A 57,671-nucleotide genomic window follows, 5' to 3' on the forward strand; every position below is an offset into this window, starting at 1 on the left:
CCTCTCTTTAGCTAAAGCGAGGAGCTGTGATACTCTATATTATTCATCATTCTATAGCAATTAAAAAATAGAGAATTCTTGTTTGCATTTTTAAAATAGCTGCGCATTTTAGGCCAAACTCTCCGAATTTCCATAATTGGAAATCCACCTCTCTTTAGCTAAAGCGAGGAGCTGTGATACTCTATATTATTCATCATTCTATAGCCATTAAAAAAAATAGAGAAGTCTTGTTTGCATTTTTAAAATAGCTGCGCATTTTATGTCAAACGCTCCGAATTTCCATAATTGGAAATCCACCTCTCTTTAGCTAAAGCGAGGAGCTGTGATAATTTATATTAGTCGTCATTCTATACCAATTAAAAAATAGAGAAGTCTTGTTTGCATTTTTAAAATAGCTGCGCATTTTAGGTCAAACTCTCCGAATTTCCATAACTGGAAATCCAGCTCTCTTTAGCTAAAGCGAGGAGCTATTTACGAATTGCTTTTAGAAAAGAAGCGCACTAGATATATATATCTAATTGCTAAAGCTATCAGCAAAGGAATAAGTCCATAAGCAAATCTTTGTACGCCTGTTATCCAATGAAATCCTAATAAACTCAAGAGTATAATAAGCAGTTTCATGTATTTAATAAACCAGGCTTTTGGTTGTGCTTTTAAGGTTTGACCTATTACCAATACGTTTAGAGCAAAAGCCCAAAGTAAGTTGTAGTTATTCGCTGTTGCGGTATGATCTGTGGCAAACCACAGTAATAAAATAAAGACACCGATACTACCAGTAAGAAAAAAGATACTAAAATCTAACCATTTACTTCGGGTCTCCTTTTTATGGTCGGTGTAGGTAATAAAAAGGATGAAAGCACCTAACAAGCCAAAAATAAATATCGGACTACCGAAAAAGTTTTGTTGTTGTTTTTCTTCCGTTTTATTATAAAGGATATGCGATTCTTTTACTAGATTTTTATTCGTGCTTTTTAAGGTTGCAGTTTCAAAAAAGCTATGTATATATTTTGGTAAAAACATATACTGGTATTGCGTTGCCTCTTTGTCTATTATAGATCCTAATGCAAGGTCAATACCAAGGCTTCCCCAAGAATTCCAATATAAGTTTTGCTGAATTAAATCTCTAAAAGTGCTTTTATGTAAAGTTTCAATAGGATTAAAACGTATGTTATTGTTGGTTATTTCTTCTGCTACATCTCTAATTTTTGTCGCACAATTGTCATAAAAGAAATCGTATAAATACTCTTTGTTTGCTGGTAATGCGTTGGTTTCTAGAAAAGCATGTATATCTTGTTTTTCCTTAGTTGTTAAGTCTAAAAGCTGTTCTCTTATCGTTCTATTCTGGCTTTTATAAAAGTCGATAACCGCATATGTATTACTAAAACCTTGGGAATACAGAAGTTTTCCTCTGGCAAAATTTAAGTAGAAATTAGGATCGTTAAATGGAAACCTTCCGTAGTCATACACCACATCACTATATGGCGTTTTTACACGAATCCCATTATGTCCAAACGCATCGTTTAGAGAGGTTCCTGGGCCTATAGTTAAAACACTTATTTTGGTGTTTTCATAGGTGTTTTGTGCTTGGGTAAGTACAAAGGAGAAAAAGAATAAAACTAGGTACCGTTTTTTCATGTTGTAAGGACTAAATTATCTGAAGATACTTAAATCTAGTTTTAATGAAAATACGTTAGAATATAAAGCGACACTTTGGTCTCCAATATCTGTAAAAGCATAATCTACTTGAATGCCTTTATATTTAAAACCAAGACCTATACTTGGTTGAAAGCTTAAGTTTTCTGAATTATCTATTTGTAATTCATTTTGAAAATTCCCAACGCCACCTCTTAAATATACCATGTCTATATAGCCAACTTCAAAACCAGCAGAAGGCGTAATACTTGCAAATGAAGTAGAGATTAAGTCATTGTTTTGTTCAAATCTAATGTTTAAATCCACTTCGGCAAGAATAGAAAAATCGTAACGATAAATAAACTTTTTGGCAACACCAAATTGTAGTTTTGGTATGGTAAGTTCTGTAGTTTCTGGTAACTCTTGGTTTTGTCCTTCTACTGCGTCTTGTACTTTGGCAAACTCATCTTCATCAATTGCCCAAGAATTAAAGGTAGTTGTTATGTCTCTTGCCATAAGTCCGAATTTCCATTCATTCTTCGTTTCAAACTGAATTGCTGCATCTAAACCAAATCCCCAAGAATTGGCGAATTTACCAATAACACGACGAATTACTTTTGCATTTATTCCATAATTAAAACCAGGAATAGGAAGCTTTCTAGAATAGGAAAAAGTTACACCATAATCTGCGGTAGAAAATAAACTAATTCTGTCATAGTTTATGTTTCCGTCGTCATCAATTAATTGTGTGGTATTTAAAATATCATCGACAGCAAAACGTATTAATGAAATACCAATAGCACTATTATTATCTAAAGGCATTGCAAAAGCAACATAATCATAACTAGCAATATTTGCAAAGTAACTAGAGTGCATTAATGCCAATTGTTTGTCTTCAATATTTACTAATCCTGCAGGATTCCAATAACCGGAATTTACATCATGAGAGTAAGCTGTTACTGCGTTGCTCATTCCTAAAGCAGCAGCATCGACACCAATATTCATGAATTCATTAGAATATTTTCGAACGGTTTGCGCAGAAATAGTTACACAAAAAGTTAGTAGTAGTATAGTTAGTAGTCTTTTCAATTATATTTTTTTTACAAATATGCCATTATTTTTCAACATATTAAACTTGAAAAAGCAATAGATATTGTTTGATGCTATTTATACTTTGTATATAATAAAAAAGAAATGGTTGATTTTGGGCTTTATGTGCAATAGAAAAATCAAGCATAGCCAAAGTTATGGTTGCTTTTGATATAGAAGCAGCGAGGGAAAAGGGAATTTTATTATAGTAAATTCAACGTATAAATAGTATAACTTTTGTTTTAGACGAAAATAGTTTGTTATTTTTACAGCTTAAATGAAATTATGCAACTAAAAAGCTACATTCCAAATTTTATAACCTTATTAAATTTATTCTGCGGAAGCATTGCTGTACTATTAGCGGTAAACAATTTATTTGTTGCTTCGGCAGTATTCGTGTTTCTAGGAATATTCTTCGATTTTTTTGACGGATTCTTCGCGAGAAAACTAAATGTACAAAGCGAATTAGGTGTGCAATTAGATTCTCTGGCAGATATGGTTACTAGTGGTTTGGTTCCTGGTATTATAATGTATAAGTTGCTTTCTTTGGCTAGTGAAGGTTCTGGGATATCATTTTCTTCTTGGAGTTCTTTTATGCAATGGGAGAGTTTTAAAATCATGCCGCTAGCATTAGTAGGTTTGTTTATTACTATGGCTTCTGCGTATCGATTGGCAAAATTTAATATTGATTCCGACCAACAATCCTATTTTAAAGGTTTGCCAACACCGGCAAATACCTTACTAATTATATCTTTACCATTAATTTTAGAGTTTCAAAATAGCGATGCTATGAATGCCATTATATTGAATAAATGGTTTTTGTTAGCAGTAACTGCCTTAAGTTGTTACTTATTAAATAGTACGATAAAACTCTTCGCTTTAAAATTTAAGAACTATGGTTTTAAAGACAACGCCATACGCTATATCTTTATCCTTTTAAGTTTGGTGTTTTTGGTGGTGTTACATTTTGCCGCAATTCCCTTAATTATATTGCTTTACATTATTTTATCTTTATTAAACGCTAAAAATATTTAAAACATGGCTGGAATTATTTTTACCCTGTTAATGCTAATCATGCTTCAAGCTGTTTTAGGATTTGATAACCTTTTATACATTTCTTTAGAATCTAAAAAAGCACCGGAAACAGAGCAAAAGCGAGTACGAAAAGTAGGAATACTTATCGCTATCGTTTTACGTATTGTTTTGTTATTTGTATTAGTATCTATCATCGATTTTTTTCAAGAACCGTTTTCTTTTTTAACAGGAGGAATTGAAAATATTGTGCATTTTGCATTTAATGGGCATAGTATAATAGTACTAGCCGGAGGTGCATTTATTATTTATACCGCCATTAAAGAAATATGGCACATGATTTCTACATCCGGACTTACGGTTTCTGAAATGGCATCGGGTAAAAGTACCAAATCTGCTAACGCAGTTATTACAAGTATTGTAATTATGAATTTGGTTTTTTCTTTCGATTCTATTTTAGCGGCAATTGGTTTAACTAGTGAAATAGAAAGTAGCACAACAGCATTTATTGTGATGGCAATAGCCATTGTTATTAGCGGATTACTGATGTTAGTAATGGCAGATAAAATTTCTACGTTCTTATCTAAGAATAGAATGTATGAGGTATTAGGACTTTTTATCTTATTTATAGTAGGAATTATGCTAGTTACCGAAGGTGGCCATTTAGCACATTTAGAACTTTTTGGAAACGAAATTGTACCTATGAGTAAAACAACCTTCTATTTTGTACTATTTATTTTGATCGTTGTAGATGTGGTGCAAGGTAGATATCAAAAGCGACTTACGGCAGAGAAAGCCTTACAAGAGAAAAAAGAAGCAAAGGATATTTAATCGTTTTCCTCAGGGTTTCTTTTTTTAGGATTTCTTTTCGCCTTTTTTAGACTTTCATTAAGCATCCATTCTATTTGACCATTAGTGCTGCGGAATTCATCCGCAGCCCATTTTTCAATAGCTTTGATCATATCTTCATTTATTCGTAAAGCAAAAGCCTTTTTCTTCGCCATTTAAATTGTTAATTATCGGAATACGTTTATTTGTAAATATATTGATTATTGATTTAATGTACCTGTATTTAAAACAGGAGATGCGTCTTTATCTCCACAAAGGATAACCATAAGGTTGCTTACCATTGCTGCTTTTCTTTCATCATCTAAATCCACAATATTCTTTTTACCTAATTCGTTAAGCGCCATTTCTACCATGCTAACAGCACCTTCTACAATCTTATGTCTTGCTGCAACTATCGCTGTAGCTTGTTGTCTTTTAAGCATGGCACTAGCTATTTCTTGGGCATAGGCTAAATAACCTATTCTTGCTTCTAATACTTCAATTCCTGCTATAGATAAGCGTTCATCAATTTCTTTTTCAAGCGCTTCGCTTACTTCATTTACGCTAGAACGTAAGGTGATATCTTCTACATGACCTTCATCTGCAAAATTATCATACGGATACATACTCGCTAGTTTTCTAACGGCTGCATCTGTTTGTACGCGAACAAAGTTTTCATAATTATCCACATCAAAGGATGCTTTGTAAGTGTTGGTAACGCGCCAAACTAAAATGGTACTTATCATTATTGGGTTTCCTAATTTGTCATTTACTTTTAAACGTTCACTGTCAAAATTACTAGCTCGTAAAGAGATTGTTCTTCTGCTGTATAAAGGGTTTACCCAAAAAAGGCCGTTTGATTTTATGCTACCTATATATTTTCCGAATAAAAGTAAAACTCTAGAATTATTAGGGTTTACAAGAACGAATCCTTTAAATAATATAATTGCAACGATTAAGAATAATGCATATTCCGGATTTTCAGTTGTAAACGTAAAATAGATACTACTAACAATTAGCGCAATAGTGATTGCTAAAATGAAATAGCCATTAACTGGTTTGATTATTTTTTCTTGGTCCATAGGATTATATTTAAAATGATATTATTTTGATATCATAAAGATATATAAAATTATAATGCAAAAGCTGTTTTTTCTAAAAATAAAAAGAAAGTTATATTTTAAAAGGAAAGCAATAGGAAGTGCTTCTGAAATATTTCCTAGCTAATTAGTCTTATCCATAGAATAGAAGCTATTAATTACGAAATTTTTTAGAAGCTCCTTTTGTGAAAAAAAAAGTTTAAATTCATTCTCCTCTTAAGCTTAAGAGGAGAGGCTTTTACGAGTATAATTATTCCTATTAAAACAAAAACACTAATTAATTGCTTCTCTCTGTAGCTAAAGAGAGGTGTGTTTTATGAAATAAAATTCGGAGAGTTTGACTTAAAATGCGAAGCTATTTTTATAAATATCAAACTCCTCTTTCTTCCAGTTTTCAAAAAAGAAAATTCAAATTCATTCTCCTCTTAAGCTTAAGAGGAGAGCCTTTTACGAGTATAATTATTGCTATTAAAAAAAAGCACTAATTAATTGCTCCTCTCTTTAGCTAAAGAGAGGTGTGTTTTATGAAATAAAACTCGGAGAGTTTGACTTAAAATGCGAAGCTATTTTTATAAATATCAAACTCCTCTTTCTTCTAGTTTTCAAAAAAGAAAACTAAAATTCATTCTCCTCTTAAGCTTAAGAGGAGAGCTGTATAATTTATAGAAATTATGGTTAGTAGGAGAATTTGAGGTTTATCTTGAGTAAATAATCAATTCCATAAGAGTACGGATAATCAAATCAGCCTTAGGTTGTTAGAAATCTAATTTCGTTCTACGCAGTTCAAAATTCTGACCAAGATATACTTTACGTACCATTTCATCTTCGGCAAGTTCTTCTGGTTTTCCTGCTTTTAAAATACCACCTTCAAACATTAAGTAGGTTCTATCTGTAATCGCAAGTGTTTCTTGTACGTTGTGATCTGTTATCAGAATACCAATATTCTTTTTAGTTAGTTTTGCTATAATGCGTTGAATGTCTTCTACAGCAACAGGATCGACTCCTGCAAAAGGTTCATCTAATAGAATAAAATTAGGATCGGTAGCAAGCGCACGGGCGATTTCGGTACGTCTACGTTCCCCACCAGAAAGTAAATCACCTCTACTTTTACGAATATGTTCTAATCCAAACTCTTCAATTAGAGATTCCATTTTATGCAACTGTTCTTTCTTACTTAGTTTGGTAAGTTGTAGTACGCTTAAAATATTATCTTCAATACTTAATTTTCTAAAAACCGAAGCCTCTTGTGCTAAATAACCAATGCCGTTTTGTGCACGTTTGTACATTGGGTATTTGGTAATGTTTGTGTCTTCCAAATAAATGTTTCCACCATTAGGTTTAATCAGTCCAACAATCATATAAAACGAAGTTGTTTTCCCTGCACCATTCGGACCTAAAAGACCAACGATTTCTCCTTGATTTACTTCTAGAGAAACGTCTTTCACGACTTTTCGTCCGCTATAGGACTTCATTAAATGTTCTGCTCTTAGTTTCATGTTGTTTTTATTTGTCAGCTGCTATTGGTTAGTAATCCCTTTTTTAGGGGATACGTTTTCTAGCATACTCGTTTTATAAATACATTACTTGTTGTTAAAAATAGTGAAAACCAAAATACTATGGTCTGTACACAGGTACTTTAAGTAAAGTTTAACCTTGAGCTTCTTCTAAAGCATCCCAATATTCGTAGGCTCTTCGTAAATGCGGAATAACAATAGTACCGCCAACTAAATTAGCAATACTTAAAGATTCTACCACTTGTTCTTTGGTTAATCCTTCTTTATGGCAAGCTTCTAAATGGTATTTTACACAATCGTCACAACGTAAAACCATAGATGCTACAAGACCTAAAAGTTCTTTTGTTTTTTTGTCCAGCGTACCTTCCGCGAAAGCGTTCGTGTCTAAATTAAAAATTCGTTTGATTACTTTATTATTATCGGCTAGAATTTTATCATTCATTTTAGAACGATATTCATTAAATTCGGTAACTATATTAGACATGCTTTTTTATTTTATTATCTGAAGATTTTTTAGCTTCGTTTTTAACTACAATTTTTGAAATATAAATACTTACTTGATACAGTATTAATATTGGAATGGCAACAATGATCTGACTTGCAATATCTGGAGGTGTTATAATCGCAGATAATATTAGCACGATTACTAAAGCGTATTTTCTATATTTTTTTAGGAATTCTGGCGTTACTAATCCTACTTTGGTTAAAAAGTATATAATAATAGGAAGCTCAAAAATTAATCCGGAAGCGATAACGGTTGCTCTTACCAATCCAATATAACTTGCTAAATCGAAATCATTATGCACTTCTTTACTTACCGAGTAGGTTCCTAAAAAGTTTATGGATAATGGCGTTACTATATAATATCCAAAAAGAACACCTAGAAAAAACAAAAAAGACGAAACAATAATGAACCCTTTAGAATGTTTCTGTTCGTTGACATGCATTCCAGGGCTTATAAAAGACCAAAGTTGGTATAATATATATGGAAAGGAAACAATAAAACCAGCATAAACAGAAGTCCATAAATGCGCAGAAAATTGTCCAGCTAAAGTTCTACTTTGTATTTCAAACGGAAAACTTTCCCCACAAAAGGAGGAGTTTTCTATACCTATTAACTGACTAGCACTGCATAGCCATCTGTAGGTTGGAAAAGACATTTCTTTTGGTCCGAGAATGATAACATCAAAAATAAAACCTTTAAATAAAAAAGCCACAATACCACAAAGTACTACTGCAATACTAATACGTACTAAATGCCATCTTAAATCTTCAAGATGATCCAAAAAAGACATCTCGTTTACATTTTTTTTTGCCATTATATAATCCCTTCTCTTATTAAATCATGCACATGAACAACACCAGCAAATTTCCCGTTGTCTTCGACTAGGATTTGTGAGATTCCGTAGGTTTCTATAACATCCTTCGCTTCGACAGCCATTGCATTCACATCTATTCGTTTCGGATTTTCACTCATAATGTCTTTCGCGGTAAGTTTAGAAAAATCGTCGACTTTACTTAACATTCTACGTAAATCACCATCTGTAATAATTCCTATAATTTTGTCCTCTTCGACCACCGCAGTTACACCAAGCATTTTTTCGGTAATTTCCACAATTACTTGTTTGATCCCTGTATTTAGGGAAACTTTTGGTTTTTGATTTACCGAAGATATATCGTGTACACGTAAATATAATTTTTTACCTAAAGCGCCTCCAGGATGGTATTTAGCAAAGTCTTTACTAGAAAAACCACGTAATTCTAATAAACAAACCGCTAATGCATCTCCAAGAACGAGTTGCGCAGTGGTACTTGTTGTAGGAGCAAGATTATTTGGACAAGCTTCTTTTTCAACATAAGCGTTTAAAATGAAGTCTGCTTGTAGTCCTAAAAAAGAATCTTTATTACCAGTAATAGCAATCATTTTATTCCCTGCATTCTTTATTAAAGGTACAAGTACTTTGATTTCTGGCGTGTTTCCACTTTTAGAAATGCAAATAACGACGTCGTCTTGAAGAATTAATCCTAAGTCCCCATGAATAGCATCTGCAGCATGCATAAAAATAGAAGGTGTACCAGTAGAGTTTAATGTAGCAACAATTTTTGTAGCAATTATTGCACTTTTGCCAATTCCTGTAATAATAATTCTACCTTTGGCGTTATACATAAGGTTCACAGCATCTGCAAAATCATCATCAACTAAACTAGATAAATTTAAAATTGCTTTACTCTCTAATTCAATAGTTTGCTTGGCTGTAGATATAATAGAATGTGTATTGCTCAAAATTTATGAGTTTTTTAGGTTGTTGCTAATAAAGATTTTTTTATCTTTAATGTTGGTCAGTTTCTTATAATTTGTATCCAGTAAAAATGTGATGCAAAGTTAACGAAAAATAAATGAGGTTGATTATATACACTACTAATTAATAGCAAAAAGAATTTAGTGTATTTTTATTATAATTTTAATATTAAAAACAATACATGTCTATTATTGAAAAGGACTTACACGTCTCCCTAAAAAAGTATTTTGGATTTAGTAAGTTTAAAGGATTGCAAGAAGATGTTATAAAAAGTCTTTTGTCTGGCAAAAACACATTTGTTATTATGCCTACAGGAGGTGGTAAGTCTATGTGTTACCAATTACCCGCTTTAATGCATGAAGGAACAGCAATAGTTGTTTCTCCTTTAATAGCATTGATGAAGAATCAAGTGGATGCTATCCGAAGTGTTTCCGAACACGATGGCGTTGCGCATGTTTTAAATTCTTCCTTAAATAAAACGGAAGTAAAACAGGTAAAGCAAGATATTACAGATGGTGTTACTAAATTATTATATGTAGCCCCGGAATCTTTAACAAAAGAAGATAATGTAGAGTTTCTTCGTTCGGTTAAAATTTCTTTTATGGCGGTGGATGAAGCCCATTGTATAAGTGAATGGGGACACGATTTTAGGCCAGAATACAGAAACCTAAAAAGTATTATTCAACGTATTGGCGATAATATTCCAATTATTGGTCTAACCGCTACCGCAACTCCAAAAGTACAAGAAGATATATTAAAAAATCTTGGTATGCCGGATGCTACCACTTTTAAAGCATCCTTTAATAGACCAAATTTATATTACGAAATACGCCCAAAAACTAAAACTGTAGATGCAGATATTATCCGTTTTATAAAACAAAACGATGGTAAATCTGGTATTGTGTATTGTTTAAGTAGAAAACGTGTGGAAGAACTCGCGCAAGCTTTACAAGTAAACGGAATAAAAGCAGTACCATATCATGCTGGTTTAGATGCGAAAACAAGATCGAGACATCAAGACATGTTTTTAATGGAAGATATTGATGTTGTTGTGGCTACCATTGCATTTGGAATGGGAATTGACAAGCCAGATGTTCGATTTGTTATACATCATGATATCCCAAAAAGTATAGAAAGTTATTACCAAGAAACAGGAAGAGCAGGACGTGATGGAGGAGAAGGACACTGTTTAGCTTATTATGCGTACAAAGACATAGAAAAGTTAGAGAAGTTTATGTCTGGAAAACCGGTTGCTGAACAAGAAATTGGTCATGCTTTACTGCAAGAAGTAGTCGCTTTTGCGGAAACTTCTATTTCTAGAAGAAAATTTATACTTCATTATTTTGGTGAAGAATTTGATAATGAAACTGGTGAAGGAGGCGACTTAGATGATAATGTACGTCATCCTAAAAAACAACAAGAAGCAAAAGAGCAAGTAAAATTAGCTTTAGAGATTGTTGCTAGTACCAATGAAAAATACAAATCTAAAGACTTAGTAAATGTGATTACGGGTAATGAAAATGCCTTAATAAACTCACATAAAACAAACGACCAACCCTTTTTTGGTAAAGGAAGTAGTCATGATAAATCCTATTGGATGGCTTTAGTTAGACAAGCACTTGTGGCTGGTTTATTAAAAAAAGATATAGAAACCTATGGGGTTATTATGTTAAAAGAGGCTGGGCGAGATTTTATAGAGAATCCGAAGTCTTTTATGATGACCGAAGATCATGTTTTTAATCAAACATCCGATGATTCTATAGTTACAGCAGCCAAAGGTAGTGGTGCAGTAGCAGATGTTGTATTAATGGCAATGCTAAAAGATTTAAGAAAGAAAAATGCGAAGAAACTAGGCGTGCCTCCATTTGTGATTTTTCAAGATCCTTCTTTAGAAGATATGTCTTTAAAATACCCTGTTACTTTAGAAGAACTTTCTAATGTACATGGTGTTGGTGACGGAAAATCGAAAAAATATGGTAAAGACTTTATTGCACTTATCTCGACTTATGTAGAAGAAAATGATATTATCAGACCAGATGATATGATTGTGAAGTCTACCGGAATGAACTCTGCTTTAAAACTTTATATTATTCAAAATGTAGATAGAAAATTACCATTAAGTGATATTGCTTCGGCAAAAGGAATGGAAATGGCCGCTTTTATAAAGGAAATGGAAGCTATCGTCTTTTCTGGAACCAAGCTAAACATCGATTATTGGATTAATGATCTTTTAGACGAAGACCAGCAAGAAGAAATTCATGATTATTTTATGGAGTCGGAAACCGATAAAATAGATGCTGCCATTGATGAGTTTGATGGCGATTATGATGATGAAGAATTACGTCTTTACAGAATTAAGTTTATTAGTGAAGTTGCAAATTAGTATGTTTAGGCATTAGGCATTAGGCATTAGGCATTAGGTAAAATTTTTGATTACATGTGTTAAAAAATAGTATTGGGTAATCACGTCACCGTGTTTTTTCTTTAGAAGAGAGGTCTATAAAAGACACTACTCTTCCTTCTCTGAATCCTTATATACCGTAAAAACAACTTCCTTTTTCTTAATAGTAAGTGTAAGTTGTTTCATTGTAGATCTCTTTAATTTTTCAACAGTATTTTTTTCAATCTCAAAATCAATTTTCGTAACATAACCATCTAATGGGCTAGCAGGTTCCGATTCTAGTTCTGGCATATCCGAATGCAGTTCTAAACTATAATCATTGCCTTCAATTACAATTTTAGCGCCATTCTTTGTTTTGCTTTTTAGGCGTCCAATGATAAATGTTTGCAAGTAATAATAACCACCAAGTTCGTTATAGCCAGCATAAATTAGGTTGTCGCTAGAAATCCCTAAAGGTACGTCTTCACTAGATTTTATGAGGCTTTCCATGTACTTATCATCTTCTAGTTTGTCCTCCTTTTTTGTGCCTCCAAACAGCTTACCAAAAACTCCCATATATTATATTAATTTGATTTCAAAGCTAAGAAAATTTTGGATGAATTTATAAAAGTGCTATGTGTTTTGTGTGAAACCTTCCGAGATTTACTTTTTGATTGGATGCATTACAGGTTCTAGGAATAATGAAAATGGCTATCTAAAAAGAGTATGTCTTCCATGTGTAAAATGGCACCGATATTCCGTAAAGATTGAATTGCATCTGCAATAACCGTATGAATTAGACGTAATTAGATACCTATTGTAGGTGCTGTTCTTCAAAAATTGTTATTCGTTATTCATAAATCTCAAATCATTCCCTATCTTTGCACTTTATTAAAAAACAACAAGATGCAAGACGGATTATACGCAAAATTTAATACAACAAAAGGCGAAATATTAGTAGCTTTAGAATACCAGAAAACTCCAGGAACAGTAGGTAACTTTGTTGCTTTAGCAGAAGGGAACTTAGAAAACAATGCAAAACCACAAGGAACACCTTATTATGATGGGTTACAATTTCATAGAGTAATTCCTGATTTTATGGTACAAGGAGGTTGTCCTCAAGGAACAGGAACAGGAAATCCAGGTTATAAATTTGCAGATGAATTTCATGCAGATTTAAAACATGATACTCCAGGAATCTTATCTATGGCAAATGCAGGACCAGGAACAAATGGGAGTCAGTTTTTTATCACACACATTGCAACACCTTGGTTAGATGGTAATCATACTGTTTTTGGTAAAGTGGTAACGGGACAAGATATAGTAGATGCAATTGCACAAGGAGATGCTATTGAAAGTTTAGAAATTGTAAGAGTAGGAGCAGAAGCAGAAGCTTTTAATGCAGTAGAAGCATTTAGAACTTTTGAAGGTTCTCGTGAGAAAAATTTAGCGAAAGCGAAAGCAAAAGAGGATGCGGCATTAGATAAAATTTCTGCTGGATTTAGTAAAACAGAAAGTGGTTTACGTTACCAAATCTTACAAGAAGGTACTGGAGCAAAAGCAGAAAAAGGAAAAACAGTTTCTGTGCACTATAAAGGACAATTAGCAGACGGAACCGTATTTGATTCGTCTTATAAAAGAAAAGAACCAATTGAGTTTCCATTAGGAGTAGGACAAGTTATTTCTGGTTGGGATGAAGGAGTTCAACTTTTAAAAATTGGAGATAAAGCTCGTTTTGTAATTCCTAGCCATTTAGGTTATGGTAGCGCAGGAGCTGGCGGAGTAATTCCACCAGATGCAACACTAATTTTTGATGTAGAGTTAATGGATGTGAAATAGCATGCACCTAAAATAAATTTAAAAATCGCCTCATCATTATGAATGAGGCGATTTTTTTTGTTAAAATAATACTCGTTGAAAGGCATGATTTTTCCTACGAATATAAAAGGGTCGTTAAAAATTAACGTTGATAGGCCTTTTTGTTCCGTTGCACTAAAATATTTTAGGTAACGTATTTTAATCCATAACTTTGCATGGTAATTGTATTAACCCCAAATCTATACAATATGGAAAGTATTAAAGGAACCAACCTATATTCAGAAGTTTTAAAAGAGTTTAATTATGTATTCGGAGATGTTTTTATTTTCGATGGCTTTGTCGTTTCCGAAATTGAAGAAGGGATTATTTTTTCCTGGGAAGCACATGCAGAGCGGGTTACTAAAGATATATCTTCTTTTTTAGGAACAGATGGGTCGGATTTAATTTACATTTCTAATCGCGTGCATTCCTATTCTGTTATGGCTACGGATTGGATCCAATTTTTTAAAAACCGTTATAATCTGCAAGGTTATTATGTTGTTGGTCACGAAAAAAGTAGTTTAATAAATACCATGTTTGAAAATCTTTTTTTTAAATCTAAAATTAGAAAATTCACGAATATTGAATCTGCTGTTGCGCTTGCAAAAGACCACAAATTTAAAGTAGAGGAAGTTTAGTTTTTTTGTATTATTGATTTTTCATTTCCTAAATTATAACTTATTATGAAAGATCCATTACAATCTTTAAAGTTTCCTATCGGGGCCTTTTCTTGCCCTGAAGAAATTACAACCCAACATATTAAGGAATGGATTGCTGTCTTAGAGGATTTTCCTAATCGGCTGGAAAAGTTGGTTGCACCTTTAAATGATGAACAACTAGATACCACATATCGATTGGAAGGTTGGACGATAAGACAAGTGATTCATCATCTTTCCGATAGTCACCATCATAGTTATATACGTTTTAAATGGGCTTTAACAGAAGATAAACCGGTTATTAAATATTATTATGAACAGCTTTGGGCAGCATTAGACGACGCTAAGCATGCGCCAATTGAAATGTCTATACTCCATTTAAAAGCTATACATGCCAAATTAGTGTATTTGCTGAAAAGTTTGAGCGATGCCGATTTAAACAAATCTTTTATACATCCAGAGCATCATGAAGAAGTGCCTCTAAAAAAGAATATTGGTATGTATGCATGGCATAGTAATCATCATTTTGCACATATTGAAAATGTGATGATTCTTAAAGGTTGGTTGTAGTATCCTTTGTAAATATCGCCCTTTAATTGAAATAAAGGGCGATACATGAAATGGCTATGCGTCCACATAAAGTACTTTTCCTGTGATGAATCCATCTACAGAACGCTCAAAAGCTTTTCCTACCAAGCTTCCAGGTACAGGTTGAAAACCAGGCATCATTTCTCCATATACTTCCCAAGCTTCTTCTAATACTGTCGGGTTAATAGAATTTACACGAATACCTCGAGGCATTTCAAGAGCAACACATTTAACAAATGTATCTATTGCGCCACTTGTTGTTGCATCTGCTATAGCAAAAGGAATTGGTTTAATATTTAAAATACCTGTGATTAATGTAAATGAGCCGTTGTCTGCGATGTATTCTTGACCGATACGAACAATGTTTATTTGTCCCATCATTTTACTTAAAATAGTACGCATCCATTGTTCTTCGGTCATTTCAATGAAATTTGCGTATTCACAAACACCTACTGTATTTACAACCGCATCAAAATGTCCAACATTTTCAAATAATCTTCTTAAAGATGCTTCGCTAGTAATATCCACTTGGTAGTCATAACTTTTAGCAGATCGTCCTGCTGTTATAATTTTGTGTTTTTTAAGGCCCGTTAAAGCAGCTTGCCCCATTTTTCCGTTTGCTCCAATTAAAATTATTGTTTTCATATGCTATATCGTTTTTGTTTAAAATTGATATGCAAATTTATAAAGGTCTTGAAGTTTAAGAGCAGGACATTTGTCTAATAAGAAATATTCGCTCTTATTCTGCTAAGATGTCTTTGGGTAACACCTAAGTAGGAAGCGATATAATGAAGTGGGATTTGTTGAATATATTTGGGCTGTTTTGTTATTAAATCTAAATAACGGTTTTGTGCCTTATCCTTTTGATGATTAAATATCCATTTTTCTAATTCTACATATTCCTTTTCGGCGATTGTTTTTAAAAATATTAACCAATTAGTATTTGATTTAGCTAATGCTTCTAAACTTTCTTTCGGGATTGAAATTATTTCTGAATCTGTTAGTGCTTGAATGTTTTCCTCCGATTTATTTTGTGAGATAAATGAAGAGTAAGCCATTAGCAAATGGTTTGGAAAGGTGAAACAATAGGTGATTTCATCCTCATTATTTGAAAAGTAGAATGAACGGAAAATTCCGTTTTTAACAAAGGCTAAAGATTTGCAAATTTCATTTTGATTAATATAATAATCTCCTTTTTTAAGAATGGTAGTTTTTGTTACATTCAGAAAATCATTTATTTCTAAATCCGTAAAAAGATTAAAAGATTTTAGATAAGTATGCATGGTTCAAAATAGGATTAGTTAGGTGGATTGTATAGCCAACCAATATTAAAAAGGTTTCCGTTTTTATGCTTTATATTCGAAAGTAATACTAAGCGGTTATTTTTTAGCTAACGGACTAATAATTTCTACATTTTGAAACGCAATCGCGCCTCTAATAATTCCCGCAATAACCTCTTGCAAAGCTTCGATGATTTGCATTTTAAGTTCACTTTTATGGTATATAATGCTTACTTCTCTAGCAGGAGAAGGATCCTTAAAATAGCGTATGTTTTCTTTTGCTTTTTCATGCATATCTAAAGTGTGCAGGTATGGTAATAAAGTCATTCCTAAACCTTCGTTAGATAATTTTATAAGGGTTTCAATGCTTCCGCTTTCTAATTGAAATTGGTCTTCTTTATGGTCTTTAAAAGCTTTACATAAATTAATAACACCATCTCTAAAACAATGCCCATCTTCTAATAAAAGCATATCATCAATATCTAAATCAGAAGTGTTAATTTTCTTTTTAGCATGTAATCTGTGGGTTTGCGGAATGTAACCAACAAAAGGTTCAAAATAAAGAACGCGTTCTTTTATGTTTTCATTTAGTAAAGGCGTTGCAGCAATAGCAGCATCTAGATGCCCTTCGTTAATTCTATAAATAATTTCTTCGGTAGTAAGCTCTTCAATAATAAGCTTCACTTTTGGGTATTTCTTTATAAATGTTTTTAGAAACATAGGAAGCAATGTTGGCATTACAGTAGGTATAATTCCTAGTTTAAATTCGCCACCAATAAACCCTTTTTGCTGGTCTACAATATCTTTAATTCTATACGATTCGTTAACGATGTTTTTTGCTTGGTTTACAATCTTTCTACCAACATTTGTAAGTTCTATTGGTTTCTTGCTTCTGTCAAAAATAAGGATGTCTAATTCGCTTTCTAACTTTTGAATTTGCATGCTTAATGTTGGTTGTGTAACAAAACATTTTTCAGCAGCTTTTGTGAAATTCTGATTTTCGGCAACAGCCAAAACGTAGTATAATTGTGTAATTGTCATTGGTATCAATTTAGACTATAAAAATATAAAAACTATCAATAAAACTTATATTGATTATCGTTAATTATTCAATAAATTTGTAGAACAAAATAAAACATAATAATTATGACACTAAATAGTATAGGATTAGAATCTAAAATCACTAAAGAATTAGCACAAGATTTGAATGGTTTATTAGCTAATTTTCAAACGTATTACCAAAACTTAAGAGGTGTACATTGGAATATTAAAGGGCACGGGTTTTTTAATCTTCATGTAAAATTTGAAGAGTTATATACCGATGCAAATATGAAAGTAGATGAAATTGCAGAACGTATTTTAACTTTAGGAGAAACACCGCTACATACCTTTGAAGATTACAGTAAACATGCTAAAGTCCCTGTTGGAAAAAATATATCTCAAGACACGAAAGCAGTACAATTAATTGTAGATTCTTTAGCAGAATTATTACAAATAGAACGTGCTATTTTAGATAAAGCTGGTGATGCTAATGATGAAGGAACAAACTCTATGATGAGTGATTTTATAGCAGAACAAGAAAAAACAGTATGGATGATGAAAGCTTGGTTAAATGAAACCGTCTAACATAATAGTTATTCCCTAAATAACTGATTGATGGTTAGTGAAAAAGCCGCGAAAACTTTGTGTTTCGTGGCTTTTTATTTTTATAGGTGTTAAAGACGAATCGTAATGTTTAAGTCTTCTTTAGCTGTAAACTTGGCAACTTCAAAAGTTGGTGGACCATAAAGAACCGGGTTATTAGACATGCCGTAGTTTTCTTTAGGCATTCCGTTTAGTTCAAAATCCATTTGATTATTGTCGTTTTCGTCATGGACAGCCATGATAGCGTATTCTCCAGGAGTAAGATTCTCAAAGGCTAAAGTAATGGTGTCTCCTTCTATTTTTGTTGTAATACTTTCTAATCCTTTAGCTTTCATAAAAGTTTCCGAATTATGTAAAGACAAAATAACTTTTCCGTTCGTGTTTCTAATGTTTTCCACAGTAACCGTAATGGTATTTCCAGTAGTTTCCTTTTGTGCATGACTACTAAAAGAGGCTGCCATAAATAATACGATTAATACTATGGATTTACTTACCGATTTTAATTTGTTGTTTTTCATTGAAAAGTTCATGGTATATATTTATTGGTTACCATGTAAAGATGCTGTAAATAAAAAAGGTTTCTAAAAAAGGGTTACTGAGATGTAGATTCATCCCGATGAATTGTATTTTAAAACTTAAATGCCCTAAATTTGTAGCCTTTAAAAATCAAAATTTCGAAGTAGCTTTATGTTTTATATCATCGACATTTTAGGAACCATTGCTTTTGCAATTTCTGGAGTTCTAATCGCTATGAATAAAAGGATGGACCCTTTTGGGATTCTTATTATTGCATTTGTAACTGCAGTAGGAGGAGGAACTTTGCGGGATATTCTTATAGGTCAAACGCCAGTTGCTTGGATGACCGATATGACCTTTACCTATGTGATATTACTCACTACTGTTTTAACCATACTTTTTAGAAGTAAGATTAATTACTTAAGAACATCGTTATTCTTATTTGATACTATTGGTATTGGTTTATATACCGTTGTTGGAATAGAAAAAGGACTTTCAGCAGGATTGCATCCTATTATTTGTATTGCACTTGGTACTATTTCGGCTTGTTTTGGTGGTGTTATTCGTGATATTTTATGTAATGAAATTCCTGTTATTTTTAGAAAAGAGATTTATGCCACGGCTTGCATTCTTGGAGGTCTTACCTATTTTTTAATACGAAAATTGCCAATAGAGAATAATTTTGTTTTTGTTATTGCCGGAGTTGTAGTAATTATAGTGAGGCTAATTGCCGTTAAATTTAAAATTAGTCTACCTAATTTATATAAAAAACAGACGGAAGGTATTTAGAAATAAAATCGGTACTAATTTCTCTGTATAGTTATAGGAAGCATATTTTTTTAAAATGAAAAATTCGGAGCGTTGTAATACAACAGACTCCGAATCTTACTTTTAGTATGTGTTTTTATTATTCCGTAATCGGAAAACCTCTGTCTTTCATTAAGGCTTCCATTTTCGCATCACGACCTCTAAACAATCGATATGCTTCCGCAGGATCCATTGCATTTCTAGGCGCAAATAAATACTTCACTAGTTTGTCGGCAATTTCTTTATCGTAAAAACCATCTGGAGCTTCCGCAAAAGCTTCCGAAGCATCGCTAGTTAAAACATCTGCCCACATATAACCATAATACGCGGTTGCATATCCTTCGCCAGAAAAAACATGTCCAAAGTGTGGCGTTCTATGACGCATTGGTAATTCTTTTGGCATTTTTAATTCCGCTAAAGTTTCTCTTTCAAAAGCATCAATATCTATATCTGTTGGATCTGCAAGATGTAATTTCATGTCTATTAAAGCAGAAGCCAAATATTCTGTGGTACCAAATCCTTGATTAAAAGTAGCCGCTTTTTTAATTTTAGTAACTAGTGCTGCAGGAATAGGTTCTCCCGTTTTATAGTGGACTAAAAATTTATTAATCACTTGATCTGTAGATAGCCAACGTTCTAATAATTGCGATTGAAACTCGGTGTAATCTCTCACGCCTCCGTTTAAAGTTGGATACTTCACGTTAGAAGAAAAGAAGTGTAATGCATGTCCGAATTCATGAAAGAAAGTAGTAGCGTCATCCCAAGAAACAAGCACAGCTTCTCCTGGTGCAGGTTTTACAAAGTTAGAATTGTTGGATGCAAGTACATTGGTTTCGCCTTCAAAATTAGTATAGCTTCTGTAGGTTGTAGCCCAAGCACCAGAGCGTTTTCCTTCGCGCGCAAAAGGATCTAAATACCATAAGCCAATATGTTTCCCAGAGTCTTTATCGGTTACTTCCCAAACATGAACATCTTCTTGAAATACAGGAACGGTACCTTCTTTTACAGGAGTGAATTTATAGTTAAATAACTTTTCGGCAGTAAAGAATAAAGCTTCCGTTAATTTATTTAATTGTAAATATTGCTTTACTTCATCACTATCTAAATCGTATTTCTTTTTACGTACTTTCTCTGCATAAAAACGATAATCCCAAGGTTCGATAGTAATATTATCGCCATTGTTATTGGCAACGGTTTGCATATCTGCAACTTCTTCTGCAACTCTACCAATTGCAGCAGGCCAAACAGCCATCATTAAATCCATTGCATTTTCTGGCGTTTTTGCCATTCTATCTTGTAAACGCCATGCTGCATAATTAGCATATCCCATTAATGCTACACGCTCTTTACGTAGTTTTAATATTTGTGCTATAATAGCGTTGTTGTCATATTCATCTCCATTATCTCCTCTAGAATAATAGTTTTCCCAAACCTGCTTGCGCAATTCGCGATTGGTAGCGTAGGTAAGAAAAGGGTCCATAGAAGATCGTGTATTTGTAATGGCGTATGTACCATCTTGCCCTTTATCTGTAGCTATTTTTGCTGCGGATTTTATAAAGCCATCCGATAAACCGTCTAATTGATCTGCATTTAAATAGGTGACATAATTTTCTTCGTCATGTAAAACATTATCCGAAAACGTATTATATAAAGAAGAAAGTTCTTTGTTAATGGCAGCATAACGTTCTTTTTTTTCAGGATCTAGGTTGGCGCCATTCATCTCATACTTTTTATATGTAAGCGCTACAACACGTTGTTCTTGCGGTTCTAAAGCTACTGCTTGCGAAGCATCATAAACCGCTTTGATACGTTGGAAAAGTTTTTCGTTTTGAGTTATTTTAGAACTGTATTCCGATAATTCTGGAGCTAATTCTGCTTGAATGCTTCTAAATGCTGGCGAAGACATATTACTACTTAAAATACCATAGTAGTTAAAAACTCTATCTAATGTTTTTCCGGAAGCTTCTAACGCTGCAATAGTATTCGTGAAAGTTGGTGCTTCTGTATTGTTTGCTATTTTATCAATATCTGCTAAGCTTTCGGTTATACCAATCTCTATAGCTTCTTTAATGTCTGTGACTTTCATTCTATCGAAAGCAGGGACACCTTGATAAGGGCCAATCCATTCTTGTGTTAATATATTTTCACTCATTTTTGTGGCATCTTGTTTTTCTTCTTGTTTGCAATTGGTAAACGTAATTAGAACGCAGACGCTTATTGCTTTTATGTATCGCATAGGAGGTTTGGTTTTTGATTTATTTTTTTTGTTTGAGATTTTAAAGATACAGATTGCGCATTGGAAAACAGATCATTATTCCAGTATTTCTACCTTTTTTATATATACATTATATAAAGGCCATTCGGCGTTATCCGTTTCTTGTTTAGCTATTTCGTCTACTACGTCCATACCGCGAATTACTTTACCAAAAATGGTGAAATCGCCATCTAAATGGTAAGCGCCACTTTTACTTTGAACAATAAAAAATTGATATGGTGATGCTAGTTTATGCGGATTTTCAATAGCGGCACTTGGCATACTTAAAACACCTCTATCATGTTTGTAGCCACGTTTGGTGTCTGTTGGTAGTAAATATTTACCAATTTGTTTTCGTTTGTTTTTTACTTTAGCATCATCTGTGCTGCCACCTTGAATAATAAAATTAGGGACAACTCTGTAAAACTGTGTGTCATCAAAATAGCCTTGCTTGGTTAAAAAGATGAAATTGGCACGATGAAATTTCGTTTTGTCAAAAAGTAAAACGTCTATTTCTCCAAACTGTGTAGTGATTCTTACTTTGTTTTCTTTGTTATGCTTTTCATATTCTAAAAAGAACTCCATTGCATTATCGTCTGTTAACAACGGAAATTCTCTTTCTGGAATGATAACAGAATCTTTTTCTAGCACTTCTTTTTCTTCGGAAGTATTTTGAACTACTTTTGAAGTGTTCTTTGGTTCCGTTTTTTTATCTTGACAATTCAGAAATAGAAAAGAAATAAAACATAATAATACAAGTCGCATAGATGAATTTTAATCAGTTTTTAAAAGCAACATCAAAAATAAGCAATCTAGAGCTTCCAGCCGAAGCATCGCAATTTAAAATGTCTCCTCCTTTTAGGGAAGATCTTTTACAAAAGCAGCAAGGCAAAATAAAAAACGCCAAGCAATCTGCAGTTTTAGCACTGTTTTATCCGGATGAAGCACAAGAAACGAAGTTTGTTTTAATCCTAAGAAAAACCTATAAAGGCGTACATTCTGCGCAAGTAGGTTTTCCTGGTGGTAAAGTAGAAGTAGCAGATACTTCATTAAAACATACAGCATTGCGTGAAACCGAAGAAGAAATAGGTGTGCCAATGCATAGTATTGAAACTCTTAAAGCATTAACCCAAGTATATATTCCGCCAAGTAATTTTTATGTGCAGCCATTTATTGGTTATAGTAACAGTACGCCTCATTTTATTAAACAAGAAAGTGAAGTAGAAGCTATAATTGAAGTCTCGCTTGCTCATTTTTTGGATGAACAAAGGGTGATAACTAAAACGGTTTCAACCTCTTATAATGTGGATGTTGCGGTTCCAGCTTTTAGTTTAAATAATCATGTGGTTTGGGGCGCAACCGCAATGATGCTAAGCGAAATTAAAGACTTGTTAAAACTAGCCCTGTAAATGCTTAGTTTTACTACATTTGTAATCTAATTAAATAGCAAAATATACTTATGGGATTATTTGATAAAAACCCTTTTGGACATAATCTTTTTATAAAAAAGTGGTTGATTCGTATTTTAGGAGCGATTTCTCATAGACGTTTTCGTGGCTTTAATGAGCTGCAAATTGAAGGTTCCGAGATTATTAAAAACCTTCCAGATACCAACGTATTGTTTATTTCTAATCACCAAACGTATTTTGCAGATGTAGTTGCTATGTTTCATGTATTCAACGCTAGTTTAAGTAATAGGGACGATTCTATAAAGAATATAGGGTACCTATGGAATCCTAAGTTAAATTTGTATTATGTGGCTGCAAAAGAAACCATGAGTGCAGGTTTGTTGCCTAAAATATTGGCGTATGTTGGTTCTATTAGTATAGAACGTACTTGGAGAGCAAAAGGTGAAAATATCAACAGACAAGTTAAAATGAGTGATATTTCTAATATTAGTAAGGCATTAGATGATGGTTGGGTTATTACATTTCCGCAAGGAACGACAACTCCTTTTAAACCTATTAGAAAAGGAACAGCACATATTATTAAGAAATACAAACCAATTGTTGTACCAATAGTAATTGACGGGTTTAGACGTAGCTTTGATAAAAAAGGATTGCGTATTAAAAAGAAAAATATCATGCAGTCTTTTGAAATCAAACAACCTTTGGAAATTGATTATGAAAACGAAAGTATTGCAAGTATTGTTGAGAAAATAGAATATGCTATAGAGCAACATCCTTCGTTTTTAAAAGTAATACCTCAAGAAGAGCTTGCTTTACAAGAAGAACTTAATAAGAAGCGTAAATGGAAGGTGGAAGAATCTTAAATCTCTAGTTTCTTCAATTCTTTATAATTTCTATTTAGACGCTTCAGTAAAATTCCATATACCAAGTAGTAGAATAATAATAATACAGCTATTGTAACTATTAATACTAATAGAATTCCTAGTATTAAGCCAGCATAAAATTTAAAAACGTGACCATTAGCAGTGGCGTTTTCTATAAGGCTCATGGCGTGTTCGTCATGATTAATGACATATGGTGTCATTACTATAAAACTAACGATTAGAAAAGCTAAATTAAAACCAACATATTGCTTTACTGTACGTCTCGTTTTTAATATATTTTCCATTAGTATACTTGCATTATCCGTACTGTTTATTGTTTTATAATTCATATAAAACTTGTAAAAGAAATACGCCAATACCGCATAAGAAATAATAGAAAGTGTTATAAATACAGTGCTAGATTCTATATCGGCAATATTGTCATTTTTGCCATTTGCTTTCATAAGCAAAGAAAATGCGATCCAAAAAACAAACTCTAGGATGCTTATAATGAAAATCCATTTTACAATAGAAGAAGATTTCTTCAATATCATACTGTAGATTTCATTGTAGGAAAGCTTAGGATAGCGTTTTGTATCCTCTTTTTTCCAGTCTTTTTTTAATAATTCTAATTCATCCATAGGTTTACGGATTTAAAATGGTTCTTAATTTGTTTTTCACTCTGTTCATTTTCACTCTTGCATTTACTTCACTAATTCCCATTGTTTCGCTAATTTCTTTATAGTTTTTGTCTTCTAAATATAAAAAGACAAGTGCTTTTTCAATGTCGTTTAATTGGTGTACCGCTTTGTATAATAGCTTTAGTTGTTCTTCTTCTGTGTCATCATACTCATCGGCTTTGATTCTAAACTGTACGGCGTCAAAATCTTGCGTGTTGACTCTGCGTTTACTTTTTCTGTAAAGGGTGATGGCTGTGTTTAATCCAACACGATACATCCATGTACTAAATTTAGCGTCTCCTCTAAATTTAGGGAAAGCACGCCAAAGCTGTATGGTTATCTCTTGAAACAAATCATTATGTGCATCTTGATTGTTGGTATATAACCTACAAACTTTATGTACAATGTTTTGATGCTTTTCAAGCTGTTCTACAAAACTATGTTCTAACTCTTTATTCAATTTGGTGGTTTAGTTATACTATAAGTAGCATTAATTTTAAAATGTTACATAATATGTTAAGATTCTTTAAAAATAGTGTTTCAGAGGCTAATTTAGTATCTTTGTTCTACATATTTTTAAGTCTTCATTTATGAATATTCCTGAATCCAAAATTCCTAGAATTGTTATTATTGGTGGTGGTTTTGCCGGAGTTAAACTGGCTAAGTCTCTAAAAAACAAAAAAGTTCAAGTTGTTTTAATCGATAAACATAATTACCATACTTTTCAGCCTTTATTATACCAAGTCTCTAGTGCGGGATTAGAGCCAGATTCTATTGCGTATCCTTTACGGAAAATTATAAAGAAACATGAAAATGCTTTTTTTAGGTTAGCTGAAGTAGAACAAATTTTTCCAGAAATTAAATCTATTCAAACAGATATTGGCGATTTAAGTTATGATTATTTGGTTCTTGCCACAGGTACCAAAACAAATTATTTTGGAAATGCTGCTATTGAAAAATATAGTATGGCAATGAAAACAATTCCACAAGCTTTAGACATAAGGAGTTTAATGCTTCAAAATTTGGAGAAAGCCGCTATTTCAGAATCTAATAGTGATAGAAAAGCTTTTCTAAATTTTGTAATTGTTGGTGGTGGTCCAACAGGAGTAGAATTAGCAGGAGCAATTGCGGAGCTTAAAAATAATATTCTTCCCAAAGATTATAGAGATTTAAATCCTAGTGACATGCAAATTCATTTGTTAGAAGGTAACGCGCGAGTATTACCTCCAATGAGTGAACATGCTTCTGAAAAAGCAGCGAAATTTTTGCTAGATCTAGGAGTGCAAGTGCATTGTAACACTTTTGTAAAGGATTACGATGGCAAAACAGTACTAACAAATTCGGATTTAAAATTTGAATCGGAAACCCTTATTTGGGCTGCAGGAGTAACAGGAAGTCCTGTTTTAGGGTTGAAAGCCGATGTTGTATCAGAACATGCAAATCGCTATTTGGTAGATGCATATAATCAGATTAATGGCTATGCGTCTATTTTTGCGTTAGGAGATATTGCCTTAATGAAAACAGAAGATTATCCCAATGGGCATCCGCAAGTTGCGCAACCTGCAATACAACAAGGGGAACTTCTTGGTAAAAATTTAATACGACTAATAAAAGGTGAAACCTTAAAAAAGTTTGTCTATAAAGACAAAGGTTCTATGGCTACTATTGGTAGAAATAAAGCAGTTGTAGATTTAAGTAACTATAAATTTGCAGGCTTTTTTGCTTGGTTTGTTTGGATGTTTGTTCACCTAATGTCTTTAGTGGGATTTAGAAATAGAATCATTGTTTTCTTCAATTGGACCTATAATTATATTAACTTTGATAAAGCAGCTAGACTAATCATTAGACCTTTTAAAAGATTAGATTGATTATTTAGAACGGGTATGTTAGGCTATTGGTAAATAGCGTTTTGTGGGTGTTGTATAGATTTCATCTATTGTTGCTGTAATACCTTAAATAATAATATTACTTTCTGTTCAATAAATAGATAGGGATGCATTCCTATAGAACATGCTCCCTTTAATTTTTGTCCGCTTATTTAATTAATCGACCCATTCGCCACGGTGTGGTTTTAAGGTGTCCCTAAAGACTGTTTTGTCTTCTTCATTTATAACCATAAAAGCAATAGTGTGCATGTCGTTAATAATTTCATGACCAGTTGCATCTACATTTGTGGTTTGTTTTTGGATGTATTCTTTTAAATGGATTACATGGTGTTGTGCTGTTTTTTCTGCAGCAGGACCTCTAAAATCCCAGATAAGTTTTAGTTTACGCATTTTGGATAGATATTTGGTTTTCGGCAAATTTTTTAAAGTCTACTAAATATTTTTTAGATTGTTTTTTAAAGGCGCCAGGCATAAAAAATAGCATCATTCTATAGTGAAAGGAGCTTGGTAAAAACTCGTTTTCACATATCCATTTGGTATGATCTTCTGTGGCTTTATAGAACGTATTCTTTTGTATGTTATGCATTCCTTTGGTTTCATAACTCAAGCATATTTCATGCGGTAAATTGGTATGCGTTATGGTTTCAATAAGTGCGATTTTACGTTTACCTATGGTATAATTTAATTTCATTTTGTTACCAATAGCTCCTGGCGTTCCAGAAACATGCTCGAAACTTGTTAGGTCTTTTTGCCAATGTTTCATATTGTCCGCATTAAATAATTTTTTTATAAGTGCTTCTAAAGGAACTTTAATAACAATCTCAGTGGTATATTTCATAAAGATGAAATGATTAATATACTATAAAGATAGTTTTTTTGAAGTATGTAAAAAATAAAAGCCACCTAATAAAGATGGCTTAAAAATTAAAAATGCTTTAATTATAATGTTTAGAACATGGTTTTAATAGTTTGTAAACCATCATTTGTTTTAATGGTAACAAAATATAAAGTGCTTCTGTTTAAATCTAAATCTATAGTACTACTTCCTTCTGCTTGGTAGTTTTTTATAGATCGAACTAATTGTCCGTTAATGGTATAGATAGAAATAGATATCTTTTCACTTTTGCTTGTGTATAAATGTCCTTTTATGATTTTAAAGGAGTTTTTTGCTTCAAACACATCTGTACTTAAAGAAGATTCTGTAATGGTATATGCTAAAGTTTCAATGTTAAAAGAAATATCGTAATCCACATTTGAAGGAATAGCTATGTTATCTGCAGAAGCTGGTACTGCGGTTCCTGTTAGCGCAGTTCCTCCAAAATTTACAGACCAATTAGCGTCTCTTCTAAATTTTAACCCTCCAGCTGTTAGAGCTACATCAGTAGCAGTATACGTTATGTTATCTGTTGTAGATAAAGCAACATCTCCTGCCCAAGAATTAAATTCTCCAATAATACTAACATTTTGATTTGTTGGTGTAACGGCGGTAAAAGCGTATTCTGTAGTTGCGATATTAATACTAATATCGTAAAATCCAGCAGTTACAGGAATGTTATCGCCAGACCATGTTCCATTGGGAAATGTGTCTCCACCCCAAGAATTTGCCCAATCATCGTCTTGTCTAAATTTTAAACTAGTATCGGGTAAATAGTAAGTACTCAGCGTATAATTAATGTTGTCTGTAGTAGTCATGTTGACATCATCTCCCCAACCATTAAAATCACCCAAGAAACCAATTTCTTGCGCATTTACAGTAAAAGACGACACGAGTAATGTTAAAATAAAAAGTAGTTTTGTTTTCATAATTTGTTTGTTATTTGATATAAAGCTACAGTTTTTAGTTTAATATTATAACCGCTATTTACTACTATAACGTTTTCGTGTTTATAACTTTTTTATGTGATTCCTAAAAAAATGTAATAAATGTAAACTTGCTAATGCTTTGTTAATACAGCTTGCTAAATAGGTTTATATTTCTATTTTTGCAAGAACCTATATATTATATATTTATCTAGATTATGAAATTTTTTTTAACCCTTTTCCTTTTAGCATTTACTATAAGTTTTCAGGCACAAGATCAAAGTAAAGATGTTCTTTTTACCGTAGATCAAGAACCCGTTTATGCTTCAGAATTTATTCGTGTTTTCAACAAAAATTTAGACTTAGTAAAAGATGAGTCTCAAAAAGATGTAGATGCATATTTAAAACTTTTTGTAAACTATAAACTGAAACTAAAAGAGGCAAAGACCTTGGGTTTTGACACCATGCCTAAATATAAAAGGGAGTTAAGTAATTATAAAAGCCAACTGGCTAAAAACTATTTGACAGATAATAAAGTTACAGATGCATTAGTTAAAGAGGCTTATGAGCGTATTTCTAACGAGGTAAATGCGAGCCATATATTAATTAGAGTAGATGAGAACGCGAGTCCTAAAGATACTTTAGTTGCCTATAATGATTTATTGAAGTTAAGAGATCGCGTATTGCAAGAAGGATATAAGGCGGTGCAAAAAGAAGTACATGATGGTAAAACGGTTTATGCAGAGGATTTAGGTTATTTTTCTGGGTTTAAAATGGTTTATGCTTTTGAAAATGTAGCGTTTAACACGGAAATAGGAGCGGTTTCATTACCATTTAGAACACAATTTGGCTATCACATAATACATGTTTTAGATAAACGAAAGTCTAGAGGGCAAAGAGAGATTGCTCATATTATGATTAACTTAGAAAAGGAAGATGCAGAAAGTAGAATTCAAGATATCTATAAAAAACTGCAGCAAGGAGAAGACTTTGCCTCTTTAGCAAAACAATTTTCTGAAGATAAAAGTACTTCCACTAAAGGAGGGAAATTATCTCCTTTTTCTAGTGGAGAGCTGCGTTCTCAAGAATTTGAAGATCAAGCTTTCGCTATAGAAAAAGAAGGAACATATACCACGCCATTTAAATCTGATTTTGGTTGGCACGTTATGAAACTTATTAAAAAAATAGAAACGGCCCCTTTTGAAGATATGAAGGCTACGTTAGAGGCAAAAGTAAAGCGAGATAGTAGATCTAAATTAATAAGTACCTCTAGAATAAATAAGCTAAAACAGCGTTATGCAATATCTAATGTGGATTCCGATTTAGCATATTTTACTTCGATTTTAAATACCGAATTTTATAATGGTAAATGGAAAGCACCATTAGGCTTTGAAACAGAGAAAGCTTTTGTAAAAATAGAAAACAAGCAATTTACCTATTCTGATTTTGCGAACTTTTTAATTAAAAGCCAACGAAGTAAAAGTGTAAAACAATTGCCTTTTAAAGATATCGTAGCAAATGCGTATGCTACCTTTTTAGATGAAAGTATTCTTGCTTACCAAGAAGAAAATCTAGAATTTGAAAATGAAGATTTCGCAAACATTCTTGGGGAATATCGCGATGGCTTGTTGTTGTTTGATTTAATGGACAATGAAATATGGAAAGCTGCGGCTAATGATTCAGTAGCAGTGCAAGCGTTTTATGCTGCAAACAAAGAGAATTACTTTTTTAATGAGCGTGTAAATGCAGTTGTTGCTTCTTCCGCAAAAAAGAAAGATATCCATAAAGTATCTAAATTACTTAAAAAAGGAAAAACCATTGAAGAAATAAAAAGCACCGTCAATACTAAAGACCAAGTTCATGTAATATTTACTTCTGGATTAATGGATGCAGAGCATCAAGCATTGCCAGAAGGCTTTTCGTTTAAAAAAGGCGTATCCAAAGTATGTAATCATAATGGTTCTTTTGTTGTAGTAGAAGTTAATGAAGTGCTTCCAAAAGCATTCAAAACATTGGAGGAAGCCAAAGGTAAAGTATCTAGCGACTTTCAAGATGCAAAAGAAAAAAACTGGTTACTAGAATTAAAAAACAAGTATCCCGTTTCTATAAATCAAGAAGTGTTAACAATAGTGAAATCTAAATTAAATAAATAATTGAAATTTAAATCCTACATATTTCTTTTTACCGCTATATTTCTATTGTTTTCTTGTGAATTTTTCAAGGAAACAGATAATAGAATTCCGGTAGCCAGAGTAAAAGATGCTTATTTGTATAAAGAAGATATACAAGATTTGATTTCTTCTGATGCATCTAAAGAAGACAGTATTGTTTTAGTAAATAATTATATTAAAGGTTGGGCAACGCAGCAATTATTAGTACAAGGAGCAAAATTGAATTTAAACGAAACAAAACTGAATCAATATAATAGGTTAGTAGAACAATATAAAAATGATTTATACTCTAAAGCCTATTTAGAAGCATTAGTAAATAGAGATTTAGATACCGTAGTTTCCAAAGAAGAAGCTGCCGCTTATTATGAAGATAATAAAGAAGCTTTTAAATTAAACGAAGAGCTAATTATGTTTCGCTATATTAATTTGGATGAAAAAATGAAAGAAGCAGATGCCATTGAAATAGCTAAAAAACTGAGAAGGTTTGATACAAAAGATAAAAGAGACTTAGATTCTATATCGATTCAATTTAAATCCTACTCCTTAAATGATTCTATTTGGATAAGATGGAATCAAATAGTACGTAAAATACCTGTAATTAATACAGATAATAAAGATGAACTGTTAAAAAAATCTAATTTTATACAACTCAAAGATTCATTAGGTTTATATTTGATGCAAATTAATGACGTACTATTGCAAAACAGTACAGCTCCTTTAGAGTATGTAAAGCCAACAATAGACCAAATTGTTATTAATAAAAGGAAATTAGAAAGAATAAGAGAATTAGAAAAGGATATTACTAAAGATGCAATTACAAACAAGAAATTTGAAATCTACAAATAAATTGAAACACCTATTTATATTAAGTATAGCAGTATTAATTACCAATGTATTAACTGCTCAAGAGATCCTAGAAGATCCAATAAAGGAAGAAGTTGCAACCGATAGCGTAAAGTCATTTATGGCGAATCAAGCAACAAAAATTGATGGCGTAGCTGCGGTTGTTGGAGAACATATTATCTTAGAATCGGATATAGATAAAACCATTTTACAAATGAAAGCACAAGGTGTATCTACAGATGATATTCCAAGATGTCAGTTATTTGGTTCTCTTTTAGAAAATAAACTATATGCGCATCACGCAGTACAAGATAGTATTGATGTTTCAGATGCTGAAATAAGAAGCAATGTAGATTATCAAATACAACAATTTTTATCGCAAACAGGAGGTGATATGCAAGAGCTTCTTGACTTTTACAAAAAAGACGACGAAAAGAGCTTTAGAGAGGAAATGTTTGAGATTAATAAAAGTAACGAGCTAGCGAAACGTATGCAAGGTAGCATTATTGATGAAGTGGAAGTTACTCCAGAAGAAGTAAGAATCTTTTTTAATAAAATACCAGTAGACGAAAGACCAACATTTGGAACAGAGCTTAAAGTGTCTCAAATAGTAATGGAACCAAAAATAGCGCCAGAAGAAATACAAAAAGTAATCAACAGACTTAAAGAATTTAAATCAGACGTTTTAGAAAATGGAGCAAGTTTCCGTTCTAAAGTCGTGTTGTATACCGATGATAAAGCATCTATAGCAAAAGGTGGTTTATACACTTTAAATAGAGAAAAGCCATTAATGGTAAAAGAATTTAGAGATATTGCTTTTTCATTACAAGAAGGTGAAATATCAGACCCTTTTGAAACCGACTTTGGTTACCATATTATTCAATTAGAAAAAATTAGAGGACAAGAATTTGATGTTCGTCATATTCTACTTATCCCTGAAGTTTCAGAATCTGCAATTACGGAAGCTAAAGAAGCACTAGAAGATGTACGCCAAAAAATAGTAAGTGGAGAGATTACTTTTGAGGATGCAGCTAGAAAATATAGTGATGAAAAAGAAACTAGAAGCGAAGGTGGATTTTTAATAAACCCAGCAACGCAAGATTATAATTTCGAATTAACTAAAATTGATACCGAATTATATACGCTAATTCAAGAATTAAAAGAAGGCGAAGTAGGTTTAGTGCAAACAGAACAAGACAGAACAGGAAAAGTTAAGTTTAAAATATTACGTGTTACAGATAGAGTGGATGAGCATGAAGCAGATTACTCACGTGACTATTTAAAAATTAAAGAACTTGCATTAACAGAAAAACGTTTCAATGCTATTGAGAAATGGCAAGATGAAAAAATCCAAGACACCTATATTAAGATTAATGGAGCACATAGAGATTGCGATTTTTCTAGTAACTGGTTAAAGAAATAATATGTCTGACGTAGCAGCTGTAGAACAATTTGTAAAGAAATATAAAGACTTAAGACAAGAGATTGCCAAAGTCATTGTAGGGCAAGATGAAGTCGTTAACCAAATCCTGACAGCTATATTTTCAGGAGGACATGCGCTTCTAATTGGTGTACCAGGTTTGGCAAAAACGCTAATGGTAAATACAATTGCACAAACGTTAGGATTAGATTTTAAAAGAATACAGTTTACACCAGATTTAATGCCTAGCGATATATTAGGTAGTGAAATTCTAGACGAAAACAGAAACTTCAAGTTCATAAAAGGACCAATATTTGCTAATATTATTTTAGCAGATGAAATCAATAGAACACCACCAAAAACACAAGCAGCGCTTTTAGAAGCAATGCAAGAAAGAGCAGTTACCGTTTCTGGACACCATTATAAATTAAGTTTGCCATATTTTGTTTTAGCTACACAAAACCCTATTGAGCAAGAAGGAACATACCCGTTACCAGAAGCACAATTAGATAGATTTATGTTTGCTATACATTTGGACTATCCATCTTTTGAAGAGGAAGTTCAAGTGGTAAAAGCGACAACGTCGGATGTGAAAGTAAAAGTGAATACTTTGTTCTCTTCGGAAGAAATTATTGGTTTTCAAAAGCTTATTCGTCGTATTCCAGTTGCAGATAATGTCATAGAATATGCGGTAAAAATGGTGGCTAAAACTAGACCAAATAGTGATACAGCAGCAGATTTAGTGAAAAATTATATCGATTGGGGAGCCGGACCAAGAGCTTCTCAAAACTTAATATTAGCAGCAAAAACACATGCCGTTATAAATGGTAAATTTTCTCCAGATATGGAAGACGTTCAAGCCGTAGCTACCAGTATTTTACGTCATCGAATTATAAAAAATTATAAAGCGGAAGCAGAAGGGATCTCTGAAGAGCAAATAATTAAAAGCTTGTTTTAATATATGCTATTTAATAACTCTTTTATAGTGCCATATTACCTGCTTTCCTTCTAAAACTTTACCTTGTATATTAATTTAGAATCGTTGTAAATAGTTTGTTTAGCATTATTTTTAGTTTCATTTATTAATTTACTATTTTTTACCTCACAGATTATCATATTCGCAATCCTATATCCTAAATGGGTGCTTTTATTGGATTATATTTAATCATTCTCCCATATCTTTAAATATTTTTTAAACTCTTCTAAATTTTGTAATTTCGCTTGATATTAAAAAAAACAATCAACCCTAAATCTTAAGGAATATGGTTTTGTCATGGATATAGTTAAAGATATTGATGAAATAGGTGAATCTGTTGGAAATATCATGACATTTTCTCAAAATAAAATTCCATTTAATTAAGATTGAAAAGAATTATTCTAGTTATATGAACACGTATAAAGATTACATTAAAGAGATTGAAGACCGTAAAGAATTAGGACTTCATCCAAAGCCAATAGATGGAGCTGAATTACTTAGCGAAATCATTACTCAAATTAAAGATGTCGATAATGCAGACAGAGAAGAATCTCTAAACTTTTTTATCTATAATGTTTTACCAGGTACCACAAGTGCTGCAGGTGTTAAAGCAAAGTTTCTAAAAGAAATCATTTTAGGAGAATCTGTAGTCCAAGAAATTACACCTACGTTTGCTTTAGAGCAATTGTCTCACATGAAAGGTGGACCTTCCGTCGAAGTATTATTAGACTTAGCTTTAGGAGCAGATGCTGCTATCGCAAAAGAAGCTGCAGCCGTTTTAAAAACACAAGTTTTCTTATACGAAGCAGATACTACGCGTTTAGAAGATGCATTCAAAAATGGTAGTGAAATAGCAAAAGACATTATAGAAAGTTATGCTAAGGCAGAGTTTTTTACAAAGCTTCCAGAGCTAGACGAAACAATAGACGTAGTTACTTATGTTGCCGGAGTTGGTGATATTTCAACCGATTTATTATCTCCAGGAGGAGACGCGCACTCCAGATCCGATCGTGAATTACATGGGCAATGTATGTTCGAGCATAATAAAGAAATGCAAAAGGAATTATTAGCTTTAAAAGAACAACATCCAGATAAGCGTGTTATGCTAATTGCAGAAAAAGGAACCATGGGAGTTGGTTCTTCTAGAATGTCTGGTGTAAATAATGTGGCTTTATGGACAGGTGTTCCTTTTAGTCAATATGTACCATTTATTAATTTCGCTCCAGTAATTGCAGGGACTAATGGTATTGCTCCAATTTTCTTAACAACAGTTGGTGTAACAGGAGGTATTGGTTTAGATCTTAAAAACTGGGTACAGCAAAAAGATGCAGAAGGAAATACGATTCGTGATGAAGATGGGGAACCAATATTAAAAGAAATGTATTCTGTAGATACAGGTACAATTCTTACCATAAATACAAAAGAAAAAAAATTATATAACGGCGATAAAGAATTGAAAGATATTTCTGCAGCATTTACACCACAAAAAATGGAGTTTATGAAAGCAGGCGGTTCTTATGCTGTTGTTTTTGGTAAAAAATTACAAACATTTGCGGCAAAAACCTTAGGTATTGAAGCTCCTCAAGTATATGCCACTTCTAAAGAAGTGACTATTGAAGGTCAAGGTTTAACAGCAGTAGAAAAAATATTTAATAAAAATGCAGTAGGAACTTCAGGAGCAACTTTACATGCTGGTTCTTACGTTCGTGCAGAGGTTAACATTGTAGGTTCTCAAGACACTACAGGTTTAATGACTTCTCAAGAATTAGAGATGATGGCTGCTACCGTTATTTCTCCAATTGTAGATGGTGCGTACCAATCTGGTTGTCATACCGCTTCGGTTTGGGATGATAAATCTAAAGCGAATATTCCTAGATTAATGCGCTTCATGAACGATTTTGGTTTAATTACTGGTCGTGATCCTAAAGGGAAATATTTCCCAATGACAGATGTTATTCATAAAGTATTAAATGATATTACCGTAGGAGATTGGGATATCATTATTGGTGGAGATTCACATACACGTATGTCTAAAGGTGTTGCTTTTGGTGCAGATTCAGGAACCGTTGCATTAGCTTTAGCTACAGGTGAAGCTTCTATGCCAATTCCAGAATCTGTAAAAGTTACTTTTAAAGGAGAAATGAAATCGTATATGGATTTCCGTGATGTGGTGCACGCAACACAACAACAAATGTTAAAGCAATTTGGTGGTGAAAACGTATTCCAAGGTCGTGTTATTGAAGTGCACATTGGAACACTTACTGCAGATGAAGCTTTTACATTTACAGATTGGACAGCAGAGATGAAAGCAAAAGCATCTATTTGTATTTCTGAAGATGATACCTTAATTGAATCTTTAGAGATTGCAAAAGGTCGTATCCAGATCATGATTGAAAAAGGAATGGACAATGCTAAACAAGTACTTAAAGGTTTAGTTGATAAAGCGGAAACTAGAATCATAGAGCTTAAAACGGGTATGAAACCTTCTTTAAGACCAGATGCTAACGCAAAATATCATGCAGAAGTTATTATTGATTTAGATCAAATTGTGGAACCAATGATTGCGGATCCAGATGTAAATAATGATGATGTTTCTAAACGTTATACACATGATAATATTAGACCGTTATCTTACTATGGAGGAACTAAAAAAGTAGATTTAGGATTCGTAGGTTCTTGTATGGTGCATAAAGGAGATATGAAAATATTAGCGCAAATGTTGAAAAATGTGGAAGCGCAATATGGTAAAGTGGAATTTAAAGCTCCTTTAATAGTTGCACCTCCTACTTATAATATTGTGGATGAGTTGAAAGCAGAAGGCGACTGGGAAGTATTAGTAAGATACTCCGGTTTCGAGTTCGATGACAATGCACCTAAAGGAGAAGCACGTACCGGATACGAAAACATGTTATACTTAGAGCGTCCAGGATGTAACCTATGTATGGGTAACCAAGAAAAAGCGGCACCAGGAGATACCGTAATGGCAACTTCCACACGTTTATTCCAAGGTAGAGTTGTAAAAGATTCTGGAGAGAAAAAAGGAGAGTCTTTATTGTCTTCTACGCCAGTTGTAGTTTTATCTACAATTTTAGGAAGAACGCCTACTATGGCAGAATATGAAGCTGCTGTAGATGGAATTGTTTTAACAAAATTCAAGCCTTCTACAAAACAATTAGTGCGATAAGCAACAGATTGCATTATAATAATTCAAAATCCCGAGTCTTAGGCTTGGGATTTTTTTATGCGTTCTAGTTCGTTTGGAAAGAAAAATAATGTGGGCGTTACCACAAGGGTCGGGCTTGTAATTTATCCGGAGTGCAGGCGAAGGGCTATATCTTTTTTTTAATGTCTTTGCAAGAAGTGAACAACAAAGAAATCTGTATACTTTTAGTTCCATATTATTTATTTTGAGATATAAAAAAAGGATGCCGGTGCAATTGTGAAACACTCACGAATACCTATTTAATAAAATAGAATAAATGAGTAATCCCTAACGTACTAATTCTAGAGTATGAGTAATGTCCCCTTGAAGGGACTTTAGGGGTGTTTTTAGATTTTTTTTTTAAAATATAAAATAGGGTAAAAGAGTATTTATAGTTATGGAAATATAAAATCCTTAACGCACTAATTCTAGCGTCCGAGTAATGTCCCTTTAACGATACCAAGTGTAGCTCATTAAGGATGTTTTTAGAATTTATTTTAATAAAAAGACAATCCAAATCCAAAATATTAAATCTTGATTTTTTCTGTTTTAAAGCTTCCCAGAAAGGAAAAATTTAACTATTCCTATTTCGCACAATTTCTGCATAGAAAAAACTTATTTTAGTATCATTATTTATATGTTAATTCTGTTTTTAAAGTCATGCTACATTTTGTATCTTAGTAGGATAAAATTAAAAACAAAATACTATGGCATTCGATATTGATATGATCAAGAAGGTTTATGCTCAAATGGCAGAACGTGTAGATAAAGCACGTGAAGTTGTTGGTAAGCCGTTAACACTTTCAGAAAAAATATTATATAATCACCTTTGGGATGGAAGTCCTACAAAGGCATTCACTAGAGGAAAAGATTATGTAGACTTTGCGCCAGATCGTATTGCTTGTCAAGATGCCACTGCACAAATGGCTTTATTGCAATTTATGCAAGCAGGTAAACCACAAGTAGCAGTGCCAACTACGGTACATTGTGATCACCTAATACAAGCGAAAGACGGAGCAACAACAGATTTAAAACACGCAAACTCGGTAAGTAGTGAAGTGTTTGATTTTTTAGCTTCCGTTTCTAATAAGTACGGAATCGGTTTTTGGAAACCAGGAGCAGGTATTATTCATCAAGTAGTGCTTGAAAATTATGCATTTCCAGGAGGAATGATGATTGGTACCGATTCACATACCGTAAATGCAGGTGGATTAGGTATGGTTGCTATTGGTGTTGGTGGAGCAGATGCTGTAGATGTTATGGCAGGAATGGCTTGGGAACTTAAATTCCCTAAGTTAATAGGAGTGAAGTTAACCGGAAAGCTTTCGGGATGGACAGCACCTAAAGATGTGATTTTAAAAGTTGCAGGTATTGTTTCAGCAAAAGGAGGAACAGGTGCAATTGTAGAATATTTCGGACCAGGAGCGATCTCTATGTCTTGTACAGGAAAAGGAACGATTTGTAACATGGGAGCAGAAATAGGAGCTACCACATCTACATTTGGTTATGATGCCTCTATGGAACGTTATTTACGTGCTACCGATAGAGCAGATGTTGCAGATGCAGCAAATGAAGTGAAAGAATATTTAACAGGAGATGCAGAAGTGTATGCAAATCCAGAACAATACTTTGATCAAGTTATTGAAATTAACTTATCGGAATTAGGACCATTATTAAACGGACCTTTTACTCCAGATTTATCCACGCCAGTTGGTAAAACAATGAATGAAAAAGCGAAAGCGAATGATTGGCCTTTACAAGTAGAATGGGGTTTAATAGGTTCTTGTACTAACTCTTCTTACGAAGATTTATCCAGAGCATCTTCTATCGCGCAACAAGCTTTAGATAAAGGGTTAAAAATGAAAGCGGAACTTGGTATTAACCCAGGATCCGAACAAGTACGTTATACAGCTGCTAGAGATGGTATTTTAGGAATCTTTGAAAAATTAGACGCTAAGATATTTACGAATGCTTGCGGACCATGTATTGGGCAATGGGCGAGATATAGCGATCCTAAAAACGCACCAAAAAATAGTATTGTACACTCGTTTAATAGAAACTTTGCGAAACGTGCCGATGGTAATCCAAACACGCACGCTTTTGTGGCTTCTCCAGAAATAACCGCAGCTATTGCTATTGCAGGTAGATTAGATTTTAATCCGTTAACAGATAAATTAATTAACGAAGAAGGTCAAGAAGTAATGTTCGATGAGCCAACAGGATGGGAATTACCTCCAAAAGGATTTGCAGTAGAAGATGCAGGTTTTGTTGAACCAGTGGCAGATGGTAGTGGAATTGAAGTTACGGTAAGCCCAACTTCAGAGCGTTTACAATTGCTTACTCCATTTACACCTTTAGGAAATACCATTGATGGTGCGAAACTATTAATTAAAGCTTTTGGTAAATGTACTACAGATCATATTTCTATGGCTGGACCTTGGTTGCGTTTTAGAGGGCATTTAGATAATATTTCGAACAACTGTTTAATTGGTGCTGTAAATGCGTTTGGTAAGAAAACTAACTTTGTTAAAAATCAATTAACTGGTGATTTTGGTGGCGTTCCAGATGTAGCAAGAGCATATAAAGCTGCTGGTATTAAAACGATTGTAGTAGGAGATCATAATTACGGAGAAGGTTCTTCTCGTGAGCATGCTGCTATGGAACCAAGACACTTAGGTGTTGCCGCAGTTATTGTGAAATCTTTTGCAAGAATTCATGAAACAAACCTTAAAAAACAAGGGATGTTAGGATTGACATTTGCTAACGAAGCAGATTATGATTTAATTCAAGAAGATGATACATTCAACTTTACAGATTTAAATGCATTTGCACCAGGAAAACAATTAACATTAGAAGTTGTTCACGCAGATGGATCTAAAGATATGGTGATGTTGGATCACACCTATAACCAACCACAAATTGATTGGTACAATGAAGGTTCTGCATTAAATTTAATTAAGAAAGAAAATAACTCTTAACGTGTTTTTTTAAATACGATACGTGTATTAAAACTCCTAAAGTAATTTAGGAGTTTTTTTTGGGGTATTTGTAAGTTTTTATGCCAAAACCCGACTGTTAATCAAATCCTTTAAATAAAATAATATGAACTCACTTTGGTTTTTTGATGATGTAAATCTCTTTAAAGTACTATGTCCTCATAAATTCAAAACCTATAAGAAAGATCATAATTTTGATGCTTATAAGAAGAAGGATTATATTTATTTTGAAGAAGATTCCGCCAATAAAGTATATCTCATTGAAAAAGGAAAAGTAAAGATTGGTTACTACAATGAAGATGGAGAAGAGGTAGTCAAAGCTATTTTAACTCGTGGGGAATTATTTGGAGAAAAAGCCATTTTAGGTCAAATCACTAGAAAAGAATTTGCACAATCGGTAGATAATCTAACTTCCATTTGTCCCATTGGTGTAGATACCATGCATGATTTAATGCGAGACAATCAAACCTTTAGTTTTAAAATATATAAGTTTATCGGATTTAAATTTCAGAAATTAGAACGAAGACTACAGCTACTTTTATTTAAAGATACCAAATCGCGTTTAAAAGAATTTTTAAATGAATTATGTGATGAATATGGTTATAACTGTCCTAAAACAGGAGATCATGTCATTAAACATCCCTACACCCAAAAAGATATTGCTTCGTTAATAGGCACTTCAAGACCTACATTGAATATTCTTTTAAATGAATTAAAAGAAGAAAAAGTGTTAGATTTCAATAGAAAAGAAATAAGAATGTATAAAAAAAGTGCGTAGTGTTAGCTAGCTAACATTTTATTGTTGTTTTGGTATGTAATTTTGACCTATAAATAATAAAAATTATATAGCAATGATTAAGAAAACAATTTTAGCAGTGATGGCATTAGGGATTTTTGCCACTTCTTGCAGTAGTGATGATGATAACAACAGCACTCCTTCAACAGCAGATTTAACATTAAACCTTGCAGGTTTAGAAACATTAGGATCCGATTTCGTTTATGAAGGATGGATTATTGTAGACGGTTCTCCGGTTTCTACAGGAACTTTTACAGACGTAAGTTTTCCAAAGACCTTTACTGTAGATGCTACACAATTAACAGCGGCAACTACATTTGTATTGTCTATTGAGCCAGCAGTAGATCCTGATCCTGCACCAGCAGCGACAAAAATTTTAGCTGGAGATTTTTCAGGAAGTTCGGCAAATGTAAATTCTAATTTAGTAGCAGATTTTTCTGCAGCAACAGGAACCTACATTTTAGCAACGCCTACAGATATGGATGATACTAATGAAGCTAGCGGTGTTTGGTTTTTAGATAATACTTCAGGAACAGCAGTAACTGGTTTAGACTTACCAACACTTGCAGATGGATGGAAATATGAAGGTTGGGCTGTAATTAATGGAACTCCAGTAAGTACAGGAACTTTTACAGATGCTGCAATGGCAGATGACAACGCAGCTACTTCTCCATTTAAAGGAGATACTGGAAATGGTCCAGGATATCCAGGAGAAGACTTTTTACAAAATGCACCAGCAGGAATGACGTTTCCTACAGACTTAAAAGGAGCAACAATAGTTGTTTCTGTAGAGCCTAGCCCAGATAACAGTGCAGCACCATTTACATTAAAACCATTAGCACACATGGTTCCTGCAGACGCAATGAACCATACCGCAATTGCAATGGGAGCAGGACCTGTAGTTTCTCTTTCAGGATCGGTAACTAGATAAAAATATTAAAGGTTTAATCCTTGTTTTTTGTTAGATTTGAAGCGTTGTTTACTTATAAATAACGCTTCATTTTTTTTATAATATGAATAAATTAAAACTTAAAAATATACTCTTTTTTGTAATCATTGTTCTAATGATACTTCCGCAAACAAGAAAACCTATTCAAGTAATGTTGCATAAAGGATTGGCTTTGTTTAGTCCTTCGGTAGAAGCAGAAGAGGATACCGTATTTATAAACTATACGAGTTGGCAATTACAAGACGCAAAAGGGAATGTTGTGGACTTTAACGATTTTAAAGGCAAAGTCGTTTTAATCAATTTTTGGGCTACTTGGTGTCCGCCTTGTATTGCTGAAATGCCTAACCTTCAAAAGTTGCATGATGCTTATAAAGATAAGATGGTGTTTCTATTTGTGTCCAATGAAAAAAAGGAAGTCATCAATAGCTTTGTATCGAAAAACAACTATTCTTTTAATGTGTATACGCCTTTGAGTATTTCTTCAGAATTTGAAATATCTAGTATTCCTAGAACATTTCTGATCAATAAGGAAGGGGAAATAATAATAGATAAGGAAGGTGCTGCAAATTGGAATAGCGAAAAAGTTAGAGAAATACTGGATGATTTACTAAAATAGAAAGGTGTTAAAGATGGAATCCTTGAAATCCTCATACGGTAAGGAAAACAAGGATTAAATTTGTGCGCACGAGAAGATTCGAACTTCCACGAACTAATGTCCACCAACCCCTCAAGCTGGCGCGTCTACCAATTCCGCCACGTGCGCATTACTATTTAATATAAAAAAAGTTAAGCAGTATAGCTTAACCATGAAACGTATTAGATAGTATCTATATCCAAGGACAAATATAAATCATTTGAAATTTTAAAAGTGTTTGAAAACAAATAATTTTGGAAAGTATTAGGAATAGCTTCTTTGCGATGGCAAAAAACTATTTGTTAAATAAATCAATTGTTTTTTCTAGCGCTTTATCAAAATTATCCCAAGAATCTGGAGCGGTTAAATCCGTAGTAATAAAAGTTTTATTGAATTTAGATAAGAGCGTAAGATAGACATAGCCACCAATCATTAGTTGAAGCGCATGATTAAGCGAGCTATTTTTATCTGAAATGGAGAATACTTTATCCATTTGTTGATTACTAAACTTGAATAACTCACGAGTTGCATCATTGTTTTCTAACAATTGCCAACGTAATATCTCTTGTGTTAGTTTGTTTTCACGAAGCTCTTTTGTACCTGCTTTAGCAAATTCCTTAACGCTAGCAACTGTATCTAAATCATTATTTTGAAGGGTTAATAACGATTGGAAAAAATCGCCTTTTTGGGCTAAATGTAGAAGTAATCCTTGGATACCACCAAAATAACGGTAAATAAGTTCTTTAGAAACACCAGCCTTTTTTGCAATGGCATTGATGCCAACTGCTTGTGGTCCTTTTTCTTCCAAAAGACTTAAAAAACTTTCATATATTTTTGCTTCGGTCGCAGTTCTATCTTTTTTCATTATAACTCCTTTAGGTTTAATACCATTCCTAATTCAATATTATTGGAGTGTAAAGCAGGATAGGTTTCCTTCATTAAATCGAACATATATAAAAGCGGTACGTGGTCAAAGGTTCCATAATCTTCTAAATATTCCATAAACGCCGTATTACCCGAATTATCGAAAGGTTGAAATAGAGAATCGTTTACGCCGTCAAAGTCTAAGGGAGCTACATTTAATTTTTCACATAGTGTTTTATTAAAAGCCGGAGTTGCTTTTACCCATTTATCGTTTAAGAATATTTCAACATAACCATGTGGTACCAATACATCATTGCCAAACTTTTCAACAATATCTTCCACAGCAATATGATTTTTTACTTTCGCCAAACCTAAACGTGCAGGTATGTTTTTAGCACGTAAAACACTTATTAAAAGGATCGCTTTATCTAGGCAATGTCCGGAAGTACGTGTGCAAATTTCGGATGCTTTCCAATCTTTTTCAATTAAACTGAATCGATATGGATTATATGGCCAAGTATCTCGTATGTAATAATACGCGTTTAGCGTAAAATCAAAGGAAGAGATTTGTGAATCGCCATTATGGATCTTTTCTATTAAGTTCCTTATAACGTCTGAGGTATAATCAAAATTATTATTTGCTTCTAAAAAAGTAGGTTCCATAAAATTTCTTAGTAATACTAGGTTAATTGTTGTGATTTGTTTCCTTTAATACGGAAGTGTTTTTACGATTACATCTTCTTTATTTTACCAATATAAGGTTTTTATGAATACATGTGACCACATGGTTACATGTATTGTTGTTATTTATGTTATCCGGAAGTAATAGCTTAAGAAGCTTTAGAGAAGTAGGAAGGGATCCTATAATTTAGAATTACACCAGAGGAATAGACTAATAGAACAAGAAAGGAACACCGATATTAAAATCTAAAGGAACGTATATGAAAGAAAAACACAACGCTATTTTGTTGAAAAACAGCAATAGATTAGCTCAATACGTTTTTAGTTATTAGATGATTTGTTAGCGTGTTGGTTATGGAGCTCTTTATAGATTGCGATGGGCTAGGCAATAAGATGTTCTAAAATGAAAAAACCTTGACAATCATAAGATTATCAAGGTTTACGTTTCGGAATATATTCCGATTGGTGACCGGGCTGGGGCTCGAACCCAGGACCCTCTCCTTAAAAGGGAGATGCTCTACCAACTGAGCTACCAGGTCATTCTTGTTTCGCCGTAACGAAGTTGCAAATATAGAAAGTTTTATTAATAAAACAATACTTTTTAGGTGGTAGTGCGTCTACCAATTCCGCGACATGCGAAAAATTAAAAAAGCGAAATACATAAAAAAAAAGCTAAGCACTTGCTTAACTTTTTTAGTGACCGGGCTGGGGCTCGAACCCAGGACCCTCTCCTTAAAAGGGAGATGCTCTACCAACTGAGCTACCAGGTCATTTTGGCTCGCTGTAACGAGGGTGCAAATATAGAAGGTTTTATTAATAAAACAATGCTTTTAATTAATTTTTTTTATTTTTTTTTTGTTTTTTTGCAAAGCAATTATGTATGTTTTTAATAATCAATTTATAACGTCAATATGATAATAGTTTTACTTGGGTATATGGCCTCTGGAAAATCCTATTTTGGGAAGAAAATAGCAGATATTTTGGAATATGAGTTTCTAGATTTAGATAATTTTATAGAAAAAGAAGAAAATGCAACCATTAAGGAATTGTTTTCGAGCAAAGGAGAAATCTATTTTCGGAAAAAAGAACATGATTATTTAAAACAACTAGTTGCCACTAAAACAAACACGGTAATTAGTTTAGGAGGAGGAACACCTTGTTATGGTAATAACATGAGTTTACTTTTAAACGATTCTAATATTAAAACACTTTACTTACAAGTTACCATACCAAACTTAGTAGAAAGAGTGTTGCGCGAAACAGATAAGAGACCACTAATAGCACATCTTAAAACAAAAGAAGAATTAATGGAGTTTGTTGGAAAGCACCTTTTCGAAAGGCTAGCATATTATTCTCAAGCAGAATTTACTGTGGATGCGAATAAAAAAGAAAATGAAGTTTTAGAATCTATTCAGGAACAGTTATTTTAGAAAAGCTTCAAAATTATTTCCTTCTAAAACAACATCAATATGTTCGTGTAATGAGGTAGAAAGCGAAATCCCCTTAAAATCTGCTTTTACGGGATACTTCTTATGATTTCTATTTACCAATACCGCAGTTTTAAATTGTTTTAATGGTACATCTAAAAAGTGTTTAACACCATAAACCAAAGTAGTACCACTATTTAGTACATCATCTATTAAAATAACAGATTTGTTTGTGTAATCTGTGGCTGGAATGGAAGTGGTGATTTTGCTTAACGGATTTTTTTTATCTATAATAACTTTACATAAAATAGGTTTTATTGTCGATATTTTAGATAATGTTGTTTTTAATTTCTTCGCTAAAATATAACCATTACTATCTATTCCTGCCAAAACAACTTCTTCTTCATTAACATTGCTTTCATAAATTTGATAAGCAATTCTCTTAATTTTATGATTTATTTCTTCGTGCGTTAGAATGCTGTTTTTTTTGCTAACCATAATTTAGAGTTGTTTTTTCAAAGATAAATGAGATTATTTAAATGTAATAATTTTAATCTTCATTTTCTTCATTATAATCTTCAATATCTCTTCTGTCCTTTTTAGTAGGTCTTCCTGTTCCTCTCTTTCTGTAGTACTCTTTAGAATATTTTAAAAGTTCTTGTGCTTCAAAAGCTTCTTTTGGTGTTATATCTGTTCGGTAAATGTCTACCAGTTTTGCACCAACTCTATTTGGAGGTATATCATTAACTTTTAATTTATAGTTGATTTGGTTTTTTCGTACTTCAACAATATCTGTAGCATAAACATCTCTACTTGGTTTTGCAGCATCTCCATTAATTTTAATGTGCCCTTTTTTACAAGCTGTTGTTGCTATATTTCTTGTTTTAAAATATCTTACACACCACAAAAATTTATCTATTCGCATCCAATTTATTATAAAAAACTACGTTAATGTTCTTGTGCAAAATTAGTTTAAAATTGTATCTTGCAGGCAAAAAAAAAGTAATATTGAAATAACCTTATTTTTTTGTTTTCCAATAAACAAGCAAAAGAGGTTTTGCATTTGCAACAAGAAAAATAAAACGCACAAATGAAATTAAGAAAAATTGCATTAATTGTATTCTCATTAATAATTGTAATAGCATCTTGTACTCCAGATGATGATAGTACAAATACAGTGGCACTAAGAGACAGAACAGAAGTGTATGGAGAAGATCTATTAGAAATTGAAACGTTTTTAGAAACGCATTTTTATAACTATGTCGATTTTGATTTTGCGGCACCATATGGTAGTACTGCAAATGATAATTTTGAAATTGTTTTTACAGCACTTACAGAGGATACTAGTAAAACGCCTATAATGGACAGACCAGAACTTAAGTTTAAAATGGTTGAAGATCCTTCTGAAGAAGGTTTGTTTTACAAAATGTATTATTTAGAAGTTAGACAAGGTCTAGGAGATGAGGTACACTTTATAGATGAAGTATTTGTTACTTATGAAGGAAGTACCACAGAAGGACTTGTCTTTGATGACGCAATAAATCCTACAAATTTTGAATTAACAAGCGTAGCAAATGGAGGTGTTGTTACCGGTTTTAAAGAAGCTTTGATTGAGTTTAAAACAGCTACTAGTTTTAGTGCGGTTGGAGATGGAACGGATGCATATCATAATCATGGTATTGGTGCAGCTTTTTTACCATCAGGACTTGCTTATTTTAACCAAGTGTTAGAAGATGTAACGAATTACACGCCGCTTATTTTTAAATTTAGCGTATATGATCGTGTTTTAATGGATCACGATAGTGATGGTATTCCTTCATTTTTAGAAGATTTAAACGGTAATTCGGATGTTTTTGATGACGACACAAATGGAGATACTGCTCCTAACTTTTTTGATGGTGATGATGATGGTGATGGTATTAATACTATAAATGAAATCGAAGTAAAATCGTATACCTTAGATGATACTGGTATGCCATTTACACTAAGAGAAGACGCGCAATATTTCTTTGATAATAGTACTCAAATAGCTAGTGATGAAGTGCTTATCGATATAGATTACAGCAATAGTAATGCTAGATTTACTTTAAAAACCTTTAGAGCTATAGATTCTAATGGTAATGGTACACCAGATTATTTAGATGATACATATCCAGAATAAGAAAGCATAAAACAGCTTAAATAAAAAAGCCCACTTTTTCAAAAGAAAAGTGGGCTTTTTGTTGTTGTATCTATTTTAGATTATAATAAAATAGAAAGACTTAATATAAGTTGGTCTGGTCTAGTATCAATTCGGCTAACGTCTAAACCGTTGTTGCCAACAAAAGTAGCCTCGTTTTCGCTAAAACCTCTTTCATATCTTAAATCTATTCCTATTGTATTTAAGCTTACTCCAAAACCAAAATTTAGACCTACCGTAAAATCATTTTCCACCTTGCTAATAGCAACGCCATCAAATTCTGTATCTAAAATGTACTGTAAAGATGGTCCTCCAAAAGCATTAAAATACTTTAAAAACTTAACACCAATTAATAGCGGTGCATCTAATTTCTGCATAGTAAAGTCATCACTATCGTAATCACTTTTTGTTTTCGTGTATACTAGTTCTGGTTTAAAAAATATTTTATCTCCTACTTTACCAAAAGCCCCAATATGAAAACCAACATTTCTTTCTGGATTTTCTGAGTTTGAAGTAATGGATGCAACATACTTTCCGTTAGCATTGTAATTTACACCTGCTTTTAAACCAAATCCGGTTCCTTGTTGTGCGCTTGAATTAAAGATAAAGGCAAAAAGCAAAAGACTTGTAATTAAGATATTTTTCATAATAATTCGTTTTAGTGATTTCTTGTTAAAACGAAGATACAAAGTAATTATTTTCTTTTGCAATTGTTTATATCCTTTAATATGGTATAAATCGAGATTGAAATGTAACGTAAATTGTAATTTTATTAAATGTTTAAGATGGTATCTTGTTTAGTTAATTATATTTGCCACTTCATAATATATTAGGATGAAATTTGAATTAAAAGGAAAAGATGCACAAAGTAGTGCAAGAGCAGGAGTCATGACAACAGATCATGGTGTAATAGAAACTCCAATATTTATGCCTGTTGGTACGGTAGCTTCTGTGAAAGGAGTGCATCAACGTGAGTTAAAAAACGATATTAATCCAGATATTATTTTAGGGAATACCTATCATTTGTTTTTAAGACCAAAAACAACCATTTTAGAAAAAGCTGGAGGATTACATAAGTTCATGAATTGGGATAGAAATATTCTAACAGATTCAGGTGGTTATCAAGTGTATTCTCTTTCCGCAAATAGAAAAATTAAAGAAGAAGGCGTTAAATTTAAATCGCATGTAGATGGAAGTATGCACATGTTTACTCCAGAAAATGTAATGGAAATTCAACGAAGTATTGGTGCAGATATCATCATGGCTTTTGATGAGTGTACACCATATCCTTGTGATTATAACTACGCCAAACGTTCTATGCACATGACGCATCGTTGGTTAAATAGATGTATAAACCATTTAGAGAAAACACCTTTAAAATATGATTACGGACAAACATTTTTTCCAATAGTTCAAGGAAGTACCTATAAAGATTTACGTCGTCAATCGGCAGAATATATAGCAAACGCAGGAGCAGAAGGAAATGCCATCGGCGGACTTTCTGTTGGGGAACCAGCAGATGAAATGTACGCCATGACAGAAGTAGTAACAGAAATTCTTCCGGAAGACAAACCTCGTTATTTAATGGGCGTTGGTACACCTATTAATATTCTGGAAAACATTGCTTTAGGTATTGATATGTTTGATTGTGTAATGCCAACTCGTAATGCTAGAAATGGTATGTTGTTTACAGCGCATGGAACAATGAATATGAAAAACGCCAAATGGAAAGACGATTTTTCTCCAATTGACGAAATGGCAATTACTTTTGTAGATACCGAATACAGTAAAGCATATTTGAAGCATTTGTTTAATGTGAATGAGTTATTAGGAAAACAAATAGCAACCATTCATAATTTAGGTTTTTATATGTGGTTGGTTCGTGAAGCAAGAAAACATATATTAGCAGGGGATTTTAGAACCTGGAAAGATATGATGGTAAAACAAATGGATAAACGTCTATAACAATTTAAACACTTAAAAACACTTTCTTTTGGAGAGGTTGGGAGAGAATGAAAATACTTGATTGGTACATACTAAAACGCTATTTGTCTACATTTTTCATGATGTTGCTACTCTTTATTCCTATTGGAATAACAGTGCACCTTGCCGAAAAAATTGGAAAAATTCTTGAAAATGACGTGCCACTAGGCGAAGTCCTACTTTACTTTGTAGACTTTACCGTTTATTTTGCACATTTACTTTTTCCATTGTTTTTGTTTTTATCGGTTATCTTTTTTACTTCCAAACTAGCTAATAATACAGAAATAGTAGCCTTTTTAAGCTCCGGAGTTTCCTTTACCAGATTTTTAAGACCTTATTTAATAGGTGCTTCTATAGTAGCAGTCTTTGCTTTAATCTTAGGATTATATCTAGCGCCAGAAGCAAGTAAAGGTTTTAATGATTTTGATTTTAAATATTTTAAAAAAGGAAAAAGTGCCGCAAATACCAAAAATGTGTTTAGGCAGATTAACGACAACGATTATATATATGTAAGTAGTTTTAATATAAAAGAAAAACTTGGGCATAACTTTACTTTAGAGCATTTTGAAAATGATAAAATGATCTATAAAATAGAAGCGCAAAACATACGTTTTATTGAAAAAGATTCTACATATAGAATGATTAAATATGTAAAAAGAACTATTGGAGAACATGATGATATCTTAGTAAAAGAAAGAAGAAAAGACACCTTGTTTTCTTTTGATTTAGAAGATTTAACTCCTGTTGAATATATCGCAGAAACTCTTACTTATGGTGATTTAACAAAGTTTATTGCAAAAGAAGAAAAAAGAGGTTCTTCTAATATTGGTCGCTATAAATTAGTGCAATACAGAAAGTGGAGTTTACCAGTTTCCGTATTTATATTAACCATTATAGCAGTTGCTGTTTCTTCTATAAAACGTCGTGGTGGAATGGGAGTAAACCTTGCCTTTGGTATTTGTATTGCCATGGTTTTTGTATTTTTTGATAAAATTTTTGGAGTGATGGCGGCACAATCCGACTTTTCACCAATATTAGCAGTCTGGTTTCCTAATATTCTATTTGGTATTTTAGCTACATACTTATTATATAATGCTAAACGATAAGCTAAAAAACTACCTGCATTTACATGTGCTCGTATTTATTGCTGGATTTACAGCCATACTTGGCGAGTTAATTACGGTGGATGCGGTACCATTAGTTTGGTTTAGAATGCTAATGGCAAGCATATTAGTAGGTGTTTACATTGCAGTCTCTAAAACGAAGATTAAACTTTCCTTAAGCGCAATTGCAAAATTATCTTTTGCAGGTGTTATTATAGCTTTACATTGGATTACTTTTTTTGGAGCAATTGATGCTTCCAATATTTCTATAACATTAGCCATGTTTTCCACAGGCGCTTTTTTCGCTTCATTAATTGAACCATTAATCTATAAGCGAAAAGTTATTTGGTACGAAATAGTATTTGGTCTTATTGTAATTTTAGGAGTATGCATTATCACGCAAAGCGAAATGAAATACCTTACCGGAATTATTTTAGGTATCACTTCCGCATTCTTATCCTCATTATTTGCAGTACTAAACGGAAAGTTTTTAGAAAAGTATTCTGCAACAAGCATTTCGTTTTACGAGTTTATAAGCGGAGTCACTTTTATAACCATATTTCTTTTAGTCTTTTATGATGGTTTTTCCGTTGCATTCTTTCAATTGCCAGCATCCGATTATATGTACTTATTCATTCTGGCATCTATTTGTACGGCCTATGCATTTATGGCTTCTGTACATGTCATGCGATATATAAGTCCATATACCGTTGTTCTTACCTATAATTTAGAACCTATTTACGGTATTATTTTAGCCATTTTACTTTTTCCTGAAAAAGAAAAAATGACAAATAATTTTTATTATGGCGCATCTTTAATTCTTGGAGTAGTGCTACTTAACGGCATTTTGAAAAATTGGAAAGCTTTAAAAGCAAAGAAGATAAAAGAGTAAACAAAAAAATACGTAATTTTGCACACTAACTATTAATTAAACTTAAATTCAAAAATGGAATATTTAGAATTTGAACTACCTATAAAAGAGCTAGAAGATCAATTGCAAAAATGCCAAATTATTGGTACAGAAAGTGATGTAGATGTTACAGAAACTTGTAAGCAAATTGAGAAAAAGCTTTTAGCTACCAAAAAGGATATATATAAAAACCTAACGCCATGGCAACGTGTACAAATGTCACGTCACCCTAACAGACCATATACTTTAGATTATATTAAAGCACTTTGTGGCGAATCTTTTTTAGAGCTTCATGGAGATAGAACCTTTAAAGACGATAAGGCAATGATTGGTGGTCTTGGTAAAATAGGAGACCAAAGCTTTATGTTTATTGGTCAGCAAAAAGGATACAATACAAAAACTAGACAATACAGAAACTTCGGGATGGCAAATCCAGAAGGATACAGAAAAGCACTACGCTTAATGAAATCTGCCGAAAAATTCGGAATTCCTGTAGTAACTTTATTAGATACTCCTGGAGCATATCCTGGTTTGGAAGCAGAAGAACGCGGACAAGGAGAAGCTATTGCTAGAAATATACTAGAAATGACAAGGCTAAAAGTGCCAATTATAACAATTGTTATAGGTGAAGGTGCTTCTGGAGGAGCATTAGGTATTGGTGTTGGAAATAAAGTGCTAATGCTTGAAAATACATGGTACTCTGTAATCTCACCAGAATCTTGTTCTTCTATTTTATGGAGAAGCTGGGAATATAAAGAACAGGCTGCAGATGCATTAAAGCTTACTTCAACAGACATGAAAAAGCTTGGTATTGTAGATGAAATAATTAAAGAACCACTTGGTGGTGCACATCAAGATAGAGAAAAAACGTTTTCTTCTGTAAGTACTGCTATTCTTAAAACTTTTGAAGAGCTTAAAAACTTATCACCAAAAGATTTAGTAAATCAACGTATGGAAAAATACTCAAACATAGGTGTTTATAAAGGCTAGTCCTTATAAAACCACTTAATGAAAAAATCTGAAGTCATACGCTTCAGTTTTTTTTATGCTTATTAACAATATTTATTACTTATTAACAGTTAAAATGTTAACTACCTGTGAAGATTGAACTATCTTTATACGTACTAATATCTCAACAATTTATTTACATTCGCTTACATGAAGCAACCAAATCAAGTAAAAGGCTATCCAGTCGATAAGAGTACATTAATCAATCTTGAAAGAGGGAAAATTCCTCCGCAAGCTCTTGATTTAGAAGAGGTTGTACTGGGTGCAATGATGATCGATAAAAAGGGTGTAGATGAAGTTATTGATATTTTAAGTGCAGATGCTTTTTACAAAGAAGCACATCAACATATTTTTGAAGCTATTTTTCAACTGTTTGAAAACAGTGAACCAATTGACTTATTAACCGTTTCAAGCCAATTAAAGAAAAATCAAAAGCTAGATGTGTCTGGAGGAGATTTTTATCTAATTTCACTGACACAAAAAGTGTCTTCTTCTGCCCATATTGAGTTTCACGCACGTATTATTTTACAGAAATTTATTCAGCGTAGTTTAATAAAAATCTCTTCAGAAATCATTGAAGATGCCTATGACGAAACACAAGATGTTTTCGATTTATTAGACAAAGCAGAATCGAAGCTATATGAAGTAACGCAAGGAAATATTAAAAAATCGAGTGAAACAGCGCAAGATTTAGTAATTCAGGCGAAAAAGAAAATTGAAGAAATATCGAATAAAGAAGGTTTAAGTGGTATTGCTACTGGATTTAATAAATTAGATAAACTTACTTCTGGTTGGCAACCATCCGATTTAATTATTATTGCTGCTCGTCCAGGTATGGGTAAAACAGCATTAACTTTATCTATGGCAAGAAATATTGCTGTAGATCAAAATGTACCTGTTGCGTTCTTCTCTCTAGAGATGGCTTCCGTACAGTTAATAACACGTTTGATTTCTAGTGAAACGGGATTGTCTTCCGAGAAACTAAGAACAGGGAAATTAGAAAAACACGAATGGGAACAACTAAACGTTAAAGTAAAAGGTTTAGAAAAAGCACCTTTGTTTATTGATGATACACCATCACTCTCTATTTTCGATTTACGTGCAAAAGCAAGACGTTTAGCATCCCAACATGGTATTAAAATGATCATGGTAGATTATTTGCAATTAATGACTGGTGGTAGTAGCCACGGTGGAAATCGGGAACAAGAAATCTCTATGATTTCTAGAAACTTGAAAGCATTAGCAAAAGAATTAAGTATTCCGGTAATTGCTTTATCACAACTATCGCGTGCTGTAGAAACACGTGGAGGAAGTAAAAGACCTTTACTATCCGATTTACGTGAATCTGGAGCAATTGAGCAAGATGCAGATATTGTGAGTTTTATTTACAGACCAGAATATTATAAAATTGATGAATGGGATGATGAAGAACGCTCCCCAACAGAAGGGCAAGCCGAATTTATTATTGCAAAGCATAGAAATGGTGGACTAGAAAATATACGTTTAAAGTTTATTGGAAACTTAGGTAAGTTTGATAATCTGGACGATTTTGATTCGCCTTTTGAGTTTCATTCTAAAATGAATGCAGCCGCAAATGATGATACTTTTAAATCTGAAAATTTACCATCACCAAGTGATGCATTTGGTGCTCCAGATGATTTTGATGATAATGATGTACCATTTTAAACTGATTTTTTAATAGCTAAATCAAATAGAAAAATAAAAACCTACATGTTAAGCGAACGCAGAACTACCAACATACTACTATTAATTATAGTGATACCTATATTGTTTTATCTATTAAAAGTATTGTCTTTTATATTTATTCCTTTGGTATTTGCTATGTTTATTGCATTGTTGTTTTTACCAGTAATGCGTTGGTTAGGTAAACGTAGAGTCCCAAAAATATTAAGCATAATTATAGTCGTTTTATTAATCGCTGTAGGAGTGAAAATGGGAGTAGAGCTTATTAAATTGTCTAGCAAACAAATTATGGCGAGTGATACTGCTTTTTTTGACAAGGCGGAAGTTAAAATAAATGATGCAGCCCTATATTTAGAAAATACTTTTGGGGTAGAGATGCAAAAAGATAAAAACATCTTAGCGCAATTTATTCAAAAAGAAAATATTGGTACAACGGTTGGTTTTTTACGCCAATTTTTAACCATGTTACTCATGACGGCATTCTTCGTGGTACTCTTATTAGCAGAGTCTATTAATATGCAAGATGTTTTAAATAAAATGGTTTTAAAGAAAAAACGAACTTCTTTACTTGCCTATGGTAAAATTCAGAAAGAACTAAACACCTTTATAAAAGTAAAGTTTTTAGTTAGCTTTTTGACAGGAGTTGGTACCGGTTTGGCTTGCTATTTCTTTGATGTTAGTTTCCCTATTTTCTGGGGGCTTTTTGCCTTTGTAATTAATTTTGTACAAATGGTAGGTTCCTTTATTGCGGTAATTGCACTTTCTATTTTTGCGTTTATCGAATTAGATCCAACAAGTACTTTGTTTTTCTTTGTAATCGCTATTACCGGAGTTCAAGTATTGTTTGGTGCCATTTTAGAACCAATTTTTATGGGCAAATCATTCTCTATAAACATTATAACTGTCTTAATAATGTTAATGTTTTGGGGTTTCCTTTGGGGAATTCCAGGTCTTATAATGGCTATTCCTATTACTGTTTTTCTCAAAATTATCTTTGAGCAATTTCCTAGTACCAAAAAGATTTCTGATTTAATTTCTTAGACGAATTACCACGTTTTTCATTATCTTTAAGTTTCAAAATTAAAAAGATAATAAGTTCATGGTTCATGGTACACATAATGCTGTAGAAGACAGCAGAAACAAAGATATTCAAATTTATATTAACGGAGAATTCTTCCAAAGAGAAGACGCTAAAATTTCGGTTTTAGATAGTGGTTATCTAGTTGGAGATGGCATTTGGGAAGCATTGCGTTTACATCAAGGTGTTCTCGTTTTTCTTACAGATCATTTAGATAGATTGTGGCAATCTGCTGCAGCTGTTGGTATGCAATTTCCTTTTACTAAAGAAGGGTTGATTGAAGAAGTATGGAAAACCTTAAACAGAAATAATATGCAAGACAATGTACATGTGCGTATTATGATTACTAGAGGAATTAAAAAAACACCTTCGCAAGATCCTAGATTAACTATTTCTGGACCAAATGTAGTTATTTTACCAGAATACAAAAAAGCTTCACCAGAAAGTAAAGAGAAAGGAATTACTTTATTTACAAGTACGGTTCGTCGTGGATCTCCAGATTATCTAGACCCTAGATTAAATTGCCATAGTAAACTGCACGAAGTACAAGCGCTTATTCAAGCCATTGAAGCTGGAGCAGACGAAGCTTTGATGCTAGATGCTAACGGTTTTGTTGCAACTTGTAATGCAACCAATTTCTTTATTATTAAAAACGAAGAGGTGTATACGTCTACCGGACAATACTGTATGAATGGTATTACTAGAGCAAAAGTTATTGAAGCTTGCAAAATAAATAATATTCCTTGTCACCAAAAGGACTTTTCGTTGTTTGATGTGTATGGTGCAGACGAAGCTTTTGTAACTGGAACTTTTGGAGGATTAACGCCTGTTACCAAAATTGATGGTAGAATAATAGGAGAGAAGTCGTATGGTGATTTTACAAGAAAATTAAGTGGTTTATATCATGAATTAATTGATAAAGAAGTAACAGATGGCAACTAGTAAACGCATCTGTTTGTGGTCTGGACCAAGAAATATTTCCACAACTTTAATGTATAGCTTTGCGCAAAGGGAAGACACCAAAGTTTTTGATGAACTGTTGTATGCACATTATTTAAGGAATACAGATGCTAAAGAATACCATCCAGGAACCCAAGATATTTTAAATGCTTTAGAAGAGGATGGTAATAAAGTGATAGAAGAAATGATGACGAATACAGAAAGTCCCGTCCTCTTTTTTAAAAATATGACACATCATTTGTTGGATGTCAATAGGGATTTTATGAAAGGCGAAAATGTGTATCATGTCATGCTAACGCGCGATCCTCATGAAATGCTTCCGTCTTTTGATAAAGTGATTGAAAACCCAAGTTTGGAGGATGTTGGTTATGCTAAACACGCCGAGTTATTAGATTATTTTGAAGCAAATAACATTAAACCAATTGTGCTAGACTCGAAACGAGTACTATTAAATCCGAAGAAGGTATTAACCTCCTTATGCGATTTTATAGGTATTCCTTTTGATGAAAATATGTTGTATTGGCAAGCGGGAGCTAGATCAGAAGATGGTGTTTGGGCAAAATATTGGTATGCTAATATTCATAAATCAACAGGGTATTTGGCCTATAAACCAAAGACGGAAACTTTTCCGAAACATTTAGAACTACTATTAAAAGAATGTATGCCACACTATAACAAATTACTTAAATATGCAGTATAAATGCGTACTTGGTTAAAATTGTATTAATGCAGGTTTAAACGGAATATTTTTAAGTACCTTTCTTCCAATGAAAAAAATAATCACATTATTTCTAATACTTTTATTTACACAAGCTTACGCTTCTTACATCCTAATTCCTATGGATGCAGAGACGCAAAAAAATCATTTAAAGGCCTACGGAATTACCTATTGGACTTTAGAAAAGCAATTAAAAGTAAAATGGCTTCTTAATTATCGAGGCGGATCTTTTCTTGTGCCAGATACTCAGGAAATTCAACGAGAATGTCAAATACGGGGTGTTTCTTTCGAAATATTATCGAACGCTAAAGCGGAAAGTATTCTCGAAGAAATTAGTAGTCCGAGTAAAAACATGGAAGCAGTCGTATTAGAAAAAGCACCAAAAATTGCGGTGTATAGTCCAAAAGGAAAATTGCCTTGGGACGACGCAGTAACTATGGTTTTGAGCTATGCCGAAATTCCTTATGAAACCATTTATGATGAAGAAGTTTTAGGGGATGCACTTTTATTATATGACTGGTTGCATTTACATCATGAAGATTTTACAGGGCAATATGGTAAATTTTATAGAGCATATAAAACTGCAGCTTGGTATATTGAAGAAAAAAAGGAAGCAGAAGCACTAGCAACCAAACTTGGTTATGATAAAGTTTCACAAGAAAAATTAGCCGTTTCCTTAAAAATAAGAGACTATGTAATTGGTGGCGGATTTATGTTTGCCATGTGTAGTGCAACAGATAGTTTTGATATTGCACTTTCTGCGCAAGGATTAGATATTTGTGAGCCTATGTTTGATGGCGATGGAAGCGATGCCAATTATCAAAATAAAATTGACTACAGTAAAACCTTTGCTTTTAAGGATTATACCTTAGAACAAAGTCCGAATGTATATGAGTTTTCTAGTATAGATATGACGCAAAAACGCAAAATAGCCAAAACCGTAGATTATTTTAC

At 32.8% G+C, this 57,671-nt stretch carries 56 protein-coding genes and 3 tRNA genes (1 of these 59 running past the window's edge); 31 read left to right on the plus strand and 28 right to left on the minus strand.

All coding sequences use genetic code 11. The annotated features are described in order from the left end of the window. Positions 1-471: 471 nt before the first annotated feature. Positions 472-1,635: a lipoprotein N-acyltransferase Lnb domain-containing protein gene (locus ACVCXO_RS10040; RefSeq protein ID WP_452229462.1), complete on the minus strand. Its 1,164-nt coding sequence runs from the start codon at positions 1,633-1,635 to the stop codon at positions 472-474. Positions 1,636-1,650: 15 nt separating this feature from the next. Then, a complete protein-coding gene (locus tag ACVCXO_RS10045) occupies positions 1,651-2,721 on the minus strand; it encodes a putative type IX sorting system protein PorV2 (protein ID WP_452229463.1) in 1,071 nt (356 codons plus the stop codon). A gap of 285 nt (positions 2,722-3,006) precedes the next feature. On the opposite strand from ACVCXO_RS10045, the gene ACVCXO_RS10050 reads away from it, so the two are divergent. Both ACVCXO_RS10050 and ACVCXO_RS10055 read left to right on the plus strand, forming a co-directional pair. Continuing rightward, positions 3,007-3,756, plus strand: coding sequence for a CDP-alcohol phosphatidyltransferase family protein (locus ACVCXO_RS10050; RefSeq protein ID WP_452229464.1), 750 nt, complete (start codon positions 3,007-3,009; stop codon positions 3,754-3,756). Between the two features lie 3 nt (positions 3,757-3,759). Then, positions 3,760-4,584, plus strand: a complete 825-nt coding sequence (locus ACVCXO_RS10055) for a TerC family protein (protein WP_452229465.1) — start codon at positions 3,760-3,762, stop codon at positions 4,582-4,584. Here ACVCXO_RS10055 and ACVCXO_RS10060 read toward each other — a convergent pair. The 6 genes from ACVCXO_RS10060 to ACVCXO_RS10085 form a co-directional block, all read right to left on the minus strand. Continuing rightward, on the minus strand, positions 4,581-4,757 hold the full coding sequence (locus ACVCXO_RS10060; protein WP_452229466.1) for an Arc family DNA binding domain-containing protein: 177 nt from the start codon (positions 4,755-4,757) through the stop codon (positions 4,581-4,583). The genes ACVCXO_RS10055 and ACVCXO_RS10060 overlap by 4 nt on opposite strands. 45 nt (positions 4,758-4,802) lie before the next feature. Continuing rightward, the gene (locus tag ACVCXO_RS10065) at positions 4,803-5,663 is read right to left on the minus strand and encodes an SPFH domain-containing protein (RefSeq protein ID WP_452229467.1); all 861 of its coding nucleotides are present in this window, start codon (positions 5,661-5,663) and stop codon (positions 4,803-4,805) included. 773 nt (positions 5,664-6,436) lie between these two features. After that, on the minus strand, positions 6,437-7,177 hold the full coding sequence (lptB, locus tag ACVCXO_RS10070; RefSeq protein ID WP_452229468.1) for an LPS export ABC transporter ATP-binding protein: 741 nt from the start codon (positions 7,175-7,177) through the stop codon (positions 6,437-6,439). 151 nt (positions 7,178-7,328) lie between these two features. Beyond that, positions 7,329-7,679, minus strand: coding sequence for a carboxymuconolactone decarboxylase family protein (locus ACVCXO_RS10075; RefSeq protein WP_452229469.1), 351 nt, complete (start codon positions 7,677-7,679; stop codon positions 7,329-7,331). Further along, positions 7,672-8,514 (minus strand): twin-arginine translocase subunit TatC, encoded by an 843-nt coding sequence (gene tatC, locus ACVCXO_RS10080; protein ID WP_452229470.1) that lies wholly within the window; start codon positions 8,512-8,514, stop codon positions 7,672-7,674. The genes ACVCXO_RS10075 and tatC overlap by 8 nt, the downstream gene beginning before the upstream one ends. Beyond that, positions 8,514-9,479: a KpsF/GutQ family sugar-phosphate isomerase gene (locus ACVCXO_RS10085; protein WP_452229471.1), complete on the minus strand. Its 966-nt coding sequence runs from the start codon at positions 9,477-9,479 to the stop codon at positions 8,514-8,516. Before ACVCXO_RS10085 ends, tatC begins: the two co-directional genes overlap by 1 nt. Positions 9,480-9,676: 197 nt before the next feature. Between ACVCXO_RS10085 and ACVCXO_RS10090 the strand changes: the two genes are divergently transcribed. After that, a complete protein-coding gene (locus ACVCXO_RS10090; RefSeq protein WP_452229472.1) occupies positions 9,677-11,878 on the plus strand; it encodes a RecQ family ATP-dependent DNA helicase in 2,202 nt (733 codons plus the stop codon). Between the two features lie 126 nt (positions 11,879-12,004). On the opposite strand, the gene ACVCXO_RS10095 is transcribed toward ACVCXO_RS10090, so the two are convergent. Continuing rightward, on the minus strand, positions 12,005-12,451 hold the full coding sequence (locus ACVCXO_RS10095; protein ID WP_452229473.1) for a hypothetical protein: 447 nt from the start codon (positions 12,449-12,451) through the stop codon (positions 12,005-12,007). 330 nt (positions 12,452-12,781) lie between these two features. Here ACVCXO_RS10095 and ACVCXO_RS10100 point away from each other — a divergent pair, with 330 nt between their 5' ends. The 3 genes from ACVCXO_RS10100 to ACVCXO_RS10110 all read left to right on the plus strand — a co-directional run bounded on the left by ACVCXO_RS10100 (position 12,782) and on the right by ACVCXO_RS10110 (position 14,958). Further along, complete coding sequence (locus ACVCXO_RS10100; RefSeq protein ID WP_452229474.1) at positions 12,782-13,714, plus strand: peptidylprolyl isomerase; 933 nt, start codon at positions 12,782-12,784, stop codon at positions 13,712-13,714. A gap of 227 nt (positions 13,715-13,941) precedes the next feature. Continuing rightward, a complete protein-coding gene (locus ACVCXO_RS10105; RefSeq protein WP_452229475.1) occupies positions 13,942-14,370 on the plus strand; it encodes a hypothetical protein in 429 nt (142 codons plus the stop codon). 45 nt (positions 14,371-14,415) lie between these two features. Next, entirely contained in the window at positions 14,416-14,958 is a 543-nt protein-coding gene (locus ACVCXO_RS10110; protein ID WP_452229476.1) for a YfiT family bacillithiol transferase, read from the plus strand. Positions 14,959-15,012: 54 nt separating this feature from the next. Here the strand turns inward: ACVCXO_RS10110 and ACVCXO_RS10115 are convergent, their stop codons facing one another. The 3 genes from ACVCXO_RS10115 to ACVCXO_RS10125 all read right to left on the minus strand — a co-directional run bounded on the left by ACVCXO_RS10115 (position 15,013) and on the right by ACVCXO_RS10125 (position 17,297). After that, positions 15,013-15,621: a short chain dehydrogenase gene (locus tag ACVCXO_RS10115; RefSeq protein ID WP_452229477.1), complete on the minus strand. Its 609-nt coding sequence runs from the start codon at positions 15,619-15,621 to the stop codon at positions 15,013-15,015. A 74-nt stretch (positions 15,622-15,695) separates the two neighbouring features. Further along, positions 15,696-16,259 (minus strand): Crp/Fnr family transcriptional regulator, encoded by a 564-nt coding sequence (locus ACVCXO_RS10120; protein ID WP_452229478.1) that lies wholly within the window; start codon positions 16,257-16,259, stop codon positions 15,696-15,698. 96 nt (positions 16,260-16,355) lie between these two features. Further along, positions 16,356-17,297, minus strand: coding sequence for a LysR substrate-binding domain-containing protein (locus ACVCXO_RS10125; protein ID WP_452229479.1), 942 nt, complete (start codon positions 17,295-17,297; stop codon positions 16,356-16,358). Between the two features lie 105 nt (positions 17,298-17,402). Here ACVCXO_RS10125 and ACVCXO_RS10130 point away from each other — a divergent pair, with 105 nt between their 5' ends. Further along, positions 17,403-17,882 carry a Dps family protein gene (locus ACVCXO_RS10130; RefSeq protein ID WP_452229480.1) on the plus strand — a complete coding sequence of 160 codons (480 nt, stop codon included), beginning with the start codon at positions 17,403-17,405 and terminating at the stop codon, positions 17,880-17,882. Positions 17,883-17,971: 89 nt separating this feature from the next. On the opposite strand, the gene ACVCXO_RS10135 is transcribed toward ACVCXO_RS10130, so the two are convergent. Next, positions 17,972-18,418 (minus strand): DUF2141 domain-containing protein, encoded by a 447-nt coding sequence (locus tag ACVCXO_RS10135; RefSeq protein WP_452229481.1) that lies wholly within the window; start codon positions 18,416-18,418, stop codon positions 17,972-17,974. Between the two features lie 169 nt (positions 18,419-18,587). Here ACVCXO_RS10135 and ACVCXO_RS10140 point away from each other — a divergent pair, with 169 nt between their 5' ends. Continuing rightward, a complete protein-coding gene (locus ACVCXO_RS10140; RefSeq protein ID WP_452229482.1) occupies positions 18,588-19,205 on the plus strand; it encodes a trimeric intracellular cation channel family protein in 618 nt (205 codons plus the stop codon). Between the two features lie 118 nt (positions 19,206-19,323). Here ACVCXO_RS10140 and ACVCXO_RS10145 read toward each other — a convergent pair whose 3' ends face one another. Together ACVCXO_RS10145 and ACVCXO_RS10150 are read right to left on the minus strand one after the other, a co-directional pair. Continuing rightward, positions 19,324-21,459 carry a M3 family metallopeptidase gene (locus tag ACVCXO_RS10145; protein ID WP_452229483.1) on the minus strand — a complete coding sequence of 712 codons (2,136 nt, stop codon included), beginning with the start codon at positions 21,457-21,459 and terminating at the stop codon, positions 19,324-19,326. Positions 21,460-21,534: 75 nt separating this feature from the next. Next, the gene (locus ACVCXO_RS10150; protein WP_452229484.1) at positions 21,535-22,242 is read right to left on the minus strand and encodes a peptidylprolyl isomerase; all 708 of its coding nucleotides are present in this window, start codon (positions 22,240-22,242) and stop codon (positions 21,535-21,537) included. A gap of 2 nt (positions 22,243-22,244) precedes the next feature. Here ACVCXO_RS10150 and ACVCXO_RS10155 point away from each other — a divergent pair, with 2 nt between their 5' ends. Both ACVCXO_RS10155 and ACVCXO_RS10160 read left to right on the plus strand, forming a co-directional pair. Further along, entirely contained in the window at positions 22,245-22,886 is a 642-nt protein-coding gene (locus ACVCXO_RS10155; RefSeq protein ID WP_452229485.1) for an NUDIX hydrolase, read from the plus strand. A 50-nt stretch (positions 22,887-22,936) separates the two neighbouring features. After that, entirely contained in the window at positions 22,937-23,749 is an 813-nt protein-coding gene (locus tag ACVCXO_RS10160) for a lysophospholipid acyltransferase family protein (RefSeq protein WP_452229486.1), read from the plus strand. Here the strand turns inward: ACVCXO_RS10160 and ACVCXO_RS10165 are convergent. Further along, on the minus strand, positions 23,746-24,390 hold the full coding sequence (locus ACVCXO_RS10165; protein WP_452229487.1) for a hypothetical protein: 645 nt from the start codon (positions 24,388-24,390) through the stop codon (positions 23,746-23,748). The genes ACVCXO_RS10160 and ACVCXO_RS10165 overlap by 4 nt on opposite strands. A gap of 4 nt (positions 24,391-24,394) precedes the next feature. Further along, positions 24,395-24,889: an RNA polymerase sigma factor gene (locus tag ACVCXO_RS10170; protein WP_452229488.1), complete on the minus strand. Its 495-nt coding sequence runs from the start codon at positions 24,887-24,889 to the stop codon at positions 24,395-24,397. A gap of 130 nt (positions 24,890-25,019) precedes the next feature. Between ACVCXO_RS10170 and ACVCXO_RS10175 the strand changes: the two genes are divergently transcribed. Then, a complete protein-coding gene (locus ACVCXO_RS10175; RefSeq protein ID WP_452229489.1) occupies positions 25,020-26,297 on the plus strand; it encodes an NAD(P)/FAD-dependent oxidoreductase in 1,278 nt (425 codons plus the stop codon). Between the two features lie 174 nt (positions 26,298-26,471). Here the strand turns inward: ACVCXO_RS10175 and ACVCXO_RS10180 are convergent, their stop codons facing one another. The 3 genes from ACVCXO_RS10180 to ACVCXO_RS10190 form a co-directional block, all read right to left on the minus strand. Continuing rightward, positions 26,472-26,705, minus strand: a complete 234-nt coding sequence (locus ACVCXO_RS10180) for a hypothetical protein (RefSeq protein ID WP_452229490.1) — start codon at positions 26,703-26,705, stop codon at positions 26,472-26,474. Continuing rightward, positions 26,698-27,153: an SRPBCC family protein gene (locus ACVCXO_RS10185; RefSeq protein WP_452229491.1), complete on the minus strand. Its 456-nt coding sequence runs from the start codon at positions 27,151-27,153 to the stop codon at positions 26,698-26,700. The genes ACVCXO_RS10180 and ACVCXO_RS10185 overlap by 8 nt, the downstream gene beginning before the upstream one ends. A 110-nt stretch (positions 27,154-27,263) precedes the next feature. Then, positions 27,264-28,118, minus strand: a complete 855-nt coding sequence (locus ACVCXO_RS10190) for a T9SS type A sorting domain-containing protein (protein WP_452229492.1) — start codon at positions 28,116-28,118, stop codon at positions 27,264-27,266. 215 nt (positions 28,119-28,333) lie between these two features. Here ACVCXO_RS10190 and ACVCXO_RS10195 point away from each other — a divergent pair, with 215 nt between their 5' ends. The 9 genes from ACVCXO_RS10195 (at position 28,334) to ACVCXO_RS10235 (ending at position 42,084) form a co-directional block, all read left to right on the plus strand. Further along, the gene (locus tag ACVCXO_RS10195) at positions 28,334-30,268 is read left to right on the plus strand and encodes a peptidylprolyl isomerase (RefSeq protein ID WP_452229493.1); all 1,935 of its coding nucleotides are present in this window, start codon (positions 28,334-28,336) and stop codon (positions 30,266-30,268) included. Continuing rightward, complete coding sequence (locus ACVCXO_RS10200) at positions 30,269-31,132, plus strand: peptidyl-prolyl cis-trans isomerase (RefSeq protein WP_452229494.1); 864 nt, start codon at positions 30,269-30,271, stop codon at positions 31,130-31,132. Beyond that, entirely contained in the window at positions 31,095-32,552 is a 1,458-nt protein-coding gene (locus ACVCXO_RS10205) for a peptidylprolyl isomerase (RefSeq protein ID WP_452229495.1), read from the plus strand. Before ACVCXO_RS10200 ends, ACVCXO_RS10205 begins: the two co-directional genes overlap by 38 nt. A gap of 1 nt (position 32,553) precedes the next feature. Next, positions 32,554-33,507, plus strand: coding sequence for an AAA family ATPase (locus ACVCXO_RS10210; protein ID WP_452229496.1), 954 nt, complete (start codon positions 32,554-32,556; stop codon positions 33,505-33,507). Positions 33,508-33,934: 427 nt separating this feature from the next. Continuing rightward, positions 33,935-36,709 carry a bifunctional aconitate hydratase 2/2-methylisocitrate dehydratase gene (locus ACVCXO_RS10215; RefSeq protein WP_452229497.1) on the plus strand — a complete coding sequence of 925 codons (2,775 nt, stop codon included), beginning with the start codon at positions 33,935-33,937 and terminating at the stop codon, positions 36,707-36,709. Between the two features lie 725 nt (positions 36,710-37,434). Further along, the gene (locus ACVCXO_RS10220) at positions 37,435-39,705 is read left to right on the plus strand and encodes an aconitate hydratase (protein ID WP_452229498.1); all 2,271 of its coding nucleotides are present in this window, start codon (positions 37,435-37,437) and stop codon (positions 39,703-39,705) included. A 124-nt stretch (positions 39,706-39,829) separates the two neighbouring features. After that, positions 39,830-40,501, plus strand: a complete 672-nt coding sequence (locus ACVCXO_RS10225; RefSeq protein ID WP_452229499.1) for a Crp/Fnr family transcriptional regulator — start codon at positions 39,830-39,832, stop codon at positions 40,499-40,501. Between the two features lie 73 nt (positions 40,502-40,574). After that, on the plus strand, positions 40,575-41,450 hold the full coding sequence (locus ACVCXO_RS10230; protein ID WP_452229500.1) for an anti-sigma factor: 876 nt from the start codon (positions 40,575-40,577) through the stop codon (positions 41,448-41,450). Between the two features lie 82 nt (positions 41,451-41,532). Further along, positions 41,533-42,084, plus strand: coding sequence for a redoxin family protein (locus ACVCXO_RS10235; RefSeq protein WP_452229501.1), 552 nt, complete (start codon positions 41,533-41,535; stop codon positions 42,082-42,084). 63 nt (positions 42,085-42,147) lie between these two features. On the opposite strand, the gene ACVCXO_RS10240 is transcribed toward ACVCXO_RS10235, so the two are convergent. The 5 genes from ACVCXO_RS10240 to ACVCXO_RS10260 all read right to left on the minus strand — a co-directional run bounded on the left by ACVCXO_RS10240 (position 42,148) and on the right by ACVCXO_RS10260 (position 44,417). Continuing rightward, positions 42,148-42,231 (minus strand) — tRNA-Leu (locus ACVCXO_RS10240). A 166-nt stretch (positions 42,232-42,397) separates the two neighbouring features. Continuing rightward, positions 42,398-42,967: a TetR/AcrR family transcriptional regulator gene (locus tag ACVCXO_RS10245; protein WP_452229502.1), complete on the minus strand. Its 570-nt coding sequence runs from the start codon at positions 42,965-42,967 to the stop codon at positions 42,398-42,400. Beyond that, on the minus strand, positions 42,967-43,629 hold the full coding sequence (locus tag ACVCXO_RS10250; protein ID WP_452229503.1) for a transglutaminase-like domain-containing protein: 663 nt from the start codon (positions 43,627-43,629) through the stop codon (positions 42,967-42,969). The genes ACVCXO_RS10245 and ACVCXO_RS10250 overlap by 1 nt, the downstream gene beginning before the upstream one ends. Positions 43,630-44,110: 481 nt before the next feature. Continuing rightward, positions 44,111-44,186, minus strand: a tRNA-Lys gene (locus tag ACVCXO_RS10255). A 158-nt stretch (positions 44,187-44,344) separates the two neighbouring features. Continuing rightward, a tRNA-Lys gene (locus ACVCXO_RS10260) sits at positions 44,345-44,417 on the minus strand. A 141-nt stretch (positions 44,418-44,558) separates the two neighbouring features. On the opposite strand from ACVCXO_RS10260, the gene ACVCXO_RS10265 reads away from it, so the two are divergent. After that, entirely contained in the window at positions 44,559-45,077 is a 519-nt protein-coding gene (locus ACVCXO_RS10265) for a shikimate kinase (RefSeq protein ID WP_452229504.1), read from the plus strand. On the opposite strand, the gene ACVCXO_RS10270 is transcribed toward ACVCXO_RS10265, so the two are convergent. Together ACVCXO_RS10270 and ACVCXO_RS10275 are read right to left on the minus strand one after the other, a co-directional pair. Beyond that, complete coding sequence (locus ACVCXO_RS10270; RefSeq protein ID WP_452229505.1) at positions 45,069-45,572, minus strand: phosphoribosyltransferase family protein; 504 nt, start codon at positions 45,570-45,572, stop codon at positions 45,069-45,071. The genes ACVCXO_RS10265 and ACVCXO_RS10270 overlap by 9 nt on opposite strands. 52 nt (positions 45,573-45,624) lie before the next feature. Then, a complete protein-coding gene (locus ACVCXO_RS10275) occupies positions 45,625-45,999 on the minus strand; it encodes an RNA-binding S4 domain-containing protein (RefSeq protein WP_452229506.1) in 375 nt (124 codons plus the stop codon). Between the two features lie 165 nt (positions 46,000-46,164). Between ACVCXO_RS10275 and ACVCXO_RS10280 the strand changes: the two genes are divergently transcribed. Beyond that, positions 46,165-47,235, plus strand: a complete 1,071-nt coding sequence (locus ACVCXO_RS10280; RefSeq protein ID WP_452229507.1) for an FKBP-type peptidyl-prolyl cis-trans isomerase — start codon at positions 46,165-46,167, stop codon at positions 47,233-47,235. A gap of 80 nt (positions 47,236-47,315) precedes the next feature. Here the strand turns inward: ACVCXO_RS10280 and ACVCXO_RS10285 are convergent, their stop codons facing one another. Then, positions 47,316-47,900 (minus strand): outer membrane beta-barrel protein, encoded by a 585-nt coding sequence (locus ACVCXO_RS10285; RefSeq protein ID WP_452229508.1) that lies wholly within the window; start codon positions 47,898-47,900, stop codon positions 47,316-47,318. Between the two features lie 187 nt (positions 47,901-48,087). Here ACVCXO_RS10285 and tgt point away from each other — a divergent pair, with 187 nt between their 5' ends. From tgt to ACVCXO_RS10330, 9 genes are all read left to right on the plus strand, one after another. After that, the gene (tgt, locus tag ACVCXO_RS10290; protein ID WP_452229509.1) at positions 48,088-49,218 is read left to right on the plus strand and encodes a tRNA guanosine(34) transglycosylase Tgt; all 1,131 of its coding nucleotides are present in this window, start codon (positions 48,088-48,090) and stop codon (positions 49,216-49,218) included. A gap of 47 nt (positions 49,219-49,265) precedes the next feature. Beyond that, positions 49,266-50,342, plus strand: coding sequence for an LptF/LptG family permease (locus tag ACVCXO_RS10295; RefSeq protein ID WP_452229510.1), 1,077 nt, complete (start codon positions 49,266-49,268; stop codon positions 50,340-50,342). Then, complete coding sequence (locus tag ACVCXO_RS10300; RefSeq protein WP_452229511.1) at positions 50,329-51,231, plus strand: DMT family transporter; 903 nt, start codon at positions 50,329-50,331, stop codon at positions 51,229-51,231. Before ACVCXO_RS10295 ends, ACVCXO_RS10300 begins: the two co-directional genes overlap by 14 nt. 54 nt (positions 51,232-51,285) lie before the next feature. Next, complete coding sequence (locus ACVCXO_RS10305) at positions 51,286-52,239, plus strand: acetyl-CoA carboxylase carboxyltransferase subunit alpha (protein WP_452229512.1); 954 nt, start codon at positions 51,286-51,288, stop codon at positions 52,237-52,239. Between the two features lie 168 nt (positions 52,240-52,407). Continuing rightward, entirely contained in the window at positions 52,408-53,943 is a 1,536-nt protein-coding gene (gene dnaB, locus ACVCXO_RS10310; protein ID WP_452229513.1) for a replicative DNA helicase, read from the plus strand. Between the two features lie 45 nt (positions 53,944-53,988). Then, complete coding sequence (locus tag ACVCXO_RS10315; protein WP_452229514.1) at positions 53,989-55,002, plus strand: AI-2E family transporter; 1,014 nt, start codon at positions 53,989-53,991, stop codon at positions 55,000-55,002. A 58-nt stretch (positions 55,003-55,060) separates the two neighbouring features. Then, on the plus strand, positions 55,061-55,981 hold the full coding sequence (locus ACVCXO_RS10320) for an aminotransferase class IV (RefSeq protein ID WP_452229515.1): 921 nt from the start codon (positions 55,061-55,063) through the stop codon (positions 55,979-55,981). Next, entirely contained in the window at positions 55,971-56,699 is a 729-nt protein-coding gene (locus tag ACVCXO_RS10325) for a sulfotransferase-like domain-containing protein (protein WP_452229516.1), read from the plus strand. Before ACVCXO_RS10320 ends, ACVCXO_RS10325 begins: the two co-directional genes overlap by 11 nt. Before the next feature lie 67 nt (positions 56,700-56,766). Then, positions 56,767-57,671, plus strand: partial view of an asparagine synthetase B gene (locus ACVCXO_RS10330; RefSeq protein ID WP_452229517.1) — the 5' portion only. The gene runs 352 nt beyond the window's last position; the window shows 905 of its 1,257 coding nt (coding positions 1-905); the start codon lies at positions 56,767-56,769; its stop codon lies beyond the right edge, outside the window.

It is taken from the genome of Lacinutrix sp. MEBiC02404 (genome assembly GCF_053601575.1).

Coding starts and splice junctions, on each gene's coding strand:
- ACVCXO_RS10040 (WP_452229462.1), bottom strand. CDS start 1,635: ATGAAAAAACGGTACCTAGTTTTATTCTTTTTCTCCTTTGTACTTACC.
- ACVCXO_RS10050 (WP_452229464.1), top strand. CDS start 3,007: ATGCAACTAAAAAGCTACATTCCAAATTTTATAACCTTATTAAATTTA.
- ACVCXO_RS10055 (WP_452229465.1), top strand. CDS start 3,760: ATGGCTGGAATTATTTTTACCCTGTTAATGCTAATCATGCTTCAAGCT.
- ACVCXO_RS10060 (WP_452229466.1), bottom strand. CDS start 4,757: ATGGCGAAGAAAAAGGCTTTTGCTTTACGAATAAATGAAGATATGATC.
- ACVCXO_RS10065 (WP_452229467.1), bottom strand. CDS start 5,663: ATGGACCAAGAAAAAATAATCAAACCAGTTAATGGCTATTTCATTTTA.
- lptB (WP_452229468.1), bottom strand. CDS start 7,177: ATGAAACTAAGAGCAGAACATTTAATGAAGTCCTATAGCGGACGAAAA.
- ACVCXO_RS10075 (WP_452229469.1), bottom strand. CDS start 7,679: ATGTCTAATATAGTTACCGAATTTAATGAATATCGTTCTAAAATGAAT.
- tatC (WP_452229470.1), bottom strand. CDS start 8,514: ATGGCAAAAAAAAATGTAAACGAGATGTCTTTTTTGGATCATCTTGAA.
- ACVCXO_RS10090 (WP_452229472.1), top strand. CDS start 9,677: ATGTCTATTATTGAAAAGGACTTACACGTCTCCCTAAAAAAGTATTTT.
- ACVCXO_RS10095 (WP_452229473.1), bottom strand. CDS start 12,451: ATGGGAGTTTTTGGTAAGCTGTTTGGAGGCACAAAAAAGGAGGACAAA.
- ACVCXO_RS10100 (WP_452229474.1), top strand. CDS start 12,782: ATGCAAGACGGATTATACGCAAAATTTAATACAACAAAAGGCGAAATA.
- ACVCXO_RS10105 (WP_452229475.1), top strand. CDS start 13,942: ATGGAAAGTATTAAAGGAACCAACCTATATTCAGAAGTTTTAAAAGAG.
- ACVCXO_RS10110 (WP_452229476.1), top strand. CDS start 14,416: ATGAAAGATCCATTACAATCTTTAAAGTTTCCTATCGGGGCCTTTTCT.
- ACVCXO_RS10115 (WP_452229477.1), bottom strand. CDS start 15,621: ATGAAAACAATAATTTTAATTGGAGCAAACGGAAAAATGGGGCAAGCT.
- ACVCXO_RS10120 (WP_452229478.1), bottom strand. CDS start 16,259: ATGCATACTTATCTAAAATCTTTTAATCTTTTTACGGATTTAGAAATA.
- ACVCXO_RS10125 (WP_452229479.1), bottom strand. CDS start 17,297: ATGACAATTACACAATTATACTACGTTTTGGCTGTTGCCGAAAATCAG.
- ACVCXO_RS10130 (WP_452229480.1), top strand. CDS start 17,403: ATGACACTAAATAGTATAGGATTAGAATCTAAAATCACTAAAGAATTA.
- ACVCXO_RS10135 (WP_452229481.1), bottom strand. CDS start 18,418: ATGAAAAACAACAAATTAAAATCGGTAAGTAAATCCATAGTATTAATC.
- ACVCXO_RS10140 (WP_452229482.1), top strand. CDS start 18,588: ATGTTTTATATCATCGACATTTTAGGAACCATTGCTTTTGCAATTTCT.
- ACVCXO_RS10145 (WP_452229483.1), bottom strand. CDS start 21,459: ATGCGATACATAAAAGCAATAAGCGTCTGCGTTCTAATTACGTTTACC.
- ACVCXO_RS10150 (WP_452229484.1), bottom strand. CDS start 22,242: ATGCGACTTGTATTATTATGTTTTATTTCTTTTCTATTTCTGAATTGT.
- ACVCXO_RS10155 (WP_452229485.1), top strand. CDS start 22,245: ATGAATTTTAATCAGTTTTTAAAAGCAACATCAAAAATAAGCAATCTA.
- ACVCXO_RS10160 (WP_452229486.1), top strand. CDS start 22,937: ATGGGATTATTTGATAAAAACCCTTTTGGACATAATCTTTTTATAAAA.
- ACVCXO_RS10165 (WP_452229487.1), bottom strand. CDS start 24,390: ATGGATGAATTAGAATTATTAAAAAAAGACTGGAAAAAAGAGGATACA.
- ACVCXO_RS10175 (WP_452229489.1), top strand. CDS start 25,020: ATGAATATTCCTGAATCCAAAATTCCTAGAATTGTTATTATTGGTGGT.
- ACVCXO_RS10180 (WP_452229490.1), bottom strand. CDS start 26,705: ATGCGTAAACTAAAACTTATCTGGGATTTTAGAGGTCCTGCTGCAGAA.
- ACVCXO_RS10185 (WP_452229491.1), bottom strand. CDS start 27,153: ATGAAATATACCACTGAGATTGTTATTAAAGTTCCTTTAGAAGCACTT.
- ACVCXO_RS10190 (WP_452229492.1), bottom strand. CDS start 28,118: ATGAAAACAAAACTACTTTTTATTTTAACATTACTCGTGTCGTCTTTT.
- ACVCXO_RS10195 (WP_452229493.1), top strand. CDS start 28,334: ATGAAATTTTTTTTAACCCTTTTCCTTTTAGCATTTACTATAAGTTTT.
- ACVCXO_RS10205 (WP_452229495.1), top strand. CDS start 31,095: ATGCAATTACAAACAAGAAATTTGAAATCTACAAATAAATTGAAACAC.
- ACVCXO_RS10210 (WP_452229496.1), top strand. CDS start 32,554: ATGTCTGACGTAGCAGCTGTAGAACAATTTGTAAAGAAATATAAAGAC.
- ACVCXO_RS10215 (WP_452229497.1), top strand. CDS start 33,935: ATGAACACGTATAAAGATTACATTAAAGAGATTGAAGACCGTAAAGAA.
- ACVCXO_RS10220 (WP_452229498.1), top strand. CDS start 37,435: ATGGCATTCGATATTGATATGATCAAGAAGGTTTATGCTCAAATGGCA.
- ACVCXO_RS10225 (WP_452229499.1), top strand. CDS start 39,830: ATGAACTCACTTTGGTTTTTTGATGATGTAAATCTCTTTAAAGTACTA.
- ACVCXO_RS10230 (WP_452229500.1), top strand. CDS start 40,575: ATGATTAAGAAAACAATTTTAGCAGTGATGGCATTAGGGATTTTTGCC.
- ACVCXO_RS10235 (WP_452229501.1), top strand. CDS start 41,533: ATGAATAAATTAAAACTTAAAAATATACTCTTTTTTGTAATCATTGTT.
- ACVCXO_RS10245 (WP_452229502.1), bottom strand. CDS start 42,967: ATGAAAAAAGATAGAACTGCGACCGAAGCAAAAATATATGAAAGTTTT.
- ACVCXO_RS10250 (WP_452229503.1), bottom strand. CDS start 43,629: ATGGAACCTACTTTTTTAGAAGCAAATAATAATTTTGATTATACCTCA.
- ACVCXO_RS10265 (WP_452229504.1), top strand. CDS start 44,559: ATGATAATAGTTTTACTTGGGTATATGGCCTCTGGAAAATCCTATTTT.
- ACVCXO_RS10270 (WP_452229505.1), bottom strand. CDS start 45,572: ATGGTTAGCAAAAAAAACAGCATTCTAACGCACGAAGAAATAAATCAT.
- ACVCXO_RS10275 (WP_452229506.1), bottom strand. CDS start 45,999: ATGCGAATAGATAAATTTTTGTGGTGTGTAAGATATTTTAAAACAAGA.
- ACVCXO_RS10280 (WP_452229507.1), top strand. CDS start 46,165: ATGAAATTAAGAAAAATTGCATTAATTGTATTCTCATTAATAATTGTA.
- ACVCXO_RS10285 (WP_452229508.1), bottom strand. CDS start 47,900: ATGAAAAATATCTTAATTACAAGTCTTTTGCTTTTTGCCTTTATCTTT.
- tgt (WP_452229509.1), top strand. CDS start 48,088: ATGAAATTTGAATTAAAAGGAAAAGATGCACAAAGTAGTGCAAGAGCA.
- ACVCXO_RS10295 (WP_452229510.1), top strand. CDS start 49,266: ATGAAAATACTTGATTGGTACATACTAAAACGCTATTTGTCTACATTT.
- ACVCXO_RS10300 (WP_452229511.1), top strand. CDS start 50,329: ATGCTAAACGATAAGCTAAAAAACTACCTGCATTTACATGTGCTCGTA.
- ACVCXO_RS10305 (WP_452229512.1), top strand. CDS start 51,286: ATGGAATATTTAGAATTTGAACTACCTATAAAAGAGCTAGAAGATCAA.
- dnaB (WP_452229513.1), top strand. CDS start 52,408: ATGAAGCAACCAAATCAAGTAAAAGGCTATCCAGTCGATAAGAGTACA.
- ACVCXO_RS10315 (WP_452229514.1), top strand. CDS start 53,989: ATGTTAAGCGAACGCAGAACTACCAACATACTACTATTAATTATAGTG.
- ACVCXO_RS10320 (WP_452229515.1), top strand. CDS start 55,061: ATGGTTCATGGTACACATAATGCTGTAGAAGACAGCAGAAACAAAGAT.
- ACVCXO_RS10325 (WP_452229516.1), top strand. CDS start 55,971: ATGGCAACTAGTAAACGCATCTGTTTGTGGTCTGGACCAAGAAATATT.